Source organism: Pseudofrankia coriaricola (genome assembly GCF_032027725.1).
GTDB lineage: Bacteria > Actinomycetota > Actinomycetes > Frankiales > Frankiaceae > Pseudofrankia.
This window is the reverse complement of record NZ_JASNFO010000093.1, coordinates 1-57,671: the sequence shown is the minus strand read 5'-3', so window position 1 is coordinate 57,671 and position 57,671 is coordinate 1. Positions and strand designations below refer to the sequence as shown.

General features: G+C 74.1%; 40 protein-coding genes (1 of these 40 running past the window's edge). 19 read left to right on the top strand and 21 right to left on the bottom strand.

The features are described from left to right. From secF to QOZ89_RS37790, 7 genes are all read left to right on the top strand, one after another. On the top strand, positions 1-480 hold the final stretch of the coding sequence (gene secF / locus QOZ89_RS37820; protein WP_312628791.1) for a protein translocase subunit SecF. It extends 732 nt beyond the left edge of the window; only the last 480 of its 1,212 coding nucleotides appear in the window; its start codon lies beyond the left edge, outside the window; its stop codon occupies positions 478-480. A gap of 9 nt (positions 481-489) precedes the next feature. Continuing rightward, a complete protein-coding gene (locus QOZ89_RS37815) occupies positions 490-1,101 on the top strand; it encodes an adenine phosphoribosyltransferase (RefSeq protein WP_312628789.1) in 612 nt (203 codons plus the stop codon). A gap of 181 nt (positions 1,102-1,282) precedes the next feature. Then, on the top strand, positions 1,283-3,961 hold the full coding sequence (locus QOZ89_RS37810; protein ID WP_312628787.1) for a RelA/SpoT family protein: 2,679 nt from the start codon (positions 1,283-1,285) through the stop codon (positions 3,959-3,961). Between the two features lie 30 nt (positions 3,962-3,991). Then, complete coding sequence (locus QOZ89_RS37805; protein WP_312628785.1) at positions 3,992-6,931, top strand: RelA/SpoT family protein; 2,940 nt, start codon at positions 3,992-3,994, stop codon at positions 6,929-6,931. Between the two features lie 547 nt (positions 6,932-7,478). After that, positions 7,479-8,225, top strand: coding sequence for a dienelactone hydrolase family protein (locus QOZ89_RS37800; RefSeq protein WP_157910602.1), 747 nt, complete (start codon positions 7,479-7,481; stop codon positions 8,223-8,225). 147 nt (positions 8,226-8,372) lie between these two features. Then, positions 8,373-9,515 (top strand): CaiB/BaiF CoA transferase family protein, encoded by a 1,143-nt coding sequence (locus QOZ89_RS37795; protein WP_071052854.1) that lies wholly within the window; start codon positions 8,373-8,375, stop codon positions 9,513-9,515. A 2-nt stretch (positions 9,516-9,517) separates the two neighbouring features. Next, positions 9,518-10,732, top strand: coding sequence for a CaiB/BaiF CoA transferase family protein (locus tag QOZ89_RS37790; protein WP_071052853.1), 1,215 nt, complete (start codon positions 9,518-9,520; stop codon positions 10,730-10,732). An 865-nt stretch (positions 10,733-11,597) separates the two neighbouring features. Here QOZ89_RS37790 and QOZ89_RS37785 read toward each other — a convergent pair. Next, complete coding sequence (locus QOZ89_RS37785) at positions 11,598-13,061, bottom strand: helix-turn-helix transcriptional regulator (RefSeq protein WP_071052858.1); 1,464 nt, start codon at positions 13,059-13,061, stop codon at positions 11,598-11,600. Between the two features lie 696 nt (positions 13,062-13,757). On the opposite strand from QOZ89_RS37785, the gene QOZ89_RS37780 reads away from it, so the two are divergent. Continuing rightward, positions 13,758-15,554 carry a DEAD/DEAH box helicase gene (locus QOZ89_RS37780; protein WP_312628804.1) on the top strand — a complete coding sequence of 599 codons (1,797 nt, stop codon included), beginning with the start codon at positions 13,758-13,760 and terminating at the stop codon, positions 15,552-15,554. A gap of 78 nt (positions 15,555-15,632) precedes the next feature. On the opposite strand, the gene QOZ89_RS37775 is transcribed toward QOZ89_RS37780, so the two are convergent. The 7 genes from QOZ89_RS37775 to crtI all read right to left on the bottom strand — a co-directional run bounded on the left by QOZ89_RS37775 (position 15,633) and on the right by crtI (position 24,695). Beyond that, positions 15,633-16,556, bottom strand: coding sequence for a peptidylprolyl isomerase (locus tag QOZ89_RS37775; protein WP_071052852.1), 924 nt, complete (start codon positions 16,554-16,556; stop codon positions 15,633-15,635). A gap of 293 nt (positions 16,557-16,849) precedes the next feature. Continuing rightward, the gene (gene serS / locus QOZ89_RS37770) at positions 16,850-18,112 is read right to left on the bottom strand and encodes a serine--tRNA ligase (protein WP_071052851.1); all 1,263 of its coding nucleotides are present in this window, start codon (positions 18,110-18,112) and stop codon (positions 16,850-16,852) included. 180 nt (positions 18,113-18,292) lie between these two features. Further along, complete coding sequence (locus tag QOZ89_RS37765; protein WP_071052850.1) at positions 18,293-19,261, bottom strand: phytoene/squalene synthase family protein; 969 nt, start codon at positions 19,259-19,261, stop codon at positions 18,293-18,295. Between the two features lie 339 nt (positions 19,262-19,600). Further along, a complete protein-coding gene (locus QOZ89_RS37760; RefSeq protein ID WP_312628781.1) occupies positions 19,601-20,560 on the bottom strand; it encodes a VWA domain-containing protein in 960 nt (319 codons plus the stop codon). Continuing rightward, positions 20,557-21,708: a DUF58 domain-containing protein gene (locus QOZ89_RS37755; RefSeq protein WP_312628802.1), complete on the bottom strand. Its 1,152-nt coding sequence runs from the start codon at positions 21,706-21,708 to the stop codon at positions 20,557-20,559. Before QOZ89_RS37755 ends, QOZ89_RS37760 begins: the two co-directional genes overlap by 4 nt. Positions 21,709-21,932: 224 nt before the next feature. Next, positions 21,933-23,036, bottom strand: coding sequence for an AAA family ATPase (locus QOZ89_RS37750; protein ID WP_071052848.1), 1,104 nt, complete (start codon positions 23,034-23,036; stop codon positions 21,933-21,935). A gap of 72 nt (positions 23,037-23,108) precedes the next feature. Further along, on the bottom strand, positions 23,109-24,695 hold the full coding sequence (gene crtI / locus QOZ89_RS37745) for a phytoene desaturase family protein (protein WP_071052847.1): 1,587 nt from the start codon (positions 24,693-24,695) through the stop codon (positions 23,109-23,111). A 441-nt stretch (positions 24,696-25,136) separates the two neighbouring features. Here crtI and QOZ89_RS37740 point away from each other — a divergent pair, with 441 nt between their 5' ends. Both QOZ89_RS37740 and metF read left to right on the top strand, forming a co-directional pair. Then, a complete protein-coding gene (locus tag QOZ89_RS37740) occupies positions 25,137-25,838 on the top strand; it encodes a DUF4097 family beta strand repeat-containing protein (RefSeq protein WP_312628777.1) in 702 nt (233 codons plus the stop codon). Between the two features lie 271 nt (positions 25,839-26,109). Next, positions 26,110-27,051 carry a methylenetetrahydrofolate reductase [NAD(P)H] gene (gene metF, locus QOZ89_RS37735; protein WP_397428919.1) on the top strand — a complete coding sequence of 314 codons (942 nt, stop codon included), beginning with the start codon at positions 26,110-26,112 and terminating at the stop codon, positions 27,049-27,051. A gap of 503 nt (positions 27,052-27,554) precedes the next feature. Here the strand turns inward: metF and QOZ89_RS37730 are convergent. Further along, positions 27,555-27,803 (bottom strand): hypothetical protein, encoded by a 249-nt coding sequence (locus QOZ89_RS37730; RefSeq protein WP_071052844.1) that lies wholly within the window; start codon positions 27,801-27,803, stop codon positions 27,555-27,557. 26 nt (positions 27,804-27,829) lie between these two features. On the opposite strand from QOZ89_RS37730, the gene QOZ89_RS37725 reads away from it, so the two are divergent. After that, complete coding sequence (locus tag QOZ89_RS37725) at positions 27,830-28,513, top strand: CDP-alcohol phosphatidyltransferase family protein (RefSeq protein WP_071052843.1); 684 nt, start codon at positions 27,830-27,832, stop codon at positions 28,511-28,513. A 172-nt stretch (positions 28,514-28,685) separates the two neighbouring features. On the opposite strand, the gene QOZ89_RS37720 is transcribed toward QOZ89_RS37725, so the two are convergent. Both QOZ89_RS37720 and QOZ89_RS37715 read right to left on the bottom strand, forming a co-directional pair. Then, positions 28,686-29,105 (bottom strand): globin family protein, encoded by a 420-nt coding sequence (locus QOZ89_RS37720; protein WP_071052842.1) that lies wholly within the window; start codon positions 29,103-29,105, stop codon positions 28,686-28,688. A gap of 213 nt (positions 29,106-29,318) precedes the next feature. After that, positions 29,319-30,230 (bottom strand): helix-turn-helix transcriptional regulator, encoded by a 912-nt coding sequence (locus tag QOZ89_RS37715; RefSeq protein ID WP_071052841.1) that lies wholly within the window; start codon positions 30,228-30,230, stop codon positions 29,319-29,321. A gap of 149 nt (positions 30,231-30,379) precedes the next feature. On the opposite strand from QOZ89_RS37715, the gene QOZ89_RS37710 reads away from it, so the two are divergent. Both QOZ89_RS37710 and QOZ89_RS37705 read left to right on the top strand, forming a co-directional pair. Next, positions 30,380-30,628, top strand: a complete 249-nt coding sequence (locus QOZ89_RS37710) for an NmrA family NAD(P)-binding protein (protein ID WP_157910601.1) — start codon at positions 30,380-30,382, stop codon at positions 30,626-30,628. 28 nt (positions 30,629-30,656) lie between these two features. Next, positions 30,657-31,190 (top strand): cupin domain-containing protein, encoded by a 534-nt coding sequence (locus tag QOZ89_RS37705; RefSeq protein WP_071052839.1) that lies wholly within the window; start codon positions 30,657-30,659, stop codon positions 31,188-31,190. Between the two features lie 158 nt (positions 31,191-31,348). Here the strand turns inward: QOZ89_RS37705 and QOZ89_RS37700 are convergent, their stop codons facing one another. The 6 genes from QOZ89_RS37700 to QOZ89_RS37675 form a co-directional block, all read right to left on the bottom strand. Beyond that, on the bottom strand, positions 31,349-32,818 hold the full coding sequence (locus QOZ89_RS37700) for an IS110 family transposase (RefSeq protein WP_312628772.1): 1,470 nt from the start codon (positions 32,816-32,818) through the stop codon (positions 31,349-31,351). Positions 32,819-33,140: 322 nt separating this feature from the next. Continuing rightward, positions 33,141-34,769 carry a phytoene desaturase family protein gene (locus tag QOZ89_RS37695; protein ID WP_312628770.1) on the bottom strand — a complete coding sequence of 543 codons (1,629 nt, stop codon included), beginning with the start codon at positions 34,767-34,769 and terminating at the stop codon, positions 33,141-33,143. A 143-nt stretch (positions 34,770-34,912) separates the two neighbouring features. Continuing rightward, positions 34,913-36,130: a glycosyltransferase family 2 protein gene (locus QOZ89_RS37690; protein WP_312628767.1), complete on the bottom strand. Its 1,218-nt coding sequence runs from the start codon at positions 36,128-36,130 to the stop codon at positions 34,913-34,915. After that, positions 36,127-37,134, bottom strand: a complete 1,008-nt coding sequence (locus tag QOZ89_RS37685) for a carotenoid biosynthesis protein (protein ID WP_312628765.1) — start codon at positions 37,132-37,134, stop codon at positions 36,127-36,129. The genes QOZ89_RS37690 and QOZ89_RS37685 overlap by 4 nt, the downstream gene beginning before the upstream one ends. A gap of 109 nt (positions 37,135-37,243) precedes the next feature. Continuing rightward, on the bottom strand, positions 37,244-37,867 hold the full coding sequence (locus tag QOZ89_RS37680; protein WP_071048318.1) for a GNAT family N-acetyltransferase: 624 nt from the start codon (positions 37,865-37,867) through the stop codon (positions 37,244-37,246). A 1,012-nt stretch (positions 37,868-38,879) separates the two neighbouring features. Continuing rightward, positions 38,880-39,641, bottom strand: a complete 762-nt coding sequence (locus QOZ89_RS37675; RefSeq protein ID WP_071048330.1) for a hypothetical protein — start codon at positions 39,639-39,641, stop codon at positions 38,880-38,882. 530 nt (positions 39,642-40,171) lie between these two features. On the opposite strand from QOZ89_RS37675, the gene QOZ89_RS37670 reads away from it, so the two are divergent. The 6 genes from QOZ89_RS37670 (at position 40,172) to dinB (ending at position 50,106) form a co-directional block, all read left to right on the top strand. Further along, positions 40,172-40,618, top strand: coding sequence for an SAV_6107 family HEPN domain-containing protein (locus tag QOZ89_RS37670; protein ID WP_241841653.1), 447 nt, complete (start codon positions 40,172-40,174; stop codon positions 40,616-40,618). A 107-nt stretch (positions 40,619-40,725) separates the two neighbouring features. Beyond that, positions 40,726-41,538, top strand: coding sequence for a DnaE2-dependent mutagenesis accessory factor ImuA' (gene imuA' / locus QOZ89_RS37665; RefSeq protein WP_083418475.1), 813 nt, complete (start codon positions 40,726-40,728; stop codon positions 41,536-41,538). Then, positions 41,539-43,272 (top strand): DNA polymerase Y family protein, encoded by a 1,734-nt coding sequence (locus QOZ89_RS37660; RefSeq protein ID WP_312628759.1) that lies wholly within the window; start codon positions 41,539-41,541, stop codon positions 43,270-43,272. A 296-nt stretch (positions 43,273-43,568) separates the two neighbouring features. Beyond that, positions 43,569-47,600: an error-prone DNA polymerase gene (locus QOZ89_RS37655; protein ID WP_312628757.1), complete on the top strand. Its 4,032-nt coding sequence runs from the start codon at positions 43,569-43,571 to the stop codon at positions 47,598-47,600. A gap of 383 nt (positions 47,601-47,983) precedes the next feature. Then, positions 47,984-48,784, top strand: a complete 801-nt coding sequence (locus QOZ89_RS37650; RefSeq protein ID WP_071048320.1) for a methyltransferase domain-containing protein — start codon at positions 47,984-47,986, stop codon at positions 48,782-48,784. Then, positions 48,781-50,106 carry a DNA polymerase IV gene (gene dinB / locus QOZ89_RS37645; RefSeq protein WP_312628754.1) on the top strand — a complete coding sequence of 442 codons (1,326 nt, stop codon included), beginning with the start codon at positions 48,781-48,783 and terminating at the stop codon, positions 50,104-50,106. The genes QOZ89_RS37650 and dinB overlap by 4 nt, the downstream gene beginning before the upstream one ends. A 126-nt stretch (positions 50,107-50,232) precedes the next feature. Here the strand turns inward: dinB and QOZ89_RS37640 are convergent, their stop codons facing one another. From QOZ89_RS37640 to QOZ89_RS37625, 4 genes are all read right to left on the bottom strand, one after another. Beyond that, positions 50,233-50,628, bottom strand: coding sequence for an SCO2097 family morphological protein (locus QOZ89_RS37640; protein WP_071048321.1), 396 nt, complete (start codon positions 50,626-50,628; stop codon positions 50,233-50,235). Between the two features lie 333 nt (positions 50,629-50,961). Then, positions 50,962-54,513: a transglutaminaseTgpA domain-containing protein gene (locus QOZ89_RS37635; RefSeq protein ID WP_312628751.1), complete on the bottom strand. Its 3,552-nt coding sequence runs from the start codon at positions 54,511-54,513 to the stop codon at positions 50,962-50,964. Positions 54,514-54,631: 118 nt separating this feature from the next. Then, positions 54,632-56,131, bottom strand: coding sequence for a DUF58 domain-containing protein (locus QOZ89_RS37630; RefSeq protein ID WP_083418479.1), 1,500 nt, complete (start codon positions 56,129-56,131; stop codon positions 54,632-54,634). 10 nt (positions 56,132-56,141) lie between these two features. Next, positions 56,142-57,173 (bottom strand): AAA family ATPase, encoded by a 1,032-nt coding sequence (locus QOZ89_RS37625; RefSeq protein ID WP_071048323.1) that lies wholly within the window; start codon positions 57,171-57,173, stop codon positions 56,142-56,144. Between the last annotated feature and the right edge of the window lie 498 nt (positions 57,174-57,671).

Sequence of the window (57,671 nt, the reverse complement as noted above, 5' to 3'; positions counted from 1 at the left end):
CTGAACACCTCGTTCATCGCGCTGATCCCGGTCGGCTCGCTGCTGTTCGTCGGCGCAGGCCTGCTCGGTGCCGGCACGCTGCAGGACCTCGCGCTCGCCCAGTTCGTCGGTATCGCCTCGGGCACCTACTCGTCGCTGTTCCTCGCCTCCCCGCTGCTGGTGGACTTCAAGCAGCGTGAGCCCGTGGTCCAGGCCCTGCAGGCGCGGGTGCTGCGGGCGCGGGCGAGCGCCGCGCGCACGGGCGCGGCGGCCGACGCCACGGCGCCGGGCAGGAGCACGGGCACGGCACCGCGCGTCCCGCGCCTGGCTGGGGCGGCCGGCGAGGTGGACGCCGGCGTGGCCGACGTCGGTGAGGAACGGGAACCGGCCTCGGCGGGGGTGCCGCGCCGGCCGGGCGCCCGCCCGGGGCAGCCGGCCGGGCGCGGACGCGCCGCGCCGCGCCGCGGGGGCGGACGCCCCGGCGGGAAGCGGCGGCGGTAGGAAGGCGCCATGACGAGCATCGAGACTCCCTCCACGGGCCGCGTGGCGCCCGAGTCGGCCGCGGCGGCCGACGCAGGCCTCGAGGACGCAGGCCTCGAGGAGGCCGCGGCGGCGCTGCGCGCCCATGTGCGCGATGTCCAGGACTTCCCCCAGCCGGGCGTGGTGTTCAAGGACATCACTCCACTGCTGGCGACCCCGGCCGCCTTCGGGGTGGTGCTCGACGCGCTCGCCGGCACGGCCAGGCGGCTTGGCGCGACCGTGGTCGCCGGCATCGAGGCCCGCGGCTTCCTGCTGGCGGCGCCGGTCGCCGACCGGATCGGCGCGGGGATCGTCCCGATCCGCAAGCAGGGCAAGCTGCCCGGCCCCACGGTCACCGAGTCGTACGCGCTGGAGTACGGCACGGCCGTCCTGGAGATGCACGCCGACGCCGTCGGCGCCGGCGACCGGGTGCTCATCATCGACGACGTCCTCGCCACCGGCGGCACGGCCGCCGCGGCCGCCAACCTGCTGCGCCACAGCGGTGCCGAGGTGCTCGGCCTCGCCGTGCTCATGGAGCTCACGTTCCTGGCCGGCCGGCGCCAGATCCCATCACTGGAAGTAACCACCCTCCTGGCAATCTAGGTCCCTGGCTCCCGCCGGGCGCGGGCATCCGCCGGCGCGTGGGGGCCCAGCCCGACCTGCCCACTCGATCGCCATCAGGGCACGGCCTCGGGGCTTCAGCGTCGGCTTGGTTGGGTTGCGGAAGGCCCGCGGCTAACCCAGCGTTAGTCTCGAAGTCAGACTTTCCGGCAGGAGCGGCCCAGTGCCCGACGCAATCCCGGTGATAACCGGCGGCGGACAGCTCCCGGCGCCCGGGCCCACGACGGGCCCGTCGCCGGAGCGGCGCCGTGGGCTGCCCAGAACCGGGGCCCAGAGCGGCGGCGTGCGTGCGGCCGGCGAAGAGGCGGGCGCTGCCGCTTCGACGGAGGCCGACCGGCCCGCCACGGAGACCGAGGCCGCCAGGAACGGCGTCCCGGCCACCGGCTCCGCCGCGGCCTCCGGCCCGGCTGGCGGCGGCGGTGGCGCTGCTGGCAGCGCTGCCAGCGGTAACGCTGCCAGCGGTAACGGTGGCCCCGCTTCAGGCGCGTCGGTCGTGGCGGTCGGCGGGGGCGTCCTGGCCGGCGGCCCGGTGCCGGACGAGCTGCCAGAGGACGGTGCCCCGGTGCAGCCCCGGCTGGGCCACGAGTCGCCGCCCCTGCCGCGGCGGCTGCGCAGCCGGCTCTCACGCCTGTCCCCGCATCGCGAGACCCCGCCGTCCGCGCTGGACCCGGTGCTGCGCGGCCTGCTCACCAACCACCCGAAGGCGGACATCGGGCCGGTCCAGCTGGCCTTCCAGGTGGCCGACGCGGCGCATGCCGGGCAGGTGCGCGCCTCCGGCCATCCCTACATCACCCACCCGATCGCGGTCGCGAGCATCCTCGCGGACCTGGGCATGGACGTCCCGACGCTGTGCGCCGCGCTGCTGCACGACACCCTCGAGGAGACGACCCTCACCGGCGACGCGATCCGGGAGCAGTTCGGCGACCAGGTCGCGCTGATCGTCGACGCGGTCAGCCGGCTGCAGAAGGTCAACGCCGGCGAGATGGCGCAGGCGGAGATGATCCGCCGGATGGTGATCGCGATGGCACGCGACCCGCGGGCCCTCGTCGTCAAGCTCTCCGACCGGCTGCACAACATGCGCACGCTGCGGTTCCTGCCCGAGCACCGGCAGGAGCGCAAGGCCCGCCAGACGCTGGAGGTCTACGCGCCGCTCGCGCACCGGCTCGGGATGAACTCCCTGAAGTGGGAGCTGGAGGACCTCTCCTTCGCCGCCCTGTACCCGAAGCGTTACGACGAGATCGTCCGACTGGTCGCCGACCGTGCGCCCAGCCGGGACGTCTACCTCGCCGACGTCACCGCGGGGGTGCAGTCCTACCTGTCGGAGGCGGGGATCCCCTCGGTGGTCGTCGGCCGGCCCAAGCACTACTACTCGATCTACCAGAAGATGGTCGTGCGCGGCCGGTCCTTCGACGACATCTACGACCTGGTCGGCATCCGGGTGCTCGTCGACTCGGTTCGCGACTGCTACGCCGCACTCGGCACCGTCCACGCGAACTGGAAGCCGATCCCGGGCCGGTTCAAGGACTACATCGCGATGCCGAAGTACAACATGTACCAGTCGCTGCACACGACGGTGATCGGCCCGGAGGGCAAGCCTGTCGAGCTGCAGATCCGTACGCACGGGATGCACAACCGGGCCGAGTACGGCATCGCCGCGCACTGGAAGTACAAGGAGGAGGGGCGGGCCGCCAGCCGCCGCCGCGGTGGCGACGAGCCGGACCTGGCCAGCTGGCTGCGCCAGATTCTCGACTGGCAGCGCGAGTCCGCCGACCCCGGCGAGTTCCTCGACAGCCTTCGCTTCGAGGCGCCGGCAGACGAGGTCTTCGTGTTCACCCCGAAGGGTGACGTCATCCCGCTGCCGGCCGGCTCCACCCCGATCGACTTCGCCTACGCGGTCCACACCGACGTCGGCAACCAGTGCGTCGGCGCGCGGATCAACGGCCGGATCGTCACGCTGGACACCGAGCTCGACAACGGCGACACCGTCGAGGTCTTCACCTCCCGGGCGCAGGGCGCCGGGCCCAGCGAGGACTGGCTGACGTTCGTCCGCTCGTCGCGGGCCCGTTCCAAGATCCGCCAGTGGCACGCGCGCGAGCGTCGTGAGGACGCGGTGGTCGCGGGCCGCGACGCGATCGCCAGGTCGCTGCGCCGCCACAACCTGCCACTGACCAGGCTGATGACCGGCGAGGGCCTGCTCAGCCTGGCCAAGGACCTGCGTTACGCCGACGTGAGCGCGCTCTACGCGGCGGTCGGTGAGAACAACATCAGCGCGCAGGCGGTGGTGAACCGGCTGCTCACCGCGATGGGCAGCCCGGAGGCGACCGAGGAGGACGTCGCCGACACCGCGCTGCCGATCCGCCCGCTGCGCCGCTCCCCCGGCGACCCGGGGGTGCTGGTCTCCGGGGCGTCCGACATCTGGGTGAAGCTCGCCCGGTGCTGCACCCCGATGCCGGGCGACGAGATCACCGGCCTGGTCACCCGGGGACGCGGTGTGTCGGTGCACCGGACCGACTGCGCCAACGTCGGCGACCCGGCGAGCCCGGCGGCGGACCGGCGGGTGGCTGTCGAATGGGCCCCATCTAGCGGCTCGGTCTTCCTGGTGGTGATACAGGTGGAGGCGATGGACCGCGCGAAGTTGCTCTCCGACGTCACCAGGGTGCTGTCGCACCATCACGTCAACATCCTGTCGGCGTCGGTCACCACGAACCGTGAGAACGTGGCGATCAGCCGGTTCACCTTCGAGATGGGGGACGCGAAGCACCTGGGACAGGTGCTCGCCGCGGTGCGCCGGATCGAGGGCGTCTACGACTGTTTCCGGGTCACATCTGGCGTACAGGCCTAGGCCTGCGGCGCCGCAGAGGAGGGCGGGGGGATGGACGCTGGGGCGCGGGCGGCACTGCCGGCCGGGGGAAGTCTGTCGCCGGGTGTGGCGACGCCGTTCGGCGACGACGCGCGCCCGCTGCTGGCCGCCCGCCAGGCCAGCCACCGGCTCGCGCACCTGGCCCGCCGGGTGGCCGCCGGCCGCGGTGGGCAGATCCCGCCGGAGCTGCGCGGCATCGTGGAAGCGCATCGCGACTTCCATCCCAAGGCCGAGATCGGCGCGATCGTGCGCGCGTACGAGGCCGCCGAGCTCTACCACCGCGGCCAGATGCGCCGCAGCGGAGACCCGTACATCATCCACCCGCTGGCCGTCGCCGAGATCCTCGCCGACCTCGGCGTGGACGCGACGACCCTGGTCGCCTCCCTGCTCCACGACACCGTCGAGGACACCAGGGCGACCTTGGAGCTGCTTACCGAGGAGTTCGACAGCGAGGTGGCCAACCTCGTCGACGGGGTCACCAAGCTGGACAAGATGCGCTTCGGCGAGGCGGCCGAGGCCGAGACGCTGCGCAAGCTGATCGTGGCGCTGGCCAGGGACTACCGCGTCCTGCTGATCAAGATCGCCGACCGGCTGCACAACATGCGGACGCTGGGCTTCATGTCGCCGCCGAAACAGGCCAAGATCTCCCGCGTCACCCTGGAGATCCTCGCCCCGCTGGCGCACCGGCTCGGCGTCAGTGTGATCAAGCGTGAGCTGGAGGACCGGGCGTTCGAGGTGCTCGACCCAGACGGGCACCAGCGCACGAAGGTGCTCGTCGACGACTTCGTCGCGGCCGAGCGGGAGGGCGGGCAGCTCACTGCCGTCGTCAGCCGGCTGCGCTCCGGCCTCGGCGAGGCGAAGATCGTCGGTGAGGTGTCCGTGCGCACCAGCCACCTGTTCTCGATCCACAAGCGCGCCCAGGAGCGCGGCCGCCCGCCACGGGACTTCTACGACATCGTCCGGGTGCTGGTGCTCGTCGAGGACGTCCGCGACTGCTACGCCGCGCTCGGGGTGATCCACGGGCTGTGGCGGCCGGTTCCGGGCCGGCTGCGCGACTTCGTCGCCACGCCGAAGTTCAACATGTACCAGTCGCTGCACACGACGGTCACCGACGCGACCGGCCGGGCGGTCGACATCCAGATCCGTACCCGGCAGATGCACGTCCTCGCCGAGACCGGCATCGTCGCCCGCCCCGTCGGCGCCGGCGCCGACGGCGCCCGGCTGGAGGGGCTGGCCTGGCTGCACAGCCTCCTCGACTGGCAGGACGAGGCGAAGGACCCGGGGGAGTTCCTCGAGTCGCTGTCGAGCGACCTGGACGCCGACGAGGTGCTCGCGTTCACCCCCAAGGGGAAGGCGATCGCGCTGCCGGCCCGGTCGTCGCCCGTGGACGTGGCCTACGCGGTGCACACCGACATCGGCCACCGGGCTATCGGCGCCCGGGTGAACGGCCGGCTGGTGCCGCTGCACACCCGGCTGCGCAACGGCGACGTCGTCGAGATCCTCACGTCGAACCTGCCGCACGCCGGGCCCAGCGAGGACTGGCTGTCGTTCGTCCGGACCGCGCGCGCCCGGGTGCGGATCCGGCGCCGCCTCGCACGCGGCCGCCGCGACGCCGCCGAGACCCAGGGCACCCAACTGCCGGTGCCGGCGACGGGCACCTCGCCGGCGGTCACCTCGCCGTCGGCGCTGGAAGTGGGCACTCCGCCGGACGCGACCGCTGCCGCGTCGAAGGCCGCGCGGACCGCCGCGTTGGCGGGTGGGGCGGCGGGCGCCCCTGCCGCCCCCGCCGCCGAGCCGACGGCCGGGGCCAGCCCCGACGTGCCGAGCCAGTCGGCCACCGCCGCGACCCCCACCGCCGCCGGGGCTGCGGCCGTCGCGGGGGCTGCTGACGCCGCTGGGCCCACCGGTACCGCCGCCGCCGCGGGGACTGACGCCGTTGGTGGGACCGCCACCACGGCCGGGCCCGCCGCGATCCCGCCCACTGCCACGGTGGGCGCTGGTGGCGTCGGCCAGTCGGCCGGAGCCGCGTCCGCGGCGGGCGGCCCGACCCCGGCCGCCGAGCTCTCCGCCGATCCGCCGAGGGAGTGGCCCGTCCCGGCCGGCGCGGGCGCGGCGGGTCACGCCCAGATGACCCCCTGGGCGGCAGGCGCGCCGGACGCGCCAGCAGCGGTGACCTGCGCGGCCGCCGCTCCCGCGTCCGCCGTCGAGACGACGCCCGCCGTCGAGACGACGCCCGCCGTCGAGACGACGCCCGCCGTCGAGTCGACGCCCGCCGTCGAGTCGACGGTCGTCACCGAGTCGGCGGCCGTAGCCGGCGCCGCCACCGCTGCTCCTGGCGCTACAGGCGTCGCCGTCGACGTGCGGCCGGCGACGGCCGACGCGGGCACCGCCTCCTCCACTCGCGCGCGAGGGAGCCGCAGTGGGCGACCGGCCGGCGTGCCGGTCGTGGGCAGACGGCCGACGCCTGCCTGGGCGGGCATGGCGTCCCTGGAAGGGCAGACGGACGACGCCCCGGTGCGGATCGCGCGATGTTGTCTCCCGCTGCCGGGGGACAAGCTCATCGGCTTCGTCACGAGCCAGAACGTGAACCACAGCGCGGTGACGCTGCATCGCGCCGAATGCCCGAACACCCGGCCGTCCGGCCCGTCTGGGCCGGTCAGGGAGCCGGTAGAGGTGCTGTCCTGGCGATGCCCGGAGGCGCACACCTTCCCTGCGGAGATCGGTGTCGAGGCCTTCGACCGGTACGGCCTGCTCGCCGACATCACGGAGGTTCTCTCCGACACGGCGGCCGGCCTGCGCGCCGCGTCGACGTCGACGTCCGAGGACCGCGTCGCGCATGCTCGCTTCACCGTCGAGGTGACCGGCCCGGACCAGCTCGACGCCGTGCTGGCCGCCGTCCGCACCGTGGGCGGCGTCTACGACTGCTTCCGCGCCTGCCAGACCCCCGGCTGAGTTGCTGGTTCGCTCCGTCCGGGCGGTGTTGCTGGTTCGCTCCGTGCGGGCGGTGTTGCTGGTTCGCTCCGTGCGGGCGGTGTTGCTGGTTCGCTCCGTGCGGGCACGGCCCTCCGGCCCCTTACTCGCTTCGCTCCCAAGGGACCTCCGGGCCGTGTCCTCCTCCGCGAACGTGCGCTACGGCGACCTCCGCTGCGGCCCAACCACTTCGCTTCGCTCGTGGCCGGGCCTCCGCGGAGGTGCGCCTTCGCGCCAGCTCAGGTGCGTCACGCTTTGACGTCACCAGTCCGAAGGCGCCTCCGCGGGGAGACTTCGCTTCGCTCGTAGGGGGTCTCCGCGGAGGTGCGCCTCCGCGCCCAGCACGGTTGCGACCCGCTTGACCGGCACCAAACCGGGAGCCTGATCCCTGAGCCGGCGACTTCGCTTCGCTCGTCCGCGGCAGGCGGACGACGGTCATCGCTGGCGGTCCTGCTCGGCCGGACCTAGTATTCACGTCGCGACACTGCCACGAAAACTGGTGGACCGAGCCTGAGGTGGGCCGATCGAGGTGGAGTCCGACTTAGCGTCAGCCGAGCGCTTCCTGCCTGGCCCGGCGTCGCCCGTAGTGACGCCGGAAGGCCCGGGGCCGTTTCCCGGCGTCGTCCTCGGGGCGGAGGCCTACGGCGTCAACCCGTTCATCCTGGACGTCCAGCGACGGCTCGCCGACCTGGGCTACGCGTCGACGGTGCCCGACTACTACCGCGGCCAGGGCCCGGCCAAGACCGAGGCCTACGACGACTTCACCGAGGTCCGCGAGCACGTCGACCGGCTCGACTTCACCCGCGGCGCACGCGACCTGGCCGCCGCCGTCGACGCCCTGCGCGCCCATCCCGCCGTGGACGCGCGCAGGGTCGCCGTCTGGGGCTACTGCACCGGCGGAACGCTGGCCTGGCTCGCCGCCTGCGGCCGTGGAGACGTCGCCGCCGCGGTGCTCTACTACCCGAGCCAGCCCCGCTTCCACGAGCTCGGGCCACGCACGCCCGTGCACCCGCTGGACCTGCTCTGGCAGCTCACCTGCCCGGCGCTGTTCCTCTACGGCGAGGCCGACTCGGTCGCGCCACCGGAGCTGCTCGACGAGCTGAGGACCCGCATCGAGAGCTGGGGCGTCGACGCCGAGGTCCGCCGCTACGCCGGCGCCGGTCACGCGTTCAGCTCCCCATGGGGCCCAATGCGGGACGAGGCGGCGGACCTCGCGGCCTGGGCGGACGCGACCGCGTTCCTAGACCAGCACCTGCGGCCCGTTCAGAGCCCCTGACCGCCCATTTCGGACGAACCATTCCTGACCGACCATCGGATCACCGGCCGGGCGCCGCCGGCGCGCCACCCCCGGGCCCTCGGAGCCCTCGGGAGCGCCGGCCCAGATCCGGGTGGACGGCTGAGACGGAAGGCCTAGGCGCGGCCCATGCAGGCTCTTGACGGTGTTCGTGTGCTGGATCTGACCGGCGGGATCGCCGGGCCGCTCGGCGTGCTGCAGCTCGCCGAGCACGGAGCTGACGTGATCAAGGTCGAGCCGCCGGGCGGCCGGCCCGGACGGGCCGAGCCCGCGTCCGTGGTCTACGACCGCAGCAGGCGCTCGGTGACGCTCGACCTGAAGAGCGCCGACGGCACGAGGCTGTTCCGAGAGCTGCTCGCCACCGCGGACGTGCTGGTGGAGGCGTTCGCGGCCGGGACGATGGCCGGCCTCGGGCTCGGCTACGCCGACCTGCGCGACGAGTTCCCCCGGCTCGTCTACTGCGCGGTGCCGGCCTGGCCGGCTGGAAGCCGCTTCGCGGACCGGCCCGGCTACGACGCGCTGGTGTCGGCACGGGCCGGGCTGCACTGGGAGGTCCCGAGCCACCGCCCCGGGCCGGTGTTTCAGCACAGCCCGGTGGCGAGCCTCGCCGCCGCGTATCTCGTCCCCGTAGCGATCATGGCCGCGCTCGTCGCCCGGCAGCGCACCGGCCGGGGCCAGCGGGTCGAGGTGTCGTTGCTCGCGGGGGCGATGTCGCTGACCACCCAGAACTGGAACTGGACCGACACCGGCCAGCATGGCCTGCCGAACTCGTTCCCCTCCATCCACCAGGCCGGCATCTACGAGTGCGCGAACGGCGAGTGGATCCATGCGGCGATGGTGACCGGCGGGAAGCCGACCCGCACCGAGGGCGAGATCCTCGGCATCGAGGACGTCGAACCGGCCGTCGTCTACGCGATGTCGCCGGCCGAGCGGGCCGCGCGCGAGACGAAGAAGGCGGCGGCCTTCGCCTGCCGTGACCGCGCCGAGCTGATCGGCGAGTTCCACGCCGCCGGGCGCAACGCCGAGCCGATCGGGCCGCCGCACGAGCGGTTCAGCCATCCGCAGCTGCTGGCCACCGGATCGGTGGTCGAGGTCGTCGACCCCGAGGTTGGTCCCACCACCCAGGTCGGCCCCGTCGTCTTCCTCGAGGCGACCCCGGGCGCGGTGGCCGGGCCGCGCCCGACGGCCGGGGCGCACACCGACGAGGTGCTCGGCGCGCTCGGCCACGACGCCGCCGAGCTCGCCGACCTGCGCGCGAAGGGAGTGATCTGACCGTGCCCGGGCCACTCGAAGGCATTCGCGTCATCGACTTCGGCCAGTTTCTGGCTGGCCCGTTCGGGCCGATGCTGCTGGCCGACCTCGGCGCCGAGGTCATCAAGGTCGAGTCGATCCACGGCGACGGCATGCGCCACCGCAACGTCGGCCCGTTCCTGGGCTGCCAGCGCGGCAAGCGCGACATCGTTCTCGACCTGAAGAAGCCCGAGGGCCTGGCCATCGCGCTGCGGCTGGTCGCGACCGCCGACGTCGTCCACCACAACATGCAGAAGGGCATCGCCGACCGGCTCGGCATCGGCCACGAGCACTGCAAGGCGGTGCGACCCGACATCCTGTACTGCAACACGTACATGTACGGGCCGGTGGGGCCGTACTCCCACCTGGGCGGGCTCGACCCGCTCGGCCAGGCGGCCAGCGGCATCGAATGGGAGCAGGGCCCGGTCCCCGAGGGCAACCCGCCGCTCTGGTACCGCTACGGGCACGGCGACATCGCCGCCGCCATCCCGTCGGTCTTCGGCGTCCTGGTCGCGCTCTTCCACCGCGGCGGCACCGGGGTGAGCCAGTCGGTGTGGACGTCGATCCTGCACGGCAGCATGCTGCACACCGCCGACTCCTGGCTCGCCGCCGACGGCACCCCGTCGCCGCGCGGCACGCTCGATCGCGAGCAGCTCGGCCTCGGCGCGCTTTACCGGCTGTACGAGACCCGGGACGGCTGGCTGCAGCTGGCCGCGGTGCGCCCCGAGCACTGGCCGGCGCTGTGCGCGGTGCTGGGCCGCGCCGAGCTCGCCTCCGACCCGCGGTTCGCCACGCCGGACGCCCGAGAGGAGCGCCGCGCCGAGCTCACCGCCCTGCTCGCCGAGGCGTTCCGCGCCGACCGCGCGCTGGCCTGGGTGCGCGCCCTCGACGCGGCCGGGGTGCCGGCCGAGATCTCGGCGGACACCCGCGACGGCGAGACCCTGCTGTTCGACGAGGACCTGGTGCGCCTCGGCCTGGTCACCGAGCACACCCACCCGCTGCTCGGCCGGGTCCGCCAGTTCGGCAACCTCATGACCTTCAGCGATACCCCGACCCGCCCGGACCGGCCGGCGCCGCTCTACGGCCAGCACACCCGGGAGATCCTCACCGAGCTCGGCTACGACGAGGCGGCCATCGACGACCTCCACGCCCGGGGCGCGGTGGCCTCATGCCCCGACAATTACCCCTATCCCGTGTGAACGCTCATTTTCCGGGCTCAGTATTTCGGGCCGGACTCCGTTCCCATTCGAGGTTCCGTGGGTCCACGCCGATGTCGAAATACCCTGCCGCCGGACAAGCGAGAATACGGTAACCGGCTCCGGCCGACCGGCTATTCCACAAGCGGAGCCGTATTTCTGGTCCGCTCCGGCCCCGCGCTCGGCCCGGGGTTGGGCGGGAAGGTTGTTGCTGGTTCGCTCTGGGACAAGCGTGGGGTCGGGGCTAAAGGTTGTTTCTGGTTCGCTCCGTCCGGGCGGCGCGCTCCGGTCCCTTGCTCGCCTGGCGGCTCGCAAGGGACCTCCGCGCGCCGTCCTCCTGCGCTCACGTGCGCTACGGCGACCTCGCTGCGGCCCGACCCACTTCGCTTCGCTCGTAGGCAGGCCTCCGCGAGGCGCGCCTCCGCGCCCAGCACGGTCACCCGCCGCTGGAACGTGCAGCACCCTGGCCGGGCCTCGTGTCGGGGGCATTTCGCTGCGCTCGTGGGGTGGGCTTTACGCCCAAGCGGTGGTTCCCGCGAAGGATCTAGCCCCGTGTCGGGGCCGGTTTTGGATTGGTGACGTTGCAGCGGGACGCCACCGGGCCGGCGCGGAGGCCCGTCCACGAGCGAAGCGAGGTGGCGGCTATGCGAGAGCTGCCGGCTTCGGGTTGGTGACGTTACGGCGGCACGCAACCGAGCTGGCGCGGAGGCGTACCTCGCGGAGGCCCGGCCCACGAGCGAAGCGAAGTGGGTCGGGCCTCCGCGAGGTCGCCGTAGCGCACGTGAGCGGAGGAGGACACGGCGCGGAGGTCCCTTGGGAGCGAAGCGAGTAAGGGGCCGTAGCGCCGTGCCCGCACGGAGCGAACCAGCTATACAGCGAGGGCGCGGAGTTGTTCGTCGAGGTCGCGGACGGCGACGGTGGACTGCCACGGGGCGAGGCGTTGGCGGACCCGCTGGACGCGGCCGAGGCCGAGGGAGAAGTCCGTCTGCGCGACGATGGCCAGCGCGTCGGCGGCGAACCGGCAGGAGCTGTCGATGTCGCGCCGCTGGAGGTGCACCTCGGCGATGTCGGCGAGCAGGAGGGAACGCTTCTTGGTGGCGGCGGGGCCGGCCGCGCGCAGCGCGTCGCTGGCCGCCGCGTAGGCGGCGGTCGGGCGGCGTAGCCGCATCATCGTGGTCACCCGCAGGCCGTCGAGGCGGCCTCGGTCGAAGAATCCGGTCCAGACCCGGTCCGGCGTGTCGGCCTTCGCGAACGCCTCCTGTGCCCGGTCGACCGCGGCGGCCGCCGCGCGGCCGTCGCCGCGCGCCGCCTGCTCCTCGGCCTCCCTGGCGGCGAGCCATGACCGGGTCAGGGGGTTCGCGCCGCGCCCGATCCGGCGCTGTGCCTCGGCGAGCAGCGCGCAGGCCTGGTCGTGGCGGCCGGCCGCGCCCGGCTGGTAGCTCTCGTAGCCGAGCACGCAGGCCCACAACGCCGGATCGTCGGCCTCCCTGGCGGCCTCGATGGCCACCCGGTAGTAGGCGAGCGCCGAGGCGCTGTCGTTCATGTCGAACGCCAGCCAGCCGGCCAGCGCCGCCGTCTCGCCCGCGGTGCTGGCGAGCTCGCGCCGGATCGGGGAGCGGGTCGTCGACTCGAGCAGCTGGGTGAGGGTGGACAGGTGGCCGGTGACGCGGCCCAGCAGTGTGCGGGCGGGCACCCGCTCCTCCAGGCCGAAAAGCCCGGCGGTGTGCTGGCTGAGCTGGTGGGCGAGCTCGGGGGTGACGGGGCTGCGCTGGCTGAGGGCCGCCGAGAGCCGGTCCCAGGGGGCCTCGTCGGCGGCGCCCGCAGTGGCCACCGCGGCGCCGATCGGGACGACGGCGACACCGCCGGCCGCCATCATCCGCAGGAATCCGCGCCGCTCGACCGGAATGCCGTGCACATCCTCGTCGGCGCGCAGGACAATCGGCGACGTCGGGTCGACATGGTTTCTGGAGCTGTTCGTGGCCATGGTGCTCACTACGTGCGGGTCCACGACATCCGCTATACCCAGAATTCCCGCCGTCATGCCCGGCGCGGACACACCCGTCGACGGGTCGTCGTCGATGAACCCGAGTTCCGCTGATGAACGGTGGAAAAGTGCGCGCAGCAGCCGCTGGTAACGCAGGCTTGGTTTCTTGTCGCCCTTCTCCCACTTGCAGATCATGTTGCCGGTGACGCCGGCCTCTCGGCCCTCGTGTAGAACCGCGAAACGGCGCAGCTCGACCGCGAGTCGCTCCTGGGACCAGCCTTTCTCCTCCCGGCAGGTGCGCAGCCGCCCATTGGGCGTGCGCGCGGGCGCCGGCCTCGCCGCATCCATCTCGGAATCGGGTGGGCCGACGGCTGGGCGGGGCTGGCCGGGCTGGCGGTGAGCGCCCGGGCCGGCGGTGTTCTGGCCGCGGTTGCCCTGACCGGTGTGGGCGCCCCGGGCAAGTGTGACGCGACCGCGGTCGGAGGCCAGCATGCGACGCGGTTCTGTCGCAATGGGACGGGCCTCGGTCCCGACTTGTGCCGGCATCGCGCAACCTCCAGGTCAGGCAATGGACACGATCAGCGTAACCGGTTGGAAAGGCAGGTCCACCGCTGCCCGCTCCGGAATTGTTCACGGAACGTGCAGGCCCGAGTTTCGGCAAACGGAATGTAGCTACCCGTTCGGCGCTCCGTATTCAGTCCGTGGCCTCGGCGTGGCGCACCGTGACTGCATGTGCATCTTGTCGTGCAGATGGTCGTCACCAACGCTCGTGCCGCCTACCGTGCTGGAAATCCTCGCCGGCCCGATGTGGTGCAGATCACTCTGCTTCGCTGTCGGTAACAACCCCAGGCATCGGGCGCGGGCGTCCTGGGCTGGCATGGTCATCGCGCCGTCACCCGTTCCGTGCCGCGCCGCGCGCCGCCGCCTGGCCACCGGGAGGCGGGCGTCGGCGCGGCGCTGGCCCCGGGGGCGACCAGTTGTCGGTGGTGCCCCATAGAGTCAGAGCCCGTGAACGTCCGCCACCAATCCGAGCCAACCCGGCAGATACAGCGGCAGACCGCCGAGACCGTTCCTGGCCCGCGAACCGTGGGGCGCCCGCTGCGGCAGTGGCAGCGGGTGGCGCTGGAGCGTTACCGCACGACCTCGGCCGCCGGTGGCCGCGACTTCCTCGCGGTCGCGACGCCGGGCGCCGGCAAGACGACGTTCGCCCTGACGGCCGCCGCCGAGCTGCTCGCCGCCGGTGTGGTGACGGCGGTGTCGGTCGTCGCGCCGACCGAGCACCTCAAGCGGCAGTGGGCGGACGCCGCCGCGGGTGTCGGCATCTCGCTCGACCCGAACTTCCGCAACTCCGCGGGCGCGACCTCGCGCGACTACACCGGCGTCGTGCTCACCTACGCCCAGGTGGCCGCGCATCCGGCGCTGCACCTGGCCCGCACCAAGGCCAGGCGGACGCTGGTGATCCTCGACGAGATCCACCACGGCGGCGACGCCCTGTCGTGGGGCGACGCCATCCGGGAGGCGTTCAGCCCGGCCACGCGCCGCCTGGCGCTCACGGGGACCCCCTTTCGCTCCGACGTGAACCCGATCCCGTTCGTGACCTACGTGCCGGGGCAGGACGGGGTGACGCGCAGCGTCGCGGACTCGTCCTACGGCTACGCCGAGGCGCTGCGCGACGGCGTCGTCCGTCCGGTGATCTTCCTCGCGTACTCGGGCGAGATGAGCTGGCGCACCAGCGCCGGCGCCGAGCTCACCGCCCGGCTCGGCGAGCCGCTGAACAACGAGCAGACGGCCGCCGCGTGGCGCACGGCGCTCGACCCGAAGGGCAACTGGATCCCCGCGGTGCTCGCGGCGGCCGACATGCGGCTGACCCAGGTCCGCCGCGGCGGCATGCCGGACGCGGGCGGCCTGGTGATCGCGACCGACCACGCGAACGCCCGCGCCTACGCGGGGCTGCTGCGCCGGATCAGCGGCACCGAGCCCACGGTCGTGCTGTCCGACGACCCGACCGCCTCCGACCGGATCGAGGCGTTCCGCCGCTCGACGGACCGCTGGATGGTCGCGGTACGGATGGTCAGCGAGGGCGTCGACGTGCCGCGGCTGGCGGTCGGCGTCTACGCGACGTCCGTGGCGACGCCGCTGTTCTTCGCGCAGGCCGTCGGCCGGTTCGTGCGCGGCCGCGGGCGGGCGGAGACCGCGTCGGTGTTCCTGCCCAGCGTGCCCGTGCTGCTCGACCTCGCCGGCCAGATGGAGGTCCAGCGCGACCACGCGCTGGACAAACCGCTGCGCGAGCCGGAGGGGTTCGACGACGACGCGCTGCGCGAGGCCAACCGGCGCCGCGACACCACCGACAAGCCGGACTCACCGTTCACCGCGCTGGACTCCTCCGCCGAGCTGGACCGGGTCATCTTCGACGGCGGCGAGTTCGGCGCGCCGGCCGCGGCGGGCTCGGCCGAGGAGGAGGACTTCCTGGGCCTGCCCGGCCTGCTGGAGCCCGAGCAGGTCGCCACGCTGCTGCGCCAGCGCCAGGCCTCGCAGGTCGCCGCCGAGCGCGCCCGCAAGTCCAAGGCGGCCAAGGACACCGCGGCGGGCGTCGCGCCGCCGGCCCAGGCCGGCCCGCCCGCGGTCGAGGAGGAGGGCGACCGCCCGGTCCACGAGGTGATCGGCGAGCTGCGTAAGGAGCTCAACCGGCTGGTCGCGGCCAACAACCACCGCTCCGGCCGCCCCCACGGCATGATCCACGCAGAGCTCCGCCGCGCCTGCGGTGGCCCGCCCAGCGGCCAGGCCACCGCGCCCCCGCTGCGCGCCCGGATCGACCCCGCCCGGAAGTGGAACGCCTCCTAGCGCCGTGAAACGCCACCGGGGCTGACCTCCGCGAGGTCAGCCCCGGCTGGGCTGTCGGGCTTGCCCTTGCCGTACCCGTCAGGACGTCGGGCTGGCGGTGGCGGTCGGAGCCGGCGACGCGGCCGGGCTCGTGGCGGGCGCCGGCGACGCGGACCCGGTGGCCGCGGGCTGCTCCTGGTCGACGGTGATGGAGGTGATCTGGGGCTTGGTGACGGGAGCGCCGTCCGAGCCGCCCTCCTCGACACCCGGGCTGGTGATCTTGTCGAGGATGTCCAGGCCCTGGGTGATCTGGCCGAAGACGGTGTAGCCGCCGGCGAGCGCCTGGGCGCCCTCCTCGCTCGGATCGGCGTAGTTGATGAAGAACTGGCTGCCGTTGGTGTCCGCGCCGGCGTTGGCCATGGCGAGCACGCCGCGGTTGTAGTTGACGCCCGCGGTGTTCTCGTTCTTGTAGGTGAACCCGGGGCTGCCCGAGCCGGTGCCGGTCGGGTCGCCGCACTGCAGGACGTAGATGCCGGCCTCGGGCCCGAAGGTCTCGCGGTGGCAGGGGGTGTCGTCGAAGTACTTCTGCTGCGCCAGCGCGTACATCGCGTGGACCGTGCACGGCGCCTTGGCCGGGTCGAGGGTCGCGACCATCGTGCCCAGGTTCGTGTTGATGGTCATCGTCGCGGGCTTGGTGCTCACGGCCGGCGCCGCGGCGGGCATCGAGACGTCCTTCGCCGGCGCCTGGCCGGAGGCGTCCTTGGTGTAGACGCAGTCACCGACCTTGGTGGTGGCCGCGTTCGCGCTCGCGCTCGGGCTCGCGGTGGCCGTGGCGGTGCCGCCGTCACCGGTGGTGGCCAGCACGACGGCCGTGATCGTGCCGCCCAGCACGACCACCAGCGCGGCCGCGACGATGGTGATGATCCGCTGCCGCCGACGGCGGGCGGCCTGCCGGCGCTCCGCCGCTCGCTGCGCTCTGGCCATCTCCAGCTCGCGCCGTCGTCGCGTCTTCGAGTTGCTCACCTACCGGGCCTCCCTGCCCTCCGCACGCCCTGCCCCTACCGTCCGCGTCCAACAGTGATCCCGAGGATCATGGCCGCCGAGCGTGCGAAAGAAGATCATTTTCGCACGCTCTTTGGCCTTTCGGCCGCCGACCGCCCAAGCCTGTTGAGTCCGGCTAAGTGTTGCCTTGGTATCGCCTTAGCGGAACCTTGGAGGCACGGAGTGTCCGACGGTACCCGTCGGCGAAGTTACCGGATCTGCGGCAGGGCCCCTGCCGCGGATGGTGCGGCCCCAGCGGGGCGCCCCCAGGGGCGTCACAACGTTTCGCGGCCGCCCAGGTAGGGACGGAGTACCTCGGGCACCCGCAGGGCGCCGTCGGCCGTCTGGAAGTTCTCCAGCACGGCGGCGAGCAGCCGGGGGGTGGCGACCGCGGTGTTGTTCAGGGTGTAGGCGAAGTGGACCTCGCCGCCCGCGGTCCGGTAGCGCACGTTCGCCCGCCGCGCCTGCCAGTCCTTCAGCGACGAACAGCTGTGCGTCTCCCGGAACAGCCCGAGCGACGGGAACCAGGTGTTGATGTCGTTCATCCGATACTTGCCGACGCCCATGTCGCCGGTGGCGCACTCGACGACCTCATACGCCAGCCCCAGGGCCTGCAGGATCGACTCGGCGGTGCCGAGCAGCTCCGCGTGCCAGCGGTCCGACTCGTCCTGGTCGTCGGCGCAGATGACGAACTGCTCGACCTTCTCGAACTGGTGGACGCGCAGCAGCCCGCGCACGTCCCGGCTCGCGCTGCCGATCTCCCGGCGGAAGCACGGCGAGATGCCCGCGTACCGGATCGGCAGCCGGGAGGCGTCGAGGATCTCGCCGGCGTGCAGGCCGACCAGCGACACCTCGGCGGTACCGGCGAGGAAGGCGTCGTCGGCCGGGATCTCGTAGATCTCGGCGCGGCCCTTCGGCAGCATGCCGGTGCCGACCAGCGGGGCTTCCTTGACCAACGAGGGCACTGACATCAGCCGGAAGCCGCTGCCGTGCAGCAGGTCGAGGGCGTACGAGTGCAGCGCCCGCTCCAACAGCACCGCGTCGCCGCACAGCACGTAGGCGCGCTCACCAGCGACCCGCCGCGCCCGGGCGAACTCGGCCCAGCCGCGCTTCTCGGCGAGGTCGACGTGGTCGAGCGGGGTGAAGTCGAACTCAGGCGGGGTGCCCCAGGTGCGCACGACCGTGTTCGCGGACTCGTCCGCGCCGACCGGCGCACCCTCCCACGGGATGGTCGGCGTCGCCAGCATCAGCTCGTTCAGCCGGGCGCTGGTCGCGGACAGCTGCTCGCGCAGCTCCTGCAGCTGCTTGTCGAAGGTGGTGCTCTCGGCGCGCAGCTCGGCCTTGCGGACCTCGTCGGCCTTGGCGAACTCCTTGGAGAAGGACTTGCGGCGGGCCTGCGCCGTGTCGACCTCGAACTGCAGCTTGCGGTTGTCCTGGTCGAGCTGGAGCAGCTCGTCGACGTCAAGGTCGAGCCCCTTGACGCGCACCGCCTGCTTCACGACGTCCGGGTTCTCCCGGATGAAGCGCTTGTCGAGCATCGAGTCCCGTCGTTCCTGAATGAGATTGGGGCCGGCGCTTTCCCCGGCGGCGTTCGATCGACAGCCGCGCGGCCGAGCCGGTACCTAGATGACGCGTCTAGGTACCGGCCACGCTATCAGTGGAACATCGACGCCATCCGCGCCTGTGGGTGATCGAGCGGATCGTTTCCGTGGGGAGTTCTAGCGCTGCCGCGGCACGAGGCGGCGGCTCTGGCTGCGTAGCAGGGCGCCGCCGGCGACGGAGAGCCGGCGCGGCGTGCTCACGGCGACCCGGCGGGACAGCACCTGGTAGTCGGCCTTCTCGATCTCGTCGAGGATGCCGCCGTAGAGGCGGGCCGCCGTCCAGACGCAGTCGCGCGAGGTCGGGTGCAGCAGCCGGATGCCGGGAGTGGCGCCGCGCAGCAGCTCACGCGCCCGGCCGATCTCGTGGCACAGCAGCCGGCGCACGGCGCCGTCGACCACCCCGGTCGCGAGCTTCTCCCGGGTGACGCCGAACAGGTCCATCGACTCGCGCGGCAGGTAGACCCGGCCGCGGCGCAGGTCCTCGCCGACGTCGCGCAGAAAGTTGATCAGCTGGAAGGCGGTGCCGAGGTCGCCGGCGTACGGGGCCGCGGCGGGGGAGGAGGGCCCCAGGACCGGCAGCATCTGCAGGCCGATGACGGTGCCCGAGCCGTAGACATAGGTCATCAGGTCGTCGAACGTGTCGTAGCCGGTGACGGTGAGGTCCATCGCCATCGACGCGAGGAACGAGTCGAAGTAGCCGACGGGCAGGTCCCAGCGGCGGATCGTGTGGATGACGGCCGGCAGCACCGACACGTCGTCCCGGTCGGGATGCCGTGCGCGATCGGCGGGCCCGGCGTCCGCGCCGCGGCGCAGGGTGTCGACCAGACGGCCGCCCCAGTCGGCGAGCCAGGCGGCCCGCTCGGCGGCCGGCAGCTGGGAGTCCAGGCTGTCGACGATGTCGTCGGCGTACCGTGCGAACCCGTAGAGGGCGTGCACATACGGCCGCTTCCATGCCGGGAGCAGAAGGGTCGCCAGATAGTAGGTGCGGCCGTGTTCGACGTTGAGCTTGCGCGCGGCGGCGTAGGAGCGGCGCAGTATCGGCTCCGCGGCGATCGCGGCCAACTCGGCGTCCTGGGCGACGCTCACGGCTTGCCCCACCGATCTGCCAGATTCCTCGACAACCTTGGTTCCGTGAGTCCGACGCGGGACTGGCTACAGGGCAGATCGCCGGGGACCCCCGCCCCCGACGCTACGGCCTGCCCCACCAATTCGCCAATGTCCGACCAGGCGTGATTCCGTGAGTCTGGCGTGGAGATGGATCGGGAGACGAATCGCGGACCTTCCAGATCGCCGAACTCCCAGATCGCTAACCTCCCAGATCGGCTCCGCCGATCCGCAGGGACCCTGTCGCCGATCCGGCAGGGACCCCGGGGACCCCTGCCCCGGGCAAGGCGCTCGCCTGAACCGCTGGCCCTGCTCGCGGGTTCAGGGGAGCCGGCGGCCGAAGGCGAGGCCGAGGGCGCCGGCGGCCAGCCCGAGCGCGAGGCTGGCGCCGACGAAGGCAGGGGTGATCTCGCGGAACTCCTTGCGGTAGCCGATCGAGCTGCCCAGGCCCTTGTACACCGAGGTGAGCTCGTCGCCCGAGGTGGCCCGGTGGTGCGAGCCGCCGGTCTGCTCGGCGATCTGGCGCAGCGCGGGCTCGTTCACCGGCACCGGGATCAGCTGCCCGCCGACGTCGAGCGTGCCGCCGGCGGTGCCGTAGGCGATCGTGTCGACGGTGACGTGCGCGTCCTTGGCCGCCTGGCCGGCCTGGGTGTTGGGCCGGCCCCTGGTCGTCTCCCCGTCGGAGAGCAGCACGATCGCCGCCGGCGGCGGGGACTGGCCGGCGTCGGACAGGCGCTCACCCGCGGCGCTGATCGCCTGCAGCGACGCGTAGATGCCCTCGCCGATCGCGGTCGCCGGGCCGAGCTGCAGGCCGTTGATCGCCGAGCGGATCGCCTCCCGGTCGGTGCTCGGCGGCACCAGCACCGCGGCGCTGCCGGAGAACGACACGAGCCCCAAGTTGATCCTGGGCGGCAGCTGGTCGACGAACGCCTGGGCGCCCTGCTTGGCCGCCGCCAGTCGGTTCGGGGCGATGTCGGTGGCCGCCATCGAGTTCGACACGTCGATCGCGAGCATGATCGTGGCCCGTTCCCGTGGCACCCGCTGCGTCTTGGCCGGGCGGGCGAGCGCGAAGACCATCCCGGTGAGCGCGAGCAGCATGAGCGCGGCCGGGATGTGCCGGCGCCACCACCGCGGCCGCATCGGCAGCACCGAGGCGAGCGTGGAGGCGGACGCGAGCCGGGCCGCGTAGCCGCGGCGGCGGACCGAGACGACGATGTGCCAGGCGAGCAGCGCCGCGACGGCGAACAGCAGCCACAGCCATTGGGCGGACAGGAAGCTCATGTCGTCGTATCGCCTGTTCGGATCGGGCGGACCGTGGCCGCCGGGCGGTGCTGGCCGGCCGCCTGCCTGGCGGCGCGTGCCCTGGCGGCGCCCCCGCCCCCGCCAGCTCCGCGCAGCGCGGCCTGCCCTCGACGGCTCGCCGCCGCGTACCGGGCGATCTCGATCAGCCAGTCCGTGTCGGTGCGCAGGCGCAGGTGCGCCGCGCCGGCGCCGCGCAGCGCCGCGGCCACCTCGTCGCGGTGGCGGGTCGCGGCCGCCTCGTAGCGCTCGCGGAAGCGGCGCGAGTGGGTGGGCAGGTCGAACAGGTCGCCCGTCTCTGGGTCGACGACGGCGAGCGGCCCCACGTTGGGCAGCGCCAGCTCCAGCGGGTCGACGATCTCGACGGCGAGCATGTCGTGCCGGCCGGCGAGCGCCCGCAGCGGGCGTGCCCAGCTCAGGTCGACGGACAGGAAGTCGGACACCACGACCACCAGCCCGCGCCGACGTACCGGCCGGCGCAGCGCCTCGAGCGCCGCCGCGAGGTCGGTGCCCGTCCGGCGGCTCCCCGGCGCCGCGGGACGTCGCGCGTGAGGCGCCTGCTGGTGTGCGGGGGCCGCCGGCTGGCCGGCGAACCGGGACGCCTGGGCGGCGTCGGGCGCGCGGCGCCCGAACGTGCCCCGTCCCGGCGGCACGGCGGCGGAGGGCTCGATGGCCAGCAGGGTGCGCAGCAGCGCGCGCAGGCCGGCGCGGCCGGGTCTTGCCGGGATCACCCGGGTGCCGGTGTCGGTGAGCGCGACCGCGCCCATCCGGTTGCCGGTCCGCGCGGTCAGGAAGCCGACGGCGGCGGTGGCGGCGATCGCGAGCTCGCGCTTCTCGCAGCGGGCGCTGCCGAAGCTCTGGCTCGCGGTCAGGTCGACCAGTGCCCAGGTCTCCAGCTCGCGGTCGGCGATCAGGTCGTGCACATGCGGGACGGTCGTGCGGGCGGTGACCGCCCAGTCCATCCTGCGGACGTCGTCGCCGAACTGGTACTCGCGGCTCTCGGACTTCTCGCTGCCCTGCCCGGGCAGGATTCCGAGGTAGTCGCCGAGCAGCAGCCCGTCGAGCCGGCGCAGCACGGTCAGCTCCAGGTGGCGAAGCGTCCGCTCCACCACCGGATCGGTGGCCCGCATGTGTGGCCGCCCGTCAGGCCCGGCCGCCCCGCCGGTGCCGTCGGGGCTAGTGGTCCCGGCCGGCGCGCGCGTGGCCGTCCCGGCTGCCGTGCCGGTGCCCGGCGCGGTCCCGGCCCACGGCCGGCCGATGCCCGGCACGGGCGGCGAGCCGTCCCACGGCGACGAGCCGCCGGAGACCCCGGCGGTGAACCGGGCACGCCAGCCCATGCCCGGCCGGGGGTCGGTCATGCCGGCCGGTCCTCGTCCTGGTACTCGGGAAAGCCGGAGCTGACGTTCGGGGACCAGCGGCCGCTGGCGCCGACCGGGACACGCGCCCCTGCCTGCTGACGGGGGGCGATCTGCGGAGCCGGTATGCCGGCGACGATGCGGGCGGCGATCTCGTCGGAGCTCAGGCCGTCGGCGAGCGCGTCGTAGGAGAGCACGAGCCGGTGCGGCAGGACGTCGAGCGTGACCGCGCGCACGTCGTCCGGCACGGTGTAGTCCCGACCGCGCAGCAGCGCGAGCGCCCGCGCGGCCGCGATCAGGCCGAGCGAGGCGCGCGGCGACGCGCCGTAGGTGAGCAGGCCCGCGAGGTCGGGCAGGCCGTGCGCCTCCGGCGCGCGGCTCGCCAGCACCAGCCGGACGGCATAGTCCATGATCGCGTGGTGGACGAAAACGTCGTCGGCCCGCTCCTGTAGACGCACCAGCGTCTTCGGGTCGAGCACCCGGTCGGCCTTCGGGGGGCGCACTCCCATCCGCCGGACGATCTCCAGCTCCTCGCCCGCCGTGGGGTACGGGACGTTGACCTTCATCAGGAAGCGGTCGCGCTGCGCCTCGGGCAGCGGGTAGACGCCCTCGGACTCGATCGGGTTCTGGGTGGCCAGCACCAGGAACGGGACCGGCAGCCGGTGGGTGACGCCGCCGAGCGAGACCTGCTTCTCCGACATGACCTCCAGCAGCGCCGACTGCACCTTCGCCGGCGCCCGGTTGATCTCGTCGGCCAGGACGAAGTTCGCGAAGATCGGGCCAAGCTCGATGTCGAACGTCTCACGGCTGGCCCGGTAGACCCGTGTACCGACGATGTCGGACGGGACCAGGTCATTGGTGAACTGGATGCGCACGAAGCTGCCGCCCACGACGTCGGCCAGCGTCTGCACGGCCAGCGTCTTCGCCACGCCCGGCACGCCCTCCAGCAGGCAGTGCCCGCGCGCCAGCAGCGCGACCAGCATCCGTTCGACCATGCGGTCCTGGCCGACGATGACCTTCTTCACCTCGAACAGCGCGCGTTCCAGCAGCGCCGCGTCGCTGGTCGTGTCCGGTGCGGTCAGCGCCTCCTCCCGATCTTCCATGGGCTCATTCTCCCAGCCGTGCCGGGAAACCGGCAGGGAAAGCCGAGGCTCGGCCGGGCTCGTCCCGTTTGTTTACGGTTTCTTAAGGCGGTTACGGTTTCTTAAGGCGGTTAGGGGCGCGCGTGTACTGACCGGGAGTAGCCGGGCGCCGCGGCTCCCGATGACACGTTCCGCCGCCAGCCGCCCGGAGATCAACACCATCGGCACGCCGACGCCCGGGCGGGTGCCGCTGCCGGCGAACACGACGTTCTCCAGGCCGGGAGCCAGGTTTCCGGGCCGGAACGGGCCGGTCTGCCGGAAGGTGTGCGCCGCCGCGAACGGCGCGCCGGCGGTCATCCCGCGCGCCTGCCAGTCCGCCGGCGTGGTGATCGACTCCACCGCCACCGAAGCGCCAAAACCCCGGTATCCCCGGCTCTCCAGGGCCGCAACCACCTCTTCGCGGTAACGCGGGCCAATCACCGACCAGTCCAGCCCCGCACCCGTCACCGTGTTCGGCGTCGGGAACAGCACGTGGAACGCGTGCCCGCCCGCCGGCGCGAGCGCGGGCTGGGTCACCGACGGGACGCTCACCAGGAACGACGGGTCGGTCATCAGGTCGCCCCGCCCGATGATCTCGGCGAACGTCCGGCGCCAGGCCTGGCCGAAGTGGATCGTGTGCTGGGCGGCGGTGTCCGGGCGGCCGGCGTCGGGGTGGGCGGCGGCGCTCGCGCCCGCGAGCAGCAGGAAGCACGACGGCGAGTAGCGCAGCCGGGTCAGCCGCGCCGGCGCCACGGCCGGCGGCAGCAGCTCCCGGTAGGCGGTCGGTAGGTCGGGGTTGAGTACCACCACGTCGGCGGCGACCCGCTCGCCGTCGGCGGTACGCACCGCCACCGCCCGCCCGGCCCGGACCTCCACCTCGGTGACCGCGGTGCCGTAGCGCAGCGTCACGCCGTGCTTAGCCGCGGCGGCCGCCATCGCCGTCGGCACCGCGTGCATCCCGCCCTCGGCGTGGAACACGCCCGCCACCGAGTCCATATAGGAGATCACCGCATAGACCCCGAGCGCCTGGCTCGGCGCGAGGCCGGCGTACATCGCCTGGAACGAGAACAGCCGGCGGGTCCGCGGGTCGCGCAGGTGGGCGCCGACCAGCCGGTCGAGGCGGCGGAAGGCCCCGAGCGCGGCCAGGCGCGCGAGCGACGGGCGCAGCAGCGCCAGCGGCGAGTCGAGCTGGGCGTCGATGAAGCCGTGCATCTCGGCCCGGTAGATCGCGCTCACCAGCTCGACGAAACGCCGGTAGCCGGCGGCCTCCGCCGGGCCGCACAGCGCCTCGATGCCGGCGGCCGTCGCCTCAGGGTCGGCCCGGACGTCAAGCGTCGACCCGTCGGCGAAGCGCGCCCGGTACATCGGGTCGAGGGGGCGCAGCGTCAGCCAGTCGGCGAGGTCCTCGCCGACGGCGGCGAACGCGTCGGCGACCAGGTCCGGCATCGTCAGCACGGTCGGGCCGGTGTCGAACTGGTAGCCGCCGGCGCGCCACACCCCGGCCCGACCGCCGGGGACGTCCGCCCGCTCCAGCACGGTCACCCGCCGGCCGGCTCCTGCCAGCCGCAGCGCGGCGGACAGCCCGCCCAGACCCGCGCCGACCACCACCACGTGGTCCGTCGGCCCGGTCACCGTCCGCACGCCGCCTCCTGTGACATTGGTTCGCTCCGTGCGGGCACGGCACTACGGCCCCTTACTCGCTTCGCTCCCAAGGGACCTCCGCGCCGTGTCCTCCTCCGCGAACGAGCGCTGCGGCGACCTCCGCTGCGGCCCAACCACGTTCGCTTCGCTCCGTGGCCGGGCCTCCGCGGAGGCGCGCCTCCGCGCCGCACGGTCACCTACCGATTGAACGTCATCAATCGATGACCAGCCCCGTCCGGTGCGAGGCCGTATCGCTTTGCTCGTGGCGGGGCCTCCGCGGAGGGCATACATTCGCTCCCGGCTTGCTCGCCTGTCGCTGTAACGTCGGCAATCTGAGTCTCAACTCGCGCGGGGCCGCCTCGCTTCGCTCGTGGCCGGGGCTCCGTGGAGGCGCGCCTCCACGCATCCGTCCCCTATCCATACCTGTATGGAGCTTCCGTCGTGTCCGGTCCCGTCGGCAACGCGCTCGTGGTGGTCCTCGGTGCCGTGCTGCTGGCGCTCGCCGCCGGCGGGCTGCGGCTGCTGCGCCGCCCGCCGATGTCCGCCGTGCGCACGGTCGAGGGGGTGCGCGCCGTCGAGGTCCGTCTCGCCGCCGGCCGGGTGGAGATCGGCGAGGAGGACCGTGCCGACGCGCGGGTCGATCTGACGGTACGTCGCCGGGTGGGCCGGGCCCTGCCCCGGCTGACGGTGGCCGACGGGACGCTGCGCCTGGACGGCGAGGCGAGCGAGGCTCGGCTGCGGCTGCGGCTGCCGCGCGCGACGCCGGCGCGTGTCGAGCTGCGCTCCGGTGAGATCAGCATGTGGGGCTCGGCGGGGGACCTGGTGCTCGTCACCGAGACGGCGACCATCGCCGCGCGCGAGCTGTCCGGAGCGGCGGTGACCGCGCGCAGCGCGGCCGGGGACATCAGCCTGCACTTCACCGGCCAGCCGCGGCGACTCGCGATCACCGGCGGCCCTGGCGCGATCACCGTCGTGCTGCCGGACGGCCGATACGCGGTCGAGGTCGAGTCCGCGGACCCGGCGAGCCCGGCGCGCGTCGACGTCGACTCCGACCCGGACGCGCCGAGCACCGTCCTGGTACGCAGCCACGGGGGCCCGGTCCGCGTCGGCACCCCCGCCGCCGGCGGCACCCGCCAGATCTGAGTTGTAGGCAGCGCGCTCCGGCGCCGTCTTGGATTGGTGACGTTCAAGCGGTTCGTGACCGAGCTGGGCGCGGAGGCGCGCCTCCGCGGAGGCCCGGCCACGAGCGACGGGGTCCCTGCGGAATCGGCGAAGCCGATTCCGGAGGTCGTGACGTGGTTGGGCCGCAGCGGAGGTCGCCGTAGCGCACGTGAGCGCAGGAGGACGGCGCGAACCATCAACACAGCGGCGGGGTGGTTCTGGAAGTGGCACGCGCCGCCGCTACGCTCATTACATGACAGCGGTGGGGAGCGCTCCCGTGACCTTGCCTCCGAGGACACAACCTCCCGCGGCGGAGCGCCCTAGGACGGTGCGGGACTTCCTCGACGCCGGTGAGATCTCGTACTCGTTCGAGTTCTTCCCGCCGAAGACCGCGGACGGCGAGCGCGCGCTGTGGCGGGCGCTGCGCGAGATCGAGGCGCTGCACCCGTCGTTCGTCTCCGTGACCTACGGCGCCGGCGGGTCCACCCGCGACGGCACGATCCGGGTCACCGAGCAGATCGCCACCGACACGACGCTGACCCCGATCGGGCACCTGACGGCGGTGAACCACTCCGTCGCCGAGCTGCGCCAGGTGATCGGCAACTACGCCGGCGCCGGGGTGTGCAACGTGATGGCGCTGCGCGGCGACCCGCCGGGCAACCCGCAGGGCGAGTGGGTCGCCCACCCGGAGGGGCTGCGCTACTCGAGCGAGCTCGTCGAGCTGGTGAAGTCGCTCGGCGACTTCTGCGTCGGTGTCGCCGCGTTCCCGGACAAGCACCCGCGCTCGCCAGACCTGGAGAGCGACGCGGACTTCCTGGTCGGCAAGTTCAACGCCGGCGCCGACTACGCGATCACCCAGTTCTTCTTCGGCGCCGACAACTATTTCCGGCTCGTCGAACGGGTCCGCGCGCGGGGCTGCGAGGCGCCGATCATCCCAGGCATCATGCCGGTGACCAACGTCGCGCAGATCGAGCGGATGGCCCTGCTGTCAGGCGCAGACCTCCCCACCGACCTCGTCACGCGGCTGCACGCCGCGGCCGACGACCCGGCGGCGGTGCGGGCGATCGGTATCGAGGTGGCCGTCGACCTGTCCGAGCGGCTGCTCGCGGGCGGCGCCCCCGGCCTGCACTTCATCACCCTGAACCGGTCCAGCGCGACCCGCGAGGTCTGCCAAACAGTGCGGGCGAGGCGCTGAACGCGCTCGCCTCGCTATCGGGCGCTGAGCGCCCTCCCGGCGTGGTTCCGGGGCTGGCGCATGTGGGGGTGGCCAGCCTCTTTCAGGGCAGGTGAGGTGGCTGGGTTGATGCAGCGCTAGTGGCGCCGTCACCGGCTGTGGTCGGGTTACCTCTATGCCTTAGGTGGGGCTGGGCGCGCTCGCCTCGGTGTCGAGGCGAGGCGCTGGGCGCGCTCGCCTCGTGTCGGGCGCTGGGCGCCCTCCCCGCGTGGTTCCGGGGTCGGCGCGTATGGGGGTGGCCAGCCTCTTTCAGGGCAGGTGAGGTGGCTGGGTTGATGCAGCGCTAATGGCGCCGTCACCGGCTGTGGTCGGGTTACCTCTATGCCTTAGGTGGGGTGTGCTGGGCGCGCTCGCCTCGGTGTCGAGGCGAGGCGCTGGGCGCGCTCGCCTCGTGTCGGGCGCTGGGCGCCCTTTTCGCGTGGTTCCGGGGTGGCGCATGTGGCGGTGGCCAGCCTCTTTCTGGGCTAGTCCTGGTCCTCGTAGGCGTCGAAGACGCACAGGAGATATTCGTCGCGCAGTGGCTGCTCGCGGACGAGGGCGAACCCCGTCTCGTTCGCGGCGTCCACGACGGCCATCACCAGGTTCAGGTCGAGCGTGCCGAAGACGGGCGTGATCCTGACCGCGAGCACCACCTGGTCGCGGTTCGTGTTGAAGAACTCGGCCGGGTCAAGGTCGTCGGGGCTTTCGACGACGCCCGAAATCTGCTCGCTCACGCGGGGAACTCTACGGGGAGGCGACGATGGGCCGCGTGCGTACCCCCATGCCCGGACAAATCGACTACTTCACTGCGTGGGCGGTGACGCACGGTGGCTACGACCCGGCTACGGGGGGAGCGCTCGTCCGCGGCTGGCTGACCGTGACCTACCTGCTGGCCCGGCCGCTGGCCGCAGCCCGGACTCCACCGGCGGCCGTGACGGCCGCCGCGACGGCCGTGACGGCCCTTGCGCTGCCCGCCGTGGCGGCCAGCGGCCGCTGGCCGCTTCTGGCGGCGCTCGTCGTGGCCGTGAGCGGCCTGCTGGACAATCTCGACGGCGCGGTGGCGATCCTGCGCGCACGGGTGAGCGCCACCGGCTTCGTGCTGGACTCGGTGGCCGACCGGGTCGCCGACATGCTCTACCTGGTCGCGCTGTGGCTGCTCGGCGCGCCGGGCTGGCTCGCCGTCGCCGCCGGCACTGCCATGGGCCTGCTGGAGTACACCCGTGCCCGCGCCGGAAACGCCGGCTTCGGCGAGATCGGCGTCGTCACCGTGGGGGAGCGGCCCACTCGCGTGATCATCACCGCCATGGGGCTGCTCGCCGCCGGCGTCCTGCCGTCCCTGCGCGGCCCGGCGGCCGTCGCCGCGGCCGCTGCCACCCTTGCCGTCGCCGTCATCGGCCTCGGCCAGCTCACCGCCGTCCTCCGCCGCGTCCTGCGCGGCCGTTAGTGCTTCTGGGGACGGGGGCCTCCGGAGGTGCGGAGGAGGAGCATTGCGCACCTCCTTTGGCCCTCTAGGCCCGTCTTCCGCACATGGGTCCGTGACCTGCGGCGATGCATCGATTGATCAACATTGTCAGGCCGCTGACCTGCGGTGATGCGCTTATGTGCGGAGAACAGGTCTAGGCGGCGGCCGCCTCGTGGGCCGCGCTCTTCATCGTGTCGGCGAGCAGGATGTAGGCGTTCGTCCAGGCGTCCCGCACCGGTGGGGTGAAGGCATCCCCGAGGCCTTCGGCGAGGGTGGCCAGCAGAGCGGCGGCGACCGTGTCGTAGTGCGCGTCGGTGACGCCGTAGCCAGCGTGCCGCACGCCGAGGGATCGCACCGCTGGCACGATCGAGTCGAGCCGGGACAGGCCGTTCACGGCCACGGCCAGCATGTGCATGAGCTTGCCGCGCTGCTCCGTCAGGTCGGCCGGGAACATCGTGCGCAGGGCGGGGTCGAGCTCGAACAGCCGGGTGTAGAACAGGGCGGCGACCGCGTCGGACGCCGGCGCGACGGCGCCGAACGTCTCCTGGACCAGCCGGATCTCCTCAGGGCTCATGATCTCCTGCTTTGGGACGGGCGTTTGTCGGGTCACACGTCGTCGGGTGGCCCCTGCCGACGCCCAGTGCACTGCGATCCCGTTACGGCACGCACCGTCAGGAGTCTCAGGCCCGTGAATGTCCTCTCACAGTGGGCCACTCGCCGATGTGAGACCCGAGCGCTCGGCACCGGAAGCTGACCACACGGCGGCCACGCGACCGCCCCGAGATCGCTATGCCGGTATGTCGGCGGCTGGCCCGTCGCCGCCGGCCGGCCGGGCCGGTGGCGCGAGAACGGCCTGGGCGCGGCGGGTGTCCTCGGCGCCGGCCGGGACCTGCAGGACGAGGAGCAGGTCCGGATGCTCGACCGGCCGCAGCTGGAACAGGTCAAGGGTGATCCGGCCAGCCATCGGATGGTTGATCACGATGGTCGCCGGTCTGAAGCCGCGCACCGGGTAGCTCGCCCACCACTGCCGGAACTCGGGGCTGGCGTCGGTGAGCGCCGAGACCAGCTCGGTGAAGCGCGGATCGTCGGGCTGGCGGCCGGCGGCGGCGCGGAACTGGCCGAGCACCGCGCGCGCGGCTGGCTCCCAGCCCGCCATTCGCCGCCGGTTCTCGGGATCGGTGAACATCATCCACAGCAGGTTGCGCCGCGGCGGTGGCATCGAGCCCGGGTCATGCCGCAGGCGGACGTAGGCGTCGTTCCACGCGATGAAGTCGTAATGCCGGTCATAGAGGGAGGCGGCGTTCGGGGCGGCCGCGTCGACGAGGCGCCGCAGCCGGGGTGTCGCCGTCTCGGCGGGGGTCGTCACGGGTGGCATCGGCAGGTCGGCGAGAGCCCGCAGGTGGCGATGCTGGTCGGGATCCAGCCGCAGCGCGCGGCCGAGCGCGTCGACGACCTGGTCCGACGCCGGAATCGGCCGGCCCTGTTCCAGCCAGGTGTACCAGGTGAGGGACATGCTTGCCAGCTCGGCGACCTCCTCGCGGCGCAGGCCGGGGGTGCGGCGCCGGCCGTGGCCGGACGGCAGGCCGACATCGGCCGGCCGCAGCCGCGCGCGCTGGCTGCGCAGGAACACGGCGAGCTCGGCGCGTCGGGCCGCCGCCGGTGACTGCCCCTGATCGGCGGCTGGCCCATCGGTCGTCATCTATGACCACCCGTAGATGTCTGGCCCCTTTGCCGCTTTGCTCCGAGCCCGTTCAGCCGACGTCCTCTCCGCCTGATGCCATTTTGTCGCCATTGCCTGGTGGCAATCGCACCAGGCTGAGAACAGCCCGGAGACCTATCGTTCCGGACATGACGGATGGATCCCAGCCAATTCTGGTGATCGGCGCGACGGGCCAGCAAGGCGGCGCCGTGGCGCGCGCGCTGCTGGAGCGAGGCCGGACGGTGCACGCCCTGGTCCGCGACCCGGACCGGCCGGCGGCGCGCGAGCTGCGGGACGCCGGAGCGGTGGTGGTCACCGGTGACCTCGACGACCGCGCGGCGATGACCGACACGCCGGCGGTCTTCCTCGCGCTGACCATGATGACCGGCCCCCGGTGACCGACGCGAGCGGCGAAGGGGTGGTGGCATGACCGATGGGCTTGTCCTGCCGCCCGGTGCGGGCCGGCGCTTCCAGTCGGCGGGGATGACACTGAAGATCGGCGCCGAGGTCTCGGCGTGCTGGTCGGTGTTCGAGGCCGACGTGCCACCGGGCTTCGACGTCGGAGCGCACCGACACGGCGCCGCCGAGGAGATCTTCTACATCCTCGACGGCGAGCTCGACCTGCTCGCGTTCGAGCCGCTCGTGCGGACCGCCGGGGACTGGCAGCGCTGGGAGGGCGCCGACGGCCAGAAGATCGCCCGCGGCGGGCCCGGAAGCCTGATGCACGTCCCGCCGGGCTGCCCGCACGCCTTCGCGAACCCCGGCTCGGCACCGGCCCGGATGCTGTTCGTGGTCGCCCCGTCCGGGCACGAGCTCTACATGCGGGAGCTGGGCGAGCTGCTGACGGCCGGCGGCCCGCCCGACCCGGCCGAGATCGTCGCCCTGCGCGCCCGCCACGACATCGAGCAGCTCACCCCCCTCATCCCTGGCCTCCCCGTCCAGCCCGTCTCCGGCGGCTGACTTTTCCGGGAGTGTCTCCTAGTGCTGACTGGAAAACCTGACGCAACGTGGTCAGGCTCGCGCCCACCGGGGCACTTGGCCGCTGGTGGGCGTGGGGGCGGCGGTTCGGGTGTGGCTGCCGGCTGGCCCTTCTGTAGGCGAGGGTTGCGGGTCGGGCCTCAGGCTGCGGCGAGCATCGAGGCGGCTTCCTCGGGAGAGAGCCCGAGGTTTTTCATCTGCCGGGCCAGCGCGCGCTTGCGCTTCTCTGGGTCCTGTTGGCGGGTGTGGTAGTCCGCGCCGAGTTCCCGGAACGGCACCTGGTCGTGCACCATCCGCCAGATGATCGTCAGGATGGTGCGGCTGGTGGCGACGAGGGCCTTCAGCGCGCCGCGGCGGGCGCGTAACCGCCGGTGGCGTGCCCCGAGGAAGGTGTTGGTGCGTGCGACGGAGGCCGCGGCCGTGCCGAGTGTGCGGCGCACGTACCGGTTGCCGCGTCCGGTCCGGCCCATTCGTAGCGACGCCCCGGTCTGGATCGTGCGCGCGGTCAGCTTCGCCCACGACGCCAGGTGCCCGGAGGTTGCGAACGGGGCCATGTCCGTGCCGATCTCCGCGAGGATCAGCTGTGCGGCGTCCCTGCCGATCCCGGGGACCTGGTCGAGCAGGTCGACGAGGTCCGCGGCCGTCCGCGGCTCCGACCGGCCACCGGCGGGTGTGGGCGTGCCACCTGCGGGAGGGCCGCCGGCGCAGGCGCCGCCGGCGGGCGGGATGATTTCACCGGTGACCGGCGAGACCGTCCCGACCCCGGGCACCGCGGTGACCTCAGTGGCGCCGGGGGTGTCGGTGCGGCGGGCGGGCAGGGGCATCGCCGCGGTCATCTGATCGACCCGCGCGGACAGCGCGGCGAGTTGCTCGTCGAGCGCGTCGATCTGCACCAGGTAGATCGTGAGCATGAACGCGTCGTGGTCGCTGAACCGGCCGGTCAGCGCCGCGGTCAGCGCTTCCGGCGAGGCCTTCAGGCCCGTCCCGAGCGCCGCGAGCCGGCGCGGGTCGCGTTCCCCGGCCACCAGCGCGTCGAGGATCCGCCGGCCCGCGACCCCGAAGAGGTCCGAGACCACCGATGACAGCTTGATCAGCGCGCCTTCGAGCAGCTTCTCGCTGCGCTGCTTGACCCGCGTGCGGTCCGCGACGAGGTCGACCCGCATCCGGGTGACGTCCCGCATCCGGCGGATGTCCGCCGGGGGCACGAACGACCGTCGCAGCATCGAGCGCTCGTTCAGCTTCGCCAGCCAGACAGAGTCCAGCTTGTCCGTTTTGGGCCTTCCCGGGACGTTCTTCACATCCCGGGCGTTGACCAGCCACACCTCAAGGCCCCGCTCCTCAAGCAGGTAGTAGAACACCCGCCAGTAGTCGGACGTGCTTTCGACGACGACCCGCTGGACGCCCTGGCAGACCAGATGGTCGGCGAGTTCCTCCACCGCTGGGACCGTCGCGACGACGTCGAAGACGCGGGTGACCCGCCTGCCTTCCCGCGTGTCGTGCGGGACCCGCACGCACACCTTCCCGGACGCCTTCGCGACGTCGATCGCCGCCACCCGATCCAGGATCTGCTCGGCGTCGTCCACGACGACCTCGACCGAACCGTCCACCACATCCCCCAACCCGATCGATACCTACAGGTAGCGACCGCCCGGGGACCGACATGAGATCAACACTCTGACTGGCGTGCTCGAGGCACAGCGGGCGACCCGCACGGTCAAGATCCCTCGCCAAACTTTTGGACGGCTACGAAGGCCAAGCGACGGACGGCGTAGGACGGGCGATCAACCGCACCCTGTCACGCCGCCCCGTGCACGCCCGAACGGGCCCCGGTTTTCCCGCCGGGGCGGGGTGCCCGAAGGGCCAGGGGAACTTTTGGGGACGGGGGCCTCCGGAGGTGCGAAGGAGGAGCATTTTCGCACCTCCTTTGGCCCTCTAGGCGGGCCCGACCAGGTCGGCGACGATGCGGGCGGACAGGGTGACCAGCGGCAGGCCGCCGCCGGGGTGGCTGGAACCGCCGACGAGGAACAGCCCGGGCACCGAGGTCCGGTTCGGCGGGCGCAGGAAGGCCGCCCTGGCGCCGTGGGACGAGGTGCCGTAGATCGAGCCGCCAGGCGCTCCCGTGCGCCGCTCCAGGTCGGCGGGTGTGATCGTCTCGTGCCAGCGCAGCCGGTGGCGGACGTCGAGGCCGCGGGCCGCCATCAGGTCCAGGACACGCTCGGCGTAAGAAGCGGCGAGACCGGGGCGGTCCCAGTCGACGCCGGTGCGGGCCGCGACGGGCCGCGGCGCGTGCGGCGGGGCGTTGACCAGTACGAACCACGCCTCGCAGCCGGGCGGCGCGAGCGTCGGGTCGGGCGGCGCGCAGACATACACGGTCGGGTCGGTCGGCAGCCGGCCACGGAAGACGGCGTCGAACTCGGCGTCGTAGTCGGCGGGGAACAGCACCGTGTGGTGACCGGGGCGGGCCGGCTTCCCCGGCCCCCCAAGCCCGGTGGGCCTCCCAAGCCCGACAGGGCGGCCATGGCCTTCGAGGCCGCCGGAGTCGCTGGCGCGGTCAGGGCGGTCAGCGTCCCCAGCATCGTCGGAGCCGCCGGGGCGGGTGTCCGGGCCGAGAGCGAGCAGCAGGACGAAGCCGGACAGCGACGGCGTCGGCCGGGGCATGAGCCGGCGGCCCACGCCGTCGCCGCGCGTCCCGGCGAGCAGCCCGCCGTACACCGCGGCCGCGTCCGCGTTCGCGACCACGACATCCGCGGGCAGCCGGCCGCCGTCCGCGAGTACCACCCCGTCGGCCCGGCCGCCGGGCTCCCGGGTGATCGCGACGACCGGGGCGTCGACGCGGATCCTGGCCCGGCGCTCCCTGGCCCGCTGCGCGATCGCCTCGCCGAGCTGGAAGAGCCCGCCGGGCACGTACCAGCCGCCGTAGCGGCGCTCGACATGCGCGATCACGGCGAGCGCGGCGGGGGCACGGCGCGGGTCGGAGCCGGTGTAGGTCGCATAGCGCTCGGCGAACATCCGCAACCGCTCGTCGGTGAGGTAACGGGCGGCCAGGCCCCGCAGCGTCCGCCCCGCGGCCACCGCGGTGATGCCGCCGGGGTGGCGGCCGGCGAGGCGGGCCAGCCGGCCGGCGGACATCGGCTGGCCGAGGAACGTGTCCCTGGTGATCTCCCAGACCTTGGCCGCGTGCGCGTCGAACCGGGCCCACTGCTCGCCCGCCCCGGTGTGCAGGGCGTCGTCGAGTTCGGCGCGGAACTCGTCGTCGCCGGCGCGGGCCGCGAAGCCGGAGCCGTCGGCGAACCGGTAGGTGGCGATCGGGTCGAGCCGGCGGAACTCCAGCCCGGCCGGCGGTGGGCCGCCGGTGGCGGTGAACAGCTCCTCGAAGACCTCGGGCATGGTCAGGAGCGACGGGCCGGTGTCGAAGGAGAACCCGTCCCTGCTGTACCAGCCGAGCTTGCCGCCGACCTGGGAGGACTGCTCGCACACCGTGACGACATGCCCGGCGGCGGCCAGCCGGGCCGCCGCCGCGAGTCCGCCGACCCCGGCGCCCACCACCACGATCCTGGCCATCCGCCGACTCTACTGACCTTCGATCATGCCGGCGGCTGGTGCGCTGGCGACTAGTCCGCGTAACCAAGCCACAACAAGTGACGGCGCCTTTAGCGCAGCGCCAACTCAGCCACGTCCTCAGCCCGGCATCACACCCGCCACGGTCATATGCCTGTATCGGGCACCACGTGGGGAGGACGCTCTGCGTCCGATGGCGAGGCGGCGCGTCCAGCGCCCGCCTGCCGTAGGAGGCGGCCCTTCCAGTGCAGAGTGCCGCGGCGGTGACGCCACCAGGACAGCGTGGTCAGCCAGCCGAGGGCGCAGATCGACAGCGGGTGCGCGGCGGCGTCTGGCCAGGCGCGCCCGCCGGTGGCGCGGGCGGTGACCACCCGGCCGGCGACCCCGGCGAGGTAGCCGGCGAGACCGGCGTGCGACCCACGCAGCGCCGCGACGGCCGGCAGCACGAACAGCCAGCCGAGCAGCCCGACCTGACCGGCGCTCGCGGTCACGCGCCCGCCGCCAGCCGCCCACAGCGACTTGGCGTAGCCGTCGCGCAGCTCGGCTGCGCCGGTGTACATCCGGGTGGCGGCGAGCCGCGTCCCGTCGGCGACGACGCCGCGCCCGCCGGCACGCTTGACCGCCCGCAGCAGCGCGATGTCCTCCAGCACCTCGGCGCGCACCGCCGCGTGGCCGCCGGCGCGCCGGTAGGCGGCCGCGTCGACGCAGAGCAGCTGCCCGCCCGCCGCCGACAGCGACGGGCGGGGCGAGCGCTCGGCCGCCCGCAGCGGCAGCAGCGCCAGGAACGACCACTGCAGCAGCGGCTGGACCAGCCGCTCCGCCAGGCCGACCGCCTCCTGGCGCGGGTAGGGGCTGATCAGGTCCAGCCCGGTGTCGCGCAGCAGGGCGACGGCGCGGGCGAGCGCGTCCGGGGCGAGCGTGACGTCCGCGTCGACGAACACAAGAACTGTCCCGGTTGCCGTCTCGGCCGCCCGGGCACAGGCGTGCGTCTTGCCGAGCCAGCCGCCCGGCGGGCCCTGGCCGCGCTGGAGTACCACCCGCGGGTCGACGGCCGCGACGGCGGCGACCAGATCCGCGGTCGCGTCCGTGGAGGCGTCGTCGTGGACGATCACCTCGAGGTCGTCGACGCCGGTCGAGGCGAGCACGGCGGCCAGGCACAGCCCGATCGCGGCCGCCTCGTCGCGGGCGGGCAGCAGCACGGAGACCCGTTCGGCGGCGGTCCGCGCCGGCGGCGGCCGTCGCCACAGCCGCGTGTTGACGACGGTGTGCGCCGCGACCAGTACCGCCCCCGCGGCCCCGGCGCGTACCGCGGTTCGTGCCGCGGCCCGCGCCGCGTAGCGCACGGCCATCCGCGCGGGCGTCATCTGTGCTTCCTGGGCGGCGCGGATGGCCCGGTGCCGGCGGAGGCGTCGGTCAGGTCGCGCGGCGGGGTGCGCCGTTCGGTCGACCTCGCGGGTATCGGCCGGTTTGTCAGCCGGCGACGGACGGCTCGCGCGGCGGCGGGGAGCAGCGGCAGCGCCATGCCGACGCCGCCGGCGAGCGCGACCATGGGCTGGCCGAAGAAGACCAGGCAGGCGAGCACCCAGGATCCGTACGTCCAGCAGAGCAGTACCAGCGGGACGCCGTCGCCCGCCGGCCAGCGGCCCTGCTTCGGCGCTGGTCGGTAAGTCGCGTCCGGGAGCCGGTCGAGGAGCGCCACGAGGACCGTCCCGACCCCCAGCCATCCGGCGGCGTTGGTCAGGGGAATCCCGTTGAGGGTCGGCCCACCGCCGGGTGCCCACCTCCAGAAGCCCTCGGCGACCATCCGAGGGTCGAGAAAGAGGTCCCACCCGGCGAGCAGCACCCCACCGGCGATCGCGGTCATCGTCGCCCGACGCCACCGCCCGCTCGTCCTCCCGCTCGCCTGGTCACGCGCCGACCGCGGGCGCGTCGTCCACCGCTGACGGTCGTCGGGGATGCCGCTCACCGTGAACGCATCGAGGCAGTGTGTTCGCGGAGCGTTCGCCGGGCGGTCGGTCAGCCAGCGCGCGAGCAGGAGGGCCGGGTAGGTCATCATCGCCCAGGCGAGGAGGATGAGCGGCGGGACACCGACGATCTCGGGGCCGAGTCTGCCGGTGTAGGAGTAGCGGCCGAACGGCCAGCCTGTGTGTACGCCGACCACCTCGGCGGCGAAGCCGAGGCCGATCGTGAGGCCCAGACACCCGCTGGTGAAGGCCCAGCCGCGACGCAGGGCCGCATGGCTCGCTGAGGCGACGAAGAACGCCACGACCTGGCCGGCCGTCAGCCAGCGCCGCCCGCTTCCCCCCGCCGGCAGCAGCGGGTAGGGGATCTGGACGGCGACCACCAGCGCGGCCGCGAGCCACGGCACCCGGACCCACGCCGACCGAACCTGTCCTCGCCGCTTCGGCGGGAGCCCTCCTGGTGACAGGGGCGGCCCGCCCGCGGCACCGAAGCCGTGGGCCACGAGGGCGGCCCGCCTACAGGGCGCGGGCGGGACGGCCGAAGCGGGCCGTCACAGCGCCGCGCCGGCGCTGCGAGGCTGGCGGTGGCAGCTCCTTGCCGAGCACCCCATAGGGGGTGTAGCTGCCGGGGAAGCGGAAGTTGGACAGCAGCGGGACGAACCCCTCGCTGGCATAGAGCTGGCGGGCCCGGCTGTCCGGCAGCTCCAGGGCCGAGAGCGCCGCGGTGCGGTGCGGGACGTCGCGCAGCAGCTCCCGCAGCAGCGCGCGGCCGATGCCCTGGCCCTGGTAGTCCGGCAGGACGTGGAGCTCGACGATCTCCAGGCAGTCCTCCAGCCAGTACGCCGCCGCGGCCGGCGACAGCGCCGAGGCCACCACGTCGTGCCACCACTGCCCGACCCGGCCCGGCGTCGCGTAGGTGATGCCGACCAGGACGTCGTCGGCGGTGAGCGCGGCCACGGCGCGCAGGTCGCGCCGCTCGGTGTGCCGACGGGCATGGGTCATCCGGTCGCGCGCGGCGCGCACCGGGTCGGCCTCGTGGACGTCCAGGAAGGCGGCCTTGTAGACGGCGATCACTTCGTCGAGGCGGGCCCGCATGCGGGCGGGCGTCCAGCGCACCAGCCTGATGTCGGCACTCGCCAAGGCTCGCCTCGCAGGGGTTGGGCGCCTGGCCGAAGGAAGCGCGACAAGCTCGTCCTTCGCGCCTCCGTGAGCCAGATTTCAGCGTGGAGTCGGGAAGTCGACGATAACCCGCCGGTGCCTTCGCGCGCCCGGCGACGGGTGGGGCGGACCACGAAGAGGACAGAGGGCCATCAATCGATTACTTGGTCGCAGTCGGGGCGAGGCGCTGGACGCGCTCGCCCCGTGTCGGGCGCTGGGCGCCCTCCCCGCGTGGTTCCGGGTCCTGGCATATGGCGGTGGTGTGGCTGGGGCCGGGCTGACGAGGTGGCTGGGTTGGTATTGCGCCGATGCGCTGTCACTAACCGTGTCTGGGTTGTGCTTACTGGTTGTCGGGCGCTGGGCGCCCTCCCCGCGTGGTTCCGGGTCCTGGCATATGGCGGTGGTGTGGCTGGGGCCGGGCTGACGAGGTGGCTGGGTTGGTATTGCGCCAATGCGCGGTCACTAACCGTGGCTGGGTTGCGCTTACTGGTTGTCGGGCGTTGGGCGCCCTCCCCGCGTGGTTCCGGGTCCTGGCATATGGCGGTGGTGTGGCTGGGGCCGGGCTGACGAGGTGGCTGGGTTGGTATTGCGCCAATGCGCGGTCACTAACCGTGGCTGGGTTGCGCTTGCTGGTCGCTGGAATGGAGTCGCGGGCCGCCGCGCGGCTGGACATCCGAGCCCATGGGGTGTCCGTCGGTGCGCGACCGCGGCGCATGGAGTGATCCCACCATGATCATGAATGAATGCCTGAATAGCCGGGCTATCCGTTGGCTGTTGCCGCGGCGGCGAAGGTCCGCCTCACTCGTGACGATTCATGATCGTCGCGGGTGTGTCCTCGCGGTCGTGACCTGACTGATTTCGCGACTACGACAACACGATGATGGTGATCCACCGGCCGCGTGCTGGCGGTGAACGCTGGCGGGGCGAGGCGAGGCGGCATTGGAGGTCGGAGCCGGGTTCTTCCGGGCTTCGGGCGGCGCGGGCCCGACGGGCGCTACTGGCCGCCGGGGCGCAAGGGGTTGCGGCCGTCGAGGGTGCCATGGGCGGCGAGGACGGCGAAGCGGGCGAACAGCTCCTCGGCGTACCAGCCGATCTCGGGGGTGCGGCGGACGACGGCGGCGTGCGCCGGGCGCCCGTAGGCGAACGCGCGGACGGCGGCGAGGTCCGGCCAGACGCTGAATGTGCCCTGCAGGCCGATCGGGGCCTCCCCGATGCCGATCGCGAGCCGCGGCCCGGCGGTGGGGTCGGCGGCCAGGGCGGCGAGGTCCGCGGCGACCGGGGGAACGGCCCGCCAGAAGGTGACCGCGCGCCGGGGCGTGAGCCGGGCGCGGGTGAGCACCGCCACCGGCCCGGGCGGCGCATCCTCGGCCGCCCGGCGTCCCGGGGCGGGGCGGCCGAAGGGCTCGCGGCCGGACCAGCGGCCCCTGGCGGCGACGGGCTGTAGCCGCAGGTGGAGGTGCTCCTCGGCGGCGCGGGCCCAGGAGCGCGGGACGGCGGAGGTCGTGAACGCCTCGGCCGCCCGCTGGCTGTCCCAGGCGGCCACAAGTCCCCAGCGGCGCGGCTCGGCGTCCAGCGGGCCGAACGCGCCGGGGGTGCCGGTGCCGACCAGCCTGGCGAAGGTGAGCCCGGGGACGCGGCGCAGCCGCGCCCTGTCCAGCGCCATCCGGACCAGCGCCCCGCCGACCCGCCGGGCCGGCACCCGCCACAGATCGACGGTGACCAGCGGCGGGGCGGCGCCGTCGGCATCGGCGGGCATCACCGCCACCGCGGGGCGCCCCGGCCGTGCCCGGGCGCCCCGACGACCCCGCCGGCGGCGGGCGGCCCAGTCCCCGGCGCCGGGGCGGCGGAGTCGGTGGGAAAGCCGTCCCCACAGGGAGAACTCGCGGGCGAGACCGGCCGGGGACCGGCCGCCGCGGCGGCCCGACACGGCGTGGCCAGCGACATTGACGCCTCCTCTCAGCCGGGCTACCTTCAATTGTGTTCGAACCTTTGTTCGAACTGGGTAGGGCGCCGGGTCGGCGGTACTGACAAACCCAGCACTGACAAGGCCAGCACTGACGACACGAGCAAGGACGACGCCAGACCGGAGGGTGGGACATGACCAGCCAGCCGACTCCGCACCAGCCAACTCAGCCAGCGCCGCGCCGCCCAGCCGTGCGCCAGCAGCCCGTGTGCCAGCAGCCCACCCTGTACCCAGTACGGCATCGGCCCCCGCAGGCGCCACAGCCTCCGCTGTCCCAGCAGTCTGCCTCGGGAGTGCGACAGGTTTCCTCCGATGATCGCCGTGTGGCGGTCCCGGCGGCCGGGATGCCGCGCCGTTCCCGGGACGACCTGCTGGCCGCGGCCCGGCACGGGCTGGCCGAGGCGGCGTTCGCCCGCCCGGCGGGGGAGCGGTATGCCCTCGCGCACCTCGCCGCGCTGCGGGTGGCCGCGGCCGTGCTGGCGGACCGGGCGAAGCCCCGACCGGGCCGGCGCGGCCGGCCGGTAAGTGCCTGGCGGCTGCTGGCCCAGGTCGTCCCGGAGCTGGACGAGTGGGCGGACTTCTTCGCCGCGGGCGCACCGCGGCGGGCGGCGGCGGAGGCCGGGCTGTCGGTCGTGACCACCCGCGAGGCCGACGACCTCGTCCGGCAGGTGGAGATCTTCCTCGGCGTGGTGGAGGAGGTCCTCGGCCTGCCGTCCCAGCCGGCGCTCACCGGGACGGTGCCGGGAACGGCTCGTTCCGGGACGGACTAGGCGTGGCGCCCGCCAGGGCGGCCGATCCGGTCCGCCCCTCGCCTGGCGGCCCCTCCCGCGAGAGCCGGGGCATCCATGACGTGACTCGCGACGTCCGTGCGGCTCGCGTGACCTCCCCGGGCGAACAGCCCGTCACCGGGCTCGCCGCGCCGGTGGTGGCCGCGCTGCGGGACCTGCGGGAGCTGCGCGACCTGCGGGAGATCGCCGGCGGCCCGGATGGCCGTGCCGACCCGCCCGACCTCACCGACCCGGACCGGATGCTGCCGGTGCCGGCGGCGCTGGCCGCGCTGCTGCCCCGGCGCGCGCTGCCGCGCGGCGCGACGGTGGCCGTCGAGGGGTCGGCGGCGCTGCTGCTGACCGTGCTCGCCGAACCGTCCAGGGCCGGGGCATGGTGCGCGGTGGTCGGCTGCCCCGCGCTCGGCCTGCTCGCGGCGGCGGAGGCGGGGATCGCGCTGGAGCGGCTGGTCCTGGTCCCCGAACCGGGGCCGCGCTGGCCGGTGGTCGTCGCCGCGCTGATCGACGCCCTGGACGTGGTCGCGGTCCGCCCACCGGCGCGGGGCGGCGCGGCCGGGACGGCCAGCGCGCCCCGGCGGCTCTCGGCCCGGGCCCGGGAGCGGGGCTGCGTGCTGCTCCCGGTCGGGGAGGGGTGGGACGGCGCCGACCTGCGCCTGGCCGCCGAGGAGCGCTCCTTCCACGGCCTCGGGCAGGGGCACGGCCACCTGCGCGGCGCCCGGGTGCTGGTCCGGGTGTCCGGCCGCGGCGCCGCCGCCCGCCCGCGCCACGGCTGGCTCGCCGTCGCCGGCGCGGATCCCGTCGCCAGCCTGGACGGCGCCGCCGCCCGCTACGTCGGCGACGGGTCGCCGGCCAGGGGAGAAGCGCGGCCCGCGCCGGGGCCGCCCCCCGTCGAGGGGGCGGCCTAGATGCCTGTGCGGATGCTTGCCCTGCACTGCCCGGACTGGCCGACGACGGCCGCGGGTGCCGGCCCCGAGGTACCCGCCGCCGTCATCGAGGCGAACCATGTCGTGGCGGTGACCAGGGCCGCCCGCGCCGCCGGCGTGCTGCCCGGGCTGCGCCGCCGCGACGCCCAGGGGCGCTGCCCCGAGCTGCGACTGCTTCCCGCCGACCCGGAGCGGGACGCCCGGGTGTTCGAGCCGGTGGTGGCCGCCGTCGAGACCGTGGTGCCCGGCGCCGAGGTGACCCAGCCCGGCGACTGCCTCATACCAGTCCGCGGTGCCGCCCGCTACTTCGGCGCCGAGGCCCTGGTGATCGCCCAGGTCCGCGGCGCGGTCGCCGCCGCGCTGGCCGCCGTGGCGGCCGGTGGGCCCGCCACGGCCGGCGGGCCGCGCGGCTCGGCCCGCCGGAGTGGCCCGAGAGGCCTGGGCGACAGGGCCGGTCTGGCTGGCGGGGGAGGCCCGGGCAAGGGCGCGGCCGCGGCGGCGCTGTGCTCCTTCGGGATCGCCGACGGGCCGTTCGCGGCCGCGGTGGCCGCCCGGCTCGGCGAGACCGTGCCGGCCGGTGCCGGCGCGGGCTTCCTCGCGCCGCTGCCGGTGGAGCTGCTCGACCGGCCCGAGCTCGCCGGGCTGCTGCGCCGGCTGGGGCTGTCCACCCTGGGCGCGTTCGCCGCGCTGCCCGCGGGGGAGGTGCTCGCCCGGTTCGGCCCGGACGGGGCGCTCGCGCACCGGCTCGCCCGCGGCGACGACGAGCGGCTGCCGGCGCCGCGGGTGATCCCACCGGACCTCGCCGTCGAGACCGAGCTCGACCCGCCGGCCGACAACGTCGACCAGGTCGTCTTCACCGCCCGCCGGCTCGCCGAGGACGCCCACGCCAGGCTGCTGGCCGCGGGGCTGGCCTGCGCCCGGGTCGCCATCGAGGCCGAGACCGAGCACGGCGAGCACCTGCGCCGGGTCTGGCGGCACGACGGTCCGCTGACAGCCGCCGCTATCACCGACCGGATTCGTTGGCAGCTCGACGGCTGGCTGTCCGCCGCGAACGCGGCCGGCGAGCCAGCGGGGCGGGCCGCCCCAGCTGCGATCACTTCTTCCCCGTCGCAGCTGGGGCGGTCTCCCGAACCGGCCCGGGTCACCCGGATCCGGGTGACCCCACAGGACCTGCTCGCCGCCGACGGCCGCCAGCTGGGGCTGTGGGGGGAACCAGGAGCGGCCGACGGCCGGGTGCGCCGCGCCCTCGACCGAGTGCAGGGGCTGCTCGGGCCGGAAGCGGTCCTCACCGCCGAGGTGCGCGGCGGGCGAGACCCGCTCGCCGCGGTCCGGCTGGTGCCGTGGGGGGAGCCACGCGGGCCGCGTGGCCCGGCCGAGGCGGAGCGGGCCGCCGCCCCCTGGCCCGGCCGGCTGCCCCGGCCGGCGCCGGCCACCGTGCTCGTCGAGCCCCGCCCCGCCGAACTGCTCGACGTCGCCGGTGAGTCCGTCGTCGTCAGCGGGCGGGCGACGGCCACCGGGACGCCCGCCTGGCTGTCCGTCGACGGCCGCCCGCCGGTCCGGGTCGTCGGCTGGGCCGGGCCGTGGCCGGTCGACGAGCGGTGGTGGGAGCCCGCCGGCCGGCGCCGGGCCCGGTTCCAGCTGGTCACCGAGGACGGCTCGGCCTGCCTGTTGTTCGTCGAGGCCGGCCGTTGGTGGTGGGAGGCGTCATACGGGTGAGTGAGAGCGGCTCGGTGAGTGAGAGCGGCTCGCCTTGTTCGCCGCCCTTCGGGTGGCTCCGATGGCTCTCACTCAGATATCTGCTCCGGGGGCGACCCCCGGACCCCCGATGTCGCGCTTCGCGTGACTGAGGAGAGCGACGCGTAGCCCGGGAGTTGGCCGACGGGCGCGGGTGGAGATGGCCGCGGGGGCCGAGGTGACCGAGGTGCTGAGCGCGCAGGGGCGTTCCGGCGTGGGGGAGGTTCGTGGTGAGTTGGTGGAACCCGGCGGTTTCGTGGGCGGAGCTGGAGCGACGGATGTCCGGCCGCCCGGCGGGCCCGGACGAAGGGCGGGAGGGGCCGGGCGGCGACGGTGGGGACGCACCCGCGTGGACGCGGCATCGCGAGGCGTTCCGCCCCTCGCCGGAGCTGGTGGCCGCGGCGGCCGCGCGCGGCGGTGACGGCGCGGCGCTGGCGGGCGAACCATACGCGGAGCTGCACTGCCACTCCGCCTTCAGCTTCCTCGACGGGGCCAGCCAGCCGGAGGATCTCGTCGAGGAGGCCGCCCGGCTGGGGCTGTCCGCGCTGGCCCTCACCGACCACGGCGGTATGTACGGGGTGGTCCGGTTCGCGGAGGCGGCGGGCGAGGTGGGCCTGCCGACGCTCTACGGGGTGGAGGTCTCCCTCGACCTGGCCGCCCCGCGCCCCGGCGCGCCCGACCCTGACGGCGAGCACCTGCTCGTGCTGGCCCGCGACCCGGAGGGGTACCGGCGGCTGTCCAGGGCCGTGTCCGACGCGCACCTGGCCGGCGGGGAGAAGGGCCGTCCGCTGACCAGCCTGGACGTGCTCGCCGCCGCGGCGGGCGACGGGCACTGGCAGATCCTCACCGGCTGCCGCAAGGGGGTGGTACCGGCCGCCTTGGTCGCCGGCGGGGTCGAGGCCGCCCGGGACAGCCTGGACGGGCTGGTCTCCCGGTTCGGCCGGGACAACGTCGCCGTCGAGCTGTGGGACCACGCCCAGCCGCTCGACTCCGCCCGCAACGACACCCTGTACGAGCTCGCCCAGGACGCCGGGCTGGCCTGCGTCGCCACGAACAACGTCCACTACGCCACCCCGTCGGCGGGCCGGCTCGCCGCCGTGATGGCCGCGATCCGCGCCCGGCGCGCCCTCGACGAGATGGACGGCCATCTGCCCCCGGCCGGCTGCGCGCACCTGCGGTCCGGCGACGAGATGGCCGGCCGGTTCACCCGCTACCCTGGCGCGGTCGCGGCGGCCGCCCGGATCGGCGCCGAATGCGCCTTCGACCTGCGCCTCGTCGCACCCCGGCTGCCGGACTTCCCGGTGCCGCCCGGGCACACCGAGGCCAGCTGGCTGCGGTTGCTGACCATGCAAGGCGCCGCCCGCCGCTACGGCCCGCCGGGGCAGGAACGGGTAGGCGGCGCCTACGACCAGCTCGCCCACGAGCTCACCCTGATCGAGTCGCTCGGCTTCCCCGGCTACTTCCTGATCGTCCACGACATCGTCGAGTTCTGCCGCCGGGAGGACATCCTCTGCCAGGGCCGCGGCTCCGCGGCGAACTCGGCGGTCTGCTACGCGCTGGGCATCACCGGCGTCGACGCGGTCTCCTTCGGCCTGCTGTTCGAGCGCTTCCTCGCCCCGGAGCGCGACGGCCCGCCCGACATCGACCTGGACATCGAGTCCGGCCGGCGCGAGGAGGTCATCCAGTACGTCTACGGCCGCTACGGCCGAGACCGGGCCGCCCAGGTGGCCAACGTCATCAGCTACCGGTCCCGCTCGGCGGTACGGGACGTCGCCCGCGCGCTCGGCTTCTCGCCCGGCCAGCAGGACGCCTGGTCCACCGGCATCGACCGCTGGTCCCCACTGCCCGCCACCCCCACGACGCCGGCCATCCCGGCGCCCCCCGCCCCGCCCCCACCTGTCCCGGCCATCCCGGCCCAGGCGGCGGCCCCAGCCGCGGCGGCCCCGGCCATCGCGCCGCAGGCCGCGGCGGTGCCAGCCGCGGTGATCCCGGCCGTGGCGGTGCCGACCGGCACCGCGAAGACCGCCCGAACCGCCGGTGGGGCCACCGCCGCCCCGGCCACGCCCTCCGGGCCAGGCGCCCTGTCAGACGGTGTGGAGGATCCTGTCAGGCGCTATGGGGCCGAGGACGCCTGGGCGCGCCCCACACCGTCTGACAGGACGGCCGCTCGGCCTGAGGCGCCTGGCGGTACGGCCGCCCGCCCCGAGCCACGGGACCGGATCGGGCCGGAGATCCCGGATGAGGTGGTGGGGCTCGCCGGGCAGCTGCTGGGGTTTCCGCGGCACCTGGGCATCCACTCGGGCGGGATGGTGATCTGCGACCGGCCGGTGGCCGAGGTGGTGCCGGTGGAGTGGGCGCGGATGCCCGGGCGGACCGTCATCCAGTGGGACAAGGACGACTGCGCGGTCGCGGGGCTGGTCAAGTTCGACCTACTGGGCCTGGGGATGCTCGGCATGCTGCACGGCGCGTTCGAGCTGATCCGCGCCCACCACGGCCGCGACCTGGACCTGGGCGAGATCCCGCAGGAGGACATGGCGGTCTACGACATGCTCTGCGCCGCCGACTCCATCGGGGTGTTCCAGGTGGAGAGCCGTGCCCAGATGGCGACCCTGCCCCGGCTGCGCCCGCGCCGCTTCTACGACCTGGTCGTGGAGGTGGCCCTCATCCGGCCCGGCCCGATCCAGGGCGGCTCCGTACATCCCTACATCCGGCGCCGCAACGGCACCGAGAAGGTCACCTACCCCCACCCCCTGCTGCGCCGCTCCCTGGCCAAGACCCTGGGAGTCCCGCTCTTCCAGGAGCAACTCATGCAGATGGCCATCGACATCGCCGGGTTCACGGCGGCCGAGGCCGACCAGCTGCGCCGGGCGATGGGCGCCAAACGGGCGACCGAGCGGATCGACCGGCTGCGAACTCGCTTCTACGAGGGCATGGCCGCGAACGGGATCCTGGGGGAGACGGCCGACGAGCTGTACACGAAGCTCGCCGCGTTCGCGAACTTCGGCTTCCCGGAAAGCCACTCGGTGAGCTTCGCGTTCCTCGTCTACGCCAGCGCCTGGATCAAGCTCTACTACCCGGCGGCGTTCTGCGCGGCGCTGCTCAACGCCCAGCCGATGGGCTTCTACTCCCCGCAGAGCCTCGTCGCCGACGCCCGCCGCCACGGGGTCTCCGTCCACGGCCCCGACCTGAACGCATCCGCCGCCGGTGCCATCCTGGAGAACCTCCCGTCTCCCCGCCAGCCCGAGGCCGATGCCCCCGCCGGATCCGGGGTTCCTGCCAGATCGGCGACAGGGTCCCTGCTCGATCGGCGACAGGGTTCCTGCCGGATCGGCGAAGCTGATCGGGGAGGTCAGCGATCTGGGAGGTCAGCGATCGGGGAGGTCTGGGAGCACCGGAGGCCGGCGTTCCGGGAGATCCGCTGGGAGGCCATGGCGCCGACCGGCCCGCGCGAGGCCGGTGAGGCCGGTGAGGCCGAGCCCGGACCTGCCGATCCGACGGGAAATCCGGCAGCCCCGGCCCCGGCAGCCCCAGCGGCGACGTTGGGAAGCCCAGACGCCGGCTGGGTGGTGAATGCGGACCAGGCGGCCGGCTGGCATCCGGCCGTTCGGCTGGGCCTGGCCGGGGTGCGCCTCATCGGCGCGGCGAACGCCGAGAAGATCGTCTCCGCCCGGGAGAGGGACGGCCCCTACCGGGACCCGGCCGACCTCGCCCGCCGGACCGGCCTGGCCGCCGCCCAGCTGGAGGCGCTCGCCACCGCCGGCGCGTTCGGCTGCTTCGGGATGGCCCGGCGGGAGGCGCTGTGGGCGGCCGGCGCCGCGGCCCAGGCCCGCCCCGGCCGGCTCGAGGGGATGACCATCGGCGCCGACCCGGCGGTGGTCGCCGCCTACCTGCCCGGGATGACCGACGCTGAGGAAGCCGTCGCCGACCTGTGGGCGACCGGGATCACCCCGGGCCGGTACCCGACCGAGTTCGTCCGGGACCGGCTGGACGCGCTCGGAGTGGTCGTCGCCTCGGGACTGGCCGGGCTCGACGCGGACCGGCGGGTCGTGGTCGCCGGCGTGGTCACCCATCGGCAGCGCCCCGCGACCGCCGGCGGGACCACCTTCCTCAACCTGGAGGACGAGACCGGGCTGGTGAACGTCGTCTGCTCACGCGGGGTCTGGGTCCGCCACCGGACGGTCGCGACATCCGCGGCCGCGCTGATCGTCAGCGGGAGGCTGGAGAAGGCCGACGGCGTAGTGAACGTGATCGCCGAACGCCTGGAACGCCTCCCGATCGCCGTCGCCCGCCGCTCCCGGGACTTCCGCTAGGGCGCCGCTGGCTCGAAGGTCGCTTGCGCGACCTCTCGCCGCGGCGCCTGTCGGGCGCCTGGGGCGCCCTCTCAGCCTGGATCCGGGGCTGAGGTGTATGGCCGGGGCTGGTGTGGGTCGGGGTCGGGATGTGGTTGCGGTGGCGGTGCGCCAATGCGCTGTCGCTACTGGTGGCTGGGTTTGGGACGTTCGCTCATGATCTCCTGTGGCATGAGGGGCGCCGTCGCCGGGTCGCTTCCGTTCGATTACCATCGGTTACTTTGGGGGAGCCGTTGTTACCGAGCGTAGGGGTGCCCGATGTCCCGATGGATAATGGCGGTCGCCGGTGTCTCCGTGGGTGGGCTGGTCGTCGGCGTGGTCATCGGGTTCTCGCTCCCGGCCCGATGACGGCCGCCCGGCCGGCCGCCCCCTCGTCGGACCCGCGGCACGCGGCCGTGTGGCGGGCGCTCGCGGACGTCCTCGCCGTCACCGGGCCAGTCGGCGCGGGACTCACCGTCGTCGACGCCGGCGGGGGCAGCGGCGGCTTCGCCGTGCCGCTCGCCCAGCGAGGGCACCGGGTCACGGTCGTCGACCCGAGCCAGGACGCGCTCGCCGCGCTCGCCAGGCGCGCCGCCGACGCTGGTGTCGCCGACCGCGTGACCGGCCGCCAGGGCGACCTGGCCGAGCTCGCCACCGCCGCCGGCCCGGCCGTCGCCGCCGCCGGTGGCGCCGACCTGCTGCTCTGCCACGCCGTCCTGGACCAGGTCGAGGCCCCCGAGCAGGCACTCGCCGCGGCGGTACGGGTGCTGCGCCCCGGCGGCTGGCTGAGCCTGCTCGTCGCCGGCCGGCCCGGTGCCGTGCTCGCCAGGGCGCTCGCCGGCCGGTTCGGCGAGGCGACCCGGATACTCACGGACCCCACGGGCGAGCCGGGGCTGGGGGAGCCGACCCGCCGCTTCGACACCGCGGAGGCCATGTCCCTGGTGCGCACGGCCGGCGCCGAGGTGGTCGCGGTCCACGGCGTTCGGGTCTTCGCCGACCTCGCGGTGCCGCCTCCACCCGCCCGCGGCGAGGGCGAGCGGGAGCCGCCCGCCGCCTGGGCCGACCAGCTTGCCGACCTGGAGGCCGCCGTGTCCGCCCGTCCGCCCTATCGCGACCTGGCCGCCCAGCTGCACGTACTCGCCCGCCGCGCCCCGGCCGCCCCATGACCAGCCAGACTGGATCGGTGGGCTCGGCGGAAAGCGACATCCTGCACGTCGACATGGACGCGTTCTTCGCCGCGGTGACGCTGCTCGCCCGTCCCGAGTTACGCGGCCAGCCGGTGATCATCGGTGGCGGGCCGCGCGGGGTGGTGCTCTCCGCGACCTACGAGGCGCGTGCCTACGGCGTCCACAGCGCCATGCCGCTCGCCCGCGCCCGTCGCCTGTGCCCGTCTGCGCTGGTGCTGCCGCCGGAACGGGACCGCTACCAGGAGGTCTCGCGACGGGTGATGGCGGTCCTGCGGGACGTCACCCCGCTGGTGGCGCCGCTGTCCGTGGACGAGGCGTTCCTCGACGTCTCCGGCGCCCGCCGGCTGTTCGGGACCCCCGCCGAGATCGCCGGGATGATCCGCGCCAGGGTGCTCGTCGAGGAGGGGCTCACCTGCTCGGTGGGCGTCGCGCCGACGATGTTCGTCGCGAAGATCGCCTCGACCAGGTGCAAGCCGGACGGCCTGCTCGTCGTCCCGCCCGGCGAGGTGCTCGCGTTCCTGCACCCGCTGCCGACGTCCGCGCTGTGGGGAGTCGGGCGGGCCACCGAGGCGGCGCTCGGCCGGCTCGGCCTGCGCACCATCGGTGACATCGCCGACTGCCCGCTGCTCACCCTGCGCCACGCCCTCGGCGACGCCGCCGCCCACCATCTGCACGCGCTCGCCCACGGCCGCGACGAGCGCGCCGTCGACCCGGACACGACCGAGGTCAGCATCAGCGCCGAGCACACGCTGTCCGTCGACGTCGCCGAGATGGGCCAGCTCGCGCGTGAGCTGCTGCGCCTGTCCGGCCAGGTGGCCCGCCGGCTGCGGGCACGCGGCCGGGCCGGCCGCACGATCGGGATCAAGATCCGGTTCGCGGACTTCACGACGGTCACGAGGGCGCGCACGCTGCGTGAGCCCACCGACGTGAGCCAGGAGATCTACCGCACGGCCCTGGCCCTGTTCCAGGAGGCGGGGATAGCCGGTCGGGCCGTCCGGCTCCTCGGCGTCCGCGCCGCGAGCCTCACCGACGCCGGTTCCACCGGTCACCAGCTTGCCTTCGACGAGCGCCCCGCCGCCTGGTCCCAGCTTGACCGCGCCACCGACGCTGCCAGCCACCGCTTCGGCGCGGGCGCCGTAGCCCCCGCGAGCCTCCTACCCCGCCCGCCCCGGACGCCACCCGTCCCGAAGCGCGACGAGCCCGGACGGAGCGAACCCAGCGGTTCAGCTGCAGCGGCAAGCAACCGGGCTGGGCGCGGAGGCGCGCCTCGCGGAGGCCCTCCTACGAGCGAAGCGATGTAGGGGGGCCGCAGCGAGGTCGCCGGAGCGCCCGTGAGCGCAGGAGGACGGCGCGCGGAGGTCCCGTGGGAGCGAAGCGAGTACGGGGCCGGAGCGCGCCGCCCGGACGGAGCGAACCAAAAATACAGGTCACCCCTCCCAGCGTCGGCGCCAGCGCTCCTCGAAGCGCTCGGTGATGCTGGGGCGGGTGCGGCGGCGGGGGGCGCCGCCGCCGCGGCGGCCGTGGTCGACGCCCCGGCCGCTCATGCGGCGCAGGTCAGCGGAGCCGCGCACGGCGGCGGTCAGCATGATCGAGAAGCCGAGAATGCCGAGGACAACGGTCAGCACCGGCATCTGGCTGAGCACGACGCCGACAATCAACATCGCGAGTCCGAGGACGAACAACACCGCGTTGCGGCGAATCCGGCGGACCAGATAGGTACGCGGAGTAGCCGAGCGGACAGTGCTCGCAAACTTCGGGTCGTCCTCGACAAGAGCGCGCTCGATCTGCTCGAGCATGCGCTGCTCGTTCTCCGAGAGCGGCATCGACGCTCCTCCCACGGCCGGTAGGACGAACCTAACCAAGGATAGGCATCCGAGAGCGGGCGCGGTAGGCAACCGGCCATCCTAGGTACCCAGCCGTTACACCGAATAGGTACCCCGAGGACGCTCGGGTCCCCGGGTGCGTGCTTCTGGTTCGTGGTCGCGTCCGTTGGGCCGCCTCTGGCCGATAGGCCAGAGACAGCCCAGCGTCGCCACCCCTGTAGAACCAAGCGTAAACAAGCAACCGGGCATGTGGTCCCGCGGACAGCCCAACCTACGTCCCGACCCTGGCCGCAGCGGGTCGCGACGAGGCCGGCCAGGTCAGGAACGGCCAGGTCAGGACCGGCCGGCGGGCTCGGGGGGCTCCGCGGACTCGCGCCCCGGAGCCGGGCCCGCCGCCGGCGGCGAGGCCGGGTCGACGGAGCGGCGCTGCCAGGCGCGCTCGTCGGCCGCGTACGCACCGGACCGGGTCAGCCTGCGCAGAACGGACGGCGGGGCGACCTGGGCGACCAGCCGGCGGCTGCGCGGCGCCACGGCCAGCAGGGTGTCGATCGCCGTGGTCACGTCGGCCCCGATGGTGCCCGCGCCCTCGCCGAGCGGGGTGCCCGGCGGGGCGTAGCGGACCCGTTCCTCGGCCCAGCCGATCCGGCCGAGCGCCGCCCGCGCCGCGACCACCCGCTCGTCGTCCGCCTCCGGCCCCGCCGACAGGTAGGAGGACAGCCGCGCGACCACCATCCGCGGCGAGTCGCTGGGCCGCAGCGGGATGCCGAGGTCCGTCGACACGTCCAGCAGCTCCGCCCAGCCGGCCCGCACCCGCGCGCTCGCCCGGGCGGACGCGTCGCCGGCCGTGTCAGCCGTGGCCGCGTCCGCCCGCGGGCCTACCCGCAGCCGCCGGCGTCGGATGACCCGCCGCGCGATGGCCGGCGCGAACAGCAGACCGAGCGCGGCGAGCGCGACCACCAGCCAGATCCCGACCCACAGCGCGATGTGTGCCGCGCGCCCCGTTCCGCCCTGTTCGCCCGTCTCCCCGCCGGTGCCGGCGCCAGCCCCGGGGGTCGCGGTCGCGGCCGGTTGTTGCCCGGTCTCACTTTGGTGCTGGTCCGAGCCGGGTGACCATGTGCTGTCGCCGAGCCCGCGCAGCTCGCCGACCGGGGTCGGGTTGAAGCCGATCCAGCCCGTGCCGGGCAGCCAGACCTCCGTCCAGGCGTGCCTGTTGCCGTCCTTGTAGAGCAGCGTGCCGTCGGCCTGCGGGACGCCGAAGGCGAAGCCGGTCACGACCCGGGCGGGGATGTCGAGCGACCGGGCCATCGCCGCCATCGCCGTCGCGTAGTCAACGCAGAAGCCACGTTTCGTGCCGAACAGGAAGTTGGCGAGCGTACCGGCGACGGCGTCCTGGTCGTAGGCGAACGTGGGTCCGCGCAGGTAGCGCTCGAGCGCGCTGACCTTGTCGTAGTCGCGGTGGTAGTTGGCCGTCAGCTCCCGTGCCAGTGACTCGACCCGCGGGTCGATGGTGGCGGGCAGCGCTCGGTCGACGGCCAACTCGGCGGGTATCGCTCCGGTGGCGGCGCGCTGGGCGGCCGTCGGCGTCGGGATCTGGGACTGCACCGTGTAGGTGGCGCCGGCCGCCGACGTGCCGACCGTGGCGTAGAGGGTGCTGGTGGCCTTGTTCAGCCACCAGTCGCCCTCCAGCCCGGTGACCGACGCCGGAACGCCGGGCACCGGCAGCTCGGTTTCGTGGAAGCCGGGGTGGACGGCGACCGTCGCGGTGACCGCGGTCGTCGCGACGCCCGCCGCGGGCCCGGGCAGGCCCGCGGCCAGCGCCGTGTCATCGGCGCCGGGGAGGCGCACCGACGTGAAGCGTTCGCCGTCGAACGTGTCCAGCGCGGTCTCCCGCAGGAACACGTTCTTGAAAGCGGCCGGGTCCGCGGTCCGCACGCTCAGTCTCGGCGCGCTGAGGTCGGTCTGGCGCAGGCTGTCGGCGAGGTCGGCGGTCGAGCGGCCCTCTGGGTTCGCCGGCTGCGGCCCGTCCGCCGGGCCCGCGCTCTCCGTCGTGCCCGGCTGGCTTCCGCCAGGCGTCGGGGTCGCCGGCTGCGTCTGGCCCGGGGTGGACGTGCCCTGACCGGCCGGGGCCTGGCCCGGGTCGGGCGCGTAGTTCGGCGCCGGGGTGGCACCGTCGGTGCGCGGGGTCGGCTCGAAGGCGATCCAGCCGGTGCCGGGCAGCCAGACCTCCGGCCAGGCATGCGCGTCGCCGTTGCGGATCAGCCGGCTGCCGTCGGCCTGGCGGATGCCGTCGACGAAGCCGACGGCCACCCGCGCCGGAATCCCCAGCGACCGGACGAGCACCGTCATCGCCGAGGCGAACTGCTCGCAGTAGCCGCGCTTGCTCCCGAAGAGGAACTCGGCGAGTGCCCCCGGCTTGTTCGTCGGCGCGCCGTTGAGGTCGTAGGTGAAGGTGCCACCGCGGAAGTAGTCCTGGATGGCGCGGACCTTGTCGTAGTCGGTGGAACGCCCCTGGGCGATCTGCCGCGCGAGCTCGCCGACCCGCGGGTCGACGCTCTTCGGCAGCATGACGTCCTTGCCGAGGTTCGGCGGCCGCGGCCCGCCGGCGGTCAGCTCCCGGGGCGTCGGAGCCGGGGTGGCGGCGGTGACCGTGTAGGTGATGCCGGACGCGTTGGCGTGGGCGGCGAAGATGGTGCCGGTCGCCCGGTCGAGGCGCCAGTCGCCGGTGAGGTCCTTGACCGACGTCGGGAGGCCCGGCACCGGCAGGTAGACGTCCGGGTAGCCGGGCTTGATGGAGATCGTCGCGACGGTCTCAGTGATGGTCAGGCCGGCGGGCGGGCCGGGCAGGCCATGCTCGATGCGGTCGTCGGTGGTCGCCTCCAGCTGGCGCATGTTGAAGGCGCTGCCGTCGAAGTCGTCCAGCGCCACCTGCCGCAGATGCAACGGGGCGTCCGGGTCGTTCGGCCGCAGCACGGTCATCACCGGGCGGTCGGGGTTGTCGTGCAGCCGCTGGGTGAGCGTCGCCATCGGCGGGCTCACCTTGGTCTGTGAGCTTCCGGGGCCGTTCCCGCTCGCCGCCCCCTTGTCGCGGTTGACCAGGCCGTTGCCGTTCAGCGACGGCGTGACCACCGGGACCAGCACGGCGAGCAGCACGGCGCCGAAGGCGACCCGGCCGGCCAGGCCACCCAACAGCAGCTGGGAGCGTCCCTGGCCGTGGGTGGTGACGAGACGTCCCCACCGCCCGATCACGGAGCGCCCGTCGAGCATGAGCAGCGCCAGGAAGCCGAGCACGCCGAGGGCGAACGGCGCCACGCCGACGCCGCCGGGCAGCACGGCGGCCGGCACCGCGAACAGCCCGAGCAACGGCAGCCCGGCCAGGGTCGGCCGGCGGGCGGCGACCGTCAGCAGGTCAACGACCAGCGCGACGAGCGCGACGCCGAGAACGGTCAGCACGACCAGGCCTGGCCGGCTCGGCACCGGCGCGGCCAGCCGAGACATGTCGCTTCGGCCGTCGGACATCAGCTCCGTCAGGCGCGCGAGGCTCGCACCGTTCGGTATGAAGCCGAGCCAGGCTTCGGCACGCGTGCACAGCCCGGTGAGCGTGAGCAGGAGGCCGGCGAGGCTCAGGACGATGGTCGCGGACGGGCCGAGGCCGGCGCGGCGGCCGAGGGCGGCGAGCCCGACGACCACGAGGACGGCCAGCAGCGCCGGGCCGAACCACCACCACAGACCGCGGAACAGCGGTGTGAGGGCGAGCGCGCACATCAGCGAGGCGAACGCGCCCACGGCCGTGGGCACCCACTGCTCCTGCGCGCTGGAGCGGCCGGCGCCCAGCAGGGCGGTGCGCCGCCGGCCGGCGCTCGCGCCCGGCTGGTTGGTGGCGGGCATGGCGAGCCGGGGTCCCCCCCGATCTGCCTCCCTGTCCGGGCCAGGGCCAAACGTGCGGGACGACATAGACCCGGGTCTGGCAGATCGGCGGGGAGGCTGGGTCATGCCGGCACCTTGTTCATCGTGAGACCTCGTGAGCGTCGCCGTCGCTGTAGCCGTCGCGCCCAGCCCCGCGGCGTTGCCAGCGCTCATCGAGGCCTTCGGTGATGCCGCGGCGGTCGCGATCGCCTGGGGCGCCGTCGTCAGTGGTCAGGGCGGTGGCGGCCGTGCCGCCGGTCGGCCCGGTCCCCGGGGCATTGGCCGGGCCGTCGCCCCGGCCGGCCCAGGGGGCGGCTCCCAGCCAGGGGGTGCCCGGCCGGGAGCCGGCGCGCGACCAGCCGGACGCGTACCGGACGGCGGGCAGCGTCACCCGCGGCCACTCGTCGATGAGCCGGCTGCCGCGCCCGGTGACGAGCACCCGCCAGCCGGCGCGGGTGAACGCCAGCTCGGAGCCGGCGAGGTCGGTGGTGGCCGCCGGGTCCTGGCCCCAGCGGGACAGGTCGACGAGCACGGCGACAGCCGGCGCCGAGCGCGGCCGCATCGCGCCGAGCTTGCGGGCCACAGGCGGCGAGGTATGCCCGAGGACGAGCACCAACATCCCGCCGTCGCCGGCCGCGACCGCCGCGTAGGCCGCGTTCGGGTCGAACGTCGGGACCTGGGTCACCGTCGAGAGCTCGTCGAGCAGCGGGTTCACGTTGCCGGCTGCCGCGACGGCCGCGAGCCCGCGATGGGTGACCAGCCGGACGCCGTAGCCGCTGCGCGCCAGGTGAGCGCCGATCGAGCCGGCCGCGCTGACCGCCCACTCGAACGGTGACTCCGGGCCGACGTAGTGGCCCCACGACCCCAGATGGTCGTCGAGCAGCACGGTCGCGCCGCCCACCCGTGGCTTCTCCTCCCGGCGGACCATCAGCTCACCGACCCGGGCGGTGGTGCGCCAGTGCACCCGGCGCAGGTCGTCGCCAGACCGGTACGGCCGGGTGGTGACCTCGTCCTCGCCGTGCAGCGCGGAGCGACGCCGCGTCGAGACGGCGGCGTACGGCTCCGCCCGGGTGCCGGGCAGCAGCTCGATCGCCGGCGTCACGACCAGCTCGTCGCGGCTGCGGAACGCGCGGGTCAGCTCGCAGAACCCGAACGGGTCGGCGAGGCGGATCGACATCGGGCCCAGCTGGTAGCGCCCGCGGTGCGTGGCGCGCAGCTCGTAGGACAGGTCCCTGGTGCCGCCCGGCTCGATCCGGTCGAGGACGAAACGGGCGCGGGCGCCGAGCGCATCCGGTACCCGGTCCTCGACGAGCAGCACCGACGTGGGCAGCCGGCTCATGTTGTCCAGCCGGACATGCACCTGCGCGGTCCGGCCGGCGGCGACCCGAGGCGGGTCGATCCGTCGGGTGCAGGCGAGCCGGTAGCGCGTCCTGGAGACGAACACCGCGGCCGACAGCGGCAGCAGCACAAGTAGAAGAGCCACCCGCAGCAGGTCCTGCTCGCCGAGCACCAGCGCGGAGACGGCGCAGGCGCCGCCCGCGGCCAGGAACGAGCGGCCGCGGACGGTCAGTCCGCGCAGGGCGGCGGCGAGGTCGCGCACCGCGTGTCCGTCAGTGCCCGCGTCGCGGCGGCCGGGCGGCCGGGCCGGGACGGGGGATCGGCGTGCGGGCGACGATGTCCGCGAGCAGCCGCGCGGCGATGTCGACAACCGGGTCGCCGGACATCGCCAGCTCCGGGCGCAGCAGCAGCCGGTGGGCGAGCACCGGCACCAGCAGCGCCTGAACGTCGTCGGGCAGGACGAACGACCGGCGGTCGAGCGCGGCCGCGGCCCTGGCGGTGCGGATCAGGTGCAGCGCCGCGCGCGGGGAGGCGCCGAGCGTGATCTCCGGGTGGCGGCGGGTGGCGCCCACCAGCTCGACGACGTACTGGCGGACCTCGTCGGCGACGTGCACCCCGCGCACCAGGGAGCTCATCTTGGCGATCTCGGCGGCGGAGGTGACCGGGACGACGTCCGCCAGCGGGTCGGCGTTGCCGTGGCTGTCGAGCATCGAGAACTCGGCGGCGGGCGACGGGTAGCCCATCGAGATCCGGGCGGTGAAGCGGTCGCGCTGCGCCTCCGGCAGCGGCCGGGTGCCCTCCATCTCGACCGGGTTCTGGGTGGCGATCACCATGAACGGCGACTCCAGCCGGTAGCTGACGCCATCGACGGTGACCTGCTGCTCCTCCATGCACTCCAGCAGCGCGGACTGGGCCTTCGGCTCAGCGCGGTTGATCTCGTCGCCGACGACGATGTTCGCGAACACCGGGCCGGGGCGGAACTCGAAGTCGCGGGTGCCCTGGTTGTAGACGCTCACGCCGGTGACGTCACCGGGCAGCAGGTCGGGGGTGAACTGGATGCGGCGCACCCGTGCGTCGATCGAGCGGGCGAGCGCTTTGGCCAGCATCGTCTTGCCGACGCCGGGCACGTCCTCGATGAGCAGGTGGCCCTCGGCCAGCAGCACGACGAGCGCGGCTCTGATCGCCTCGGGCTTGCCGTCGATCACCCCGGCCACCGAACGCTGGATCCGGTCGGCCACGTCTGCCAGCTGGCCGAGATCGCCAGCTGGGTCGCGCCAGTGCAGGACTCCTGGCTCCGTAGCCACCTAAGGCCCTCCTCCGGGATCAGCGGATCGGTCCGGCCCCCGGCGGGAGCTTTCCATTCCCGAGTGTGACATCTCAACGGGCCATCCTTGCGTGCAAGGGGCGCCAAACCGTCAACCGGGGGAGGCGCTTCGCGCCCGTACGCGGTGGCGTGGTGCGCCGTAGTGACGCCGGTGGTCGGCGCTCGCAGGGCGGCGTCCGACGTCGCCGGCCCCGTCCCCACAGGTTCCGGGGCGGGGCTAAAGGCTGTTTCTGGTTCGCTCCGTGCGGGCGGCGCGCTCCGGCCCCGTACTCGCTTCGCTCCCACGGGACCTCCGCGCGCCGTCCTCCTGCGCTCACGTGCGCTGCGGCGACCTCCGCTGCGGCCCGACCACGTCGCTTCGCTCGTGGCCGGGCCTCCGCGGAGGTGCGCCTCCGCGCCAGCTCGGTTGCGTCACGCTGTACGTCGCCAACCCGAAGCCGCCGTCTCGGGGGGCTACGTCGCTTCGCTCGTGGCCGGG

Bases quoted from the DNA above. Each gene is read 5' to 3' on its own strand.
- QOZ89_RS37795 (WP_071052854.1), top strand. From the start codon at position 8,373: ATGCAGGCTCTTGACGGTGTTCGTGTGCTGGATCTGACCGGCGGGATC.
- QOZ89_RS37760 (WP_312628781.1), bottom strand. From the start codon at position 20,560: ATGAGCTTCCTGTCCGCCCAATGGCTGTGGCTGCTGTTCGCCGTCGCG.
- QOZ89_RS37815 (WP_312628789.1), top strand. From the start codon at position 490: ATGACGAGCATCGAGACTCCCTCCACGGGCCGCGTGGCGCCCGAGTCG.
- QOZ89_RS37715 (WP_071052841.1), bottom strand. From the start codon at position 30,230: ATGACGACCGATGGGCCAGCCGCCGATCAGGGGCAGTCACCGGCGGCG.
- QOZ89_RS37675 (WP_071048330.1), bottom strand. From the start codon at position 39,641: ATGCCCGCCGATGCCGACGGCGCCGCCCCGCCGCTGGTCACCGTCGAT.
- QOZ89_RS37720 (WP_071052842.1), bottom strand. From the start codon at position 29,105: ATGAGCCCTGAGGAGATCCGGCTGGTCCAGGAGACGTTCGGCGCCGTC.
- QOZ89_RS37805 (WP_312628785.1), top strand. From the start codon at position 3,992: ATGGACGCTGGGGCGCGGGCGGCACTGCCGGCCGGGGGAAGTCTGTCG.
- QOZ89_RS37635 (WP_312628751.1), bottom strand. From the start codon at position 54,513: ATGCCCGCCACCAACCAGCCGGGCGCGAGCGCCGGCCGGCGGCGCACC.
- QOZ89_RS37785 (WP_071052858.1), bottom strand. From the start codon at position 13,061: ATGGATGCGGCGAGGCCGGCGCCCGCGCGCACGCCCAATGGGCGGCTG.
- dinB (WP_312628754.1), top strand. From the start codon at position 48,781: ATGACCAGCCAGACTGGATCGGTGGGCTCGGCGGAAAGCGACATCCTG.
- QOZ89_RS37755 (WP_312628802.1), bottom strand. From the start codon at position 21,708: ATGCGGGCCACCGATCCGGTGGTGGAGCGGACGCTTCGCCACCTGGAG.
- QOZ89_RS37710 (WP_157910601.1), top strand. From the start codon at position 30,380: ATGACGGATGGATCCCAGCCAATTCTGGTGATCGGCGCGACGGGCCAG.
- QOZ89_RS37705 (WP_071052839.1), top strand. From the start codon at position 30,657: ATGACCGATGGGCTTGTCCTGCCGCCCGGTGCGGGCCGGCGCTTCCAG.
- QOZ89_RS37660 (WP_312628759.1), top strand. From the start codon at position 41,539: ATGCCTGTGCGGATGCTTGCCCTGCACTGCCCGGACTGGCCGACGACG.
- QOZ89_RS37750 (WP_071052848.1), bottom strand. From the start codon at position 23,036: ATGGAAGATCGGGAGGAGGCGCTGACCGCACCGGACACGACCAGCGAC.
- QOZ89_RS37640 (WP_071048321.1), bottom strand. From the start codon at position 50,628: ATGCCGCTCTCGGAGAACGAGCAGCGCATGCTCGAGCAGATCGAGCGC.
- QOZ89_RS37695 (WP_312628770.1), bottom strand. From the start codon at position 34,769: ATGGCCAGGATCGTGGTGGTGGGCGCCGGGGTCGGCGGACTCGCGGCG.
- QOZ89_RS37725 (WP_071052843.1), top strand. From the start codon at position 27,830: ATGGGCCGCGTGCGTACCCCCATGCCCGGACAAATCGACTACTTCACT.
- QOZ89_RS37650 (WP_071048320.1), top strand. From the start codon at position 47,984: ATGACGGCCGCCCGGCCGGCCGCCCCCTCGTCGGACCCGCGGCACGCG.
- serS (WP_071052851.1), bottom strand. From the start codon at position 18,112: ATGCTCGACAAGCGCTTCATCCGGGAGAACCCGGACGTCGTGAAGCAG.
- QOZ89_RS37690 (WP_312628767.1), bottom strand. From the start codon at position 36,130: ATGACGCCCGCGCGGATGGCCGTGCGCTACGCGGCGCGGGCCGCGGCA.
- metF (WP_397428919.1), top strand. From the start codon at position 26,110: ATGACAGCGGTGGGGAGCGCTCCCGTGACCTTGCCTCCGAGGACACAA.
- QOZ89_RS37655 (WP_312628757.1), top strand. From the start codon at position 43,569: ATGTCCGGCCGCCCGGCGGGCCCGGACGAAGGGCGGGAGGGGCCGGGC.